The organism is Streptomyces sp. NPDC028907 (genome assembly GCF_055564995.1).
Map to the genome: position 1 here is coordinate 1 of NZ_JBVHVE010000024.1, position 55,001 is coordinate 55,001.

The following is a 55,001-nucleotide window of genomic DNA, read 5'->3' on the forward strand; positions in this document are numbered from 1 at the left end:
TCCGCCTCCTGCAAGAAGCCCGCCCGACCAACGACAAAGCCCTGCGCGAGGCCCTCGACCAGGCCGCGCAGAACCCCGAACTCGCCCCCCTGGTCAGGACGGTGGAGACGCTCCGTGTGCCCGTCTGAGGCCGGCCGAGTGGAGAAACGCGCAGGTCAAGAGGGTCAGGGCGGCATTGACAGGGGTGAGGCGGGGTCGTAGAACTGGGCCCTATGATCGCGTCGCAGCTTCCCCTGTCCGGCATCACGGTGGTCAGCCTCGAACAGGCCGTGGCCGCCCCGTACGCCACCCGGCAACTCGCCGACCTGGGCGCACGTGTGATCAAGATCGAGCGGCCCGGGGACGGCGACTTCGCCCGCCGCTACGACACGGCGGTGCACGGCCACTCCAGCTATTTCGTATGGATAAACCGCTCCAAGGAATCCCTCACGCTGGACCTCAAGGACCCCCGGGGCCGCGAGATCCTGCACCGGCTCCTCGACGACGCCGACGTCTTCGTGCAGAACCTGGCGCCGGGCGCGGCCGACCGGCTCGGCCTGGGGGTCGAGGCGCTCGGTGAGCGGTGGCCGCGGCTGATCCCGTGCACGATCTCCGGGTACGGCACCTCGGGGCCGTGGGCCGACCGCAAGTCCTACGACCTGCTGGTGCAGTGCCAGACCGGCCTGGTGTCGCTGACCGGAACCCCGGAGAGGACCGCCCGGGTCGGTATCTCCGTCGCCGACATCGCCGCGGGGATGTACGCGTACAGCGGCATCCTCACCGCGCTGTTCACGCGCGCCACCCGGGGTACGGTCCACCCGGTGGAGGTGTCCCTGTTCGAGGCGCTGGCCGAGTGGATGGGCCAGCCCGCCAACTACACCCGCTACGGCGGCACCCAGCCCCCACGGCTGGGCACCCAGCACCCCACGCTCGCCCCGTACGGCGCCTTCACCGCCGCCGACGGCAAGGAGGTGCTGTTCTCCATCCAGAACGAGCGCGAGTGGGCCGTCCTGTGCACGGAGTTCCTGGACCTGCCCGAGCTGATCGACGACCCACGGTTCGCCACGAGTTCCGCCCGCGTGGCCCACCGCGACGAACTCAACGCCCACGTCGCCGAGCGCTGCGCCCGCTCCGACGCCGAGGAGATCCTCAAGGACCTGGAGTCCATCGCCATCGCCTGCGCCGGGGTCAACGACGTCGCGGCGTTCCTGGACCATCCGGTCCTCGCCGCCCGCGACCGCTGGCACGACGTGGCGGTGCCCGGCGGCGCGACGGTGCGGGCCCTGCTTCCGCCGGCCGACCTCGCCGGGCTGCCCGCGCGCATGGACCCCGTACCAGCCGTGGGCGAGCACACGGAGGCGATCCTCACCGAACTCGGCCGTACCGGCGAGGAGATCGAGGCCCTGCGCGGCGCCGGCGTCATCTGACCGGCCTCCCACTGATCCTCCACTGCCCCGCACAGATCGACCGAACGCCACGCACCCTTCGTCCGTCCCAGTGCCGCGGCGGCCCGGCCCGGCACCGGCCCGACCGCGGCACGGACTCAGTCACCCCCTCCGTACTGCTCCTGAAGGACCTTCACATCCCACGGGCCGAGCGGTACTTCCGTGGCGTGCACGGTGCCGGTGAGTACGTCTCGTACGGCCGCCGGGACGGCGACGGTCACCGGATCCCACGACCAGTTGTGCAGGAAGCGGATCCGGCGGCCGTCACGGGACCTGGCCGAGGTCGACGTGACGCTCGGGTGCGTCGGGTGCCAGGTGCCGGCGGACGGAGTCGCCCACTGGAGGAGGGCCTTGGCGAAGGACGGGTCCGGGACGGTGCCGACGTAGCTGATGCGGCCGGCGCCGTGGGGGTGGGTGGTGGCGGCGGGCCAGCGGCCGAAGTGCGGGTGCTCGTAGGCCGCCAGCTCCTCGGCGCCCCGCGGTTGCAGGCCGTCGGCCCAGTGCAGGGCGCGGGCCTCGGGCAGGGTGAGGGCGCCCGTGCCGGTCACGGGGAGCGGAGCGTTCAGGTTGCTGAACTCGTCGTACGTCACGCCGGCCGCCTCGGCGAGGCGCGCGGGCTGGACGTCGGTGCGGGCGCGCGCCTCGTGGTCGCCGTAGCCGGTGCGGGGGCCGAGGACCAGGTGGCCGCCCTGCTCGGCGTAGGCCTTCAGCCGGTCCAGGACGGCGTCGTCGGCGGCGTAGTAGGCCGGGACGACGAGGATCGGCGGCAGTTCGGTGTCGGGGAGTTGGCCTGGGTGGAGGATGCGGGACTGAAGGCCGGCGTCGAAGGCACCCCGGTAGAAGGCGTCGAAGACGGTCTCGTAGGACCGGTCGTCGGGGCCGCCGTCGGGCTTGGCCAGCGGGGGCTGTGCCTGGAGTGCCCATTTGCTGGGGCCGTCGTAGAGGAACGCGACGTCGGCGTCCGGGGTGAGCGACGCCACCAGGTCGCCGGCCGTCTCCAACTCCGCGCCCAGCGCGGCGAGTTCGCGGTAGACGCGGCCGGGGCGGCCGTTGTGCGGGAGGATGCCGCCCCAGTAGGTCTCGGCGCCGAAGTGCAGGGTGTGCCAGTGCCAGTACTCGATCATCGAGGCGCCGCGCGAGATCAGGGCCCAGGCGGCCTGGCGGTACTGGCCGTCGTAGGCGGGCCGGTTGTTCCACGGCCAGCTGATGGCCTGCGCGTTGGTCTCCGTGACGAGGAACGGCTCCTGCCGGGAGGAGTACATGCGGTCGGCGCTGCGGTAGAGCGCCCAGGTGCCGTTGGTCGTCCAGTCCTGGCCGGAGCGGCCCCGGTCGGGCAGGGCGAGGGCGTCCTGCATCGTGTAGTACGGGTTGCCCGCGGTGATGTCGAGAGACTCGGTCAGCTTGTCGTCCTCGACGCCTTGGCGGTCGTAGGAGATGCAGGTGGTGACGAACTGGCCGGGGCGGGCGTACCCGCGGACGATCTCGGCCTGCCAGGCGATGAACTCGGTGGTGAGGCGGGCCTGGAAGCGCCGCCAGGCCAGGTCGTACTGCGGCTGGACGTTGCCGTCGGGGGTCCACAGGTCGGCCCAGGTGGACAGGCGGTGCGACCAGTAGACCAGGCCCCATTCGCGGTTCAGGGTCTCGACGTCGCCGTAGCGTTCGCGCAGGTCGTCGGTGAAGCGCTGGAAGACGCCGTGGTTGTGGAAGAGGTGCAGGCCCGGTTCGTTGTCGACCTGGAAGCCGATGACGGCCGGGTGGTCGGCGTAGCGGGCGACGATCCTGCGGATGATCCGTTCGGCGTGGAAGCGGAACGCCGGGTGGGTGAAGTCGACCTCCTGGCGGGCGCCCCAGCCGTGCCGCATGCCGGTGCGGTACTCCCCCGCGATCTCCGGGTACTGCCGGGCCAGCCACGGCGGCACCGCGTACGTCGGGGTGCCGAGGACGACCGAGATGCCCCGCTCGTGGGCGCCGTCCAGGACCGGCTGCAGCCAGTCGAGTTCGAAGCGGCCGTTCTCCGGCTCCCAGGTCGACCACACCGACTCGCCGACGCGGATCACCGTGAAGCGGGCCTCGGCCATCAGGTCCAGGTCGTCCTTGAGTCGCTCGTGGGGCTGGTACTCGTGGTAGTAGGCGGCACCGAACAGGACGCGGGGCGGAAGCGCGAACATCCTTCTCCCATATGGTGGTTGAGGTGAATCCGGGGGGCGTCAGCCCTTGACGGCTCCCGTGGACAGCCCTTCGAGGAGCTGTTTGCGCAGCACGACGAAGAGGGCGACTGCGGGCACGACGGCGAGGACCGCGCCGGCGAGGACGAGGTCGTACTGCCGTTGCTCCGACACGAACAGGGTCTGCAGACCGAGCGGCAGGGTGTACTGGGAGCTGTCGGAGACCAGCACCAGCGGCCACAGGAAACTGTTGTAGCTCTGGAGGAACTGCCACACGGCGAGCGCGCCGAGCGCGGGACGCAGCAGGGGCAGCACGATGGTCCGGAAGATCCCGAACTCGCTCGCCCCGTCGATGCGGGCGGCCTCCAGCACGGAGTCCGGGATGGACTGCACGATGTACTGCTGCATCATGAAGATCCCGAACGCGGGTGCCACCCAGGGCACGATCAGTGCGAACCACGGGCTGCCGAGACCGGTCTTGACGAGGACCACGAACAACGGCACGAGGATCACCGCGAACGGGATGGACAGCGAGCTGAACATCACGCCGAACAGCAGCCGTCGGCCGGCGAAACGGAACTTCGCGAAGCCGTAGCCGGCCAGGGCGCAGACGAAGACGGACACGACGGTGGCGGTGAGCGCGACGACCGTGCTCATCAGGAACCAGCGCCAGAACGGCTGTCCGGAGAAGAGCCGCTGGTAGTTGTCGAGGGTGAACGGGTCGGGGAGCAGCCGGGGCGGGTAGGCGAAGATGTCGCCGCGCGGCTTGAAGGAGCCGCTCAGGGCCCATAGCAGCGGGGCGAGGAAGGCCACCGCCAGTAGGACGAGTGCGCCGTACAGCGGCACGCGGGTGCGCGTCATGAGGCCCTCCCGATGCCGAGGAGACGGTTGACGAGTTGACTCAGCCCGAAGACGAGGACGAAGAGCACGACGGCCGCCGCGGCGGCGTAGCCGAACTGCTGGCGCTGGAAGGCGGCCCGGTAGATGAACATCGTGACCGAGAGGGTGGATTCGGCCGGTCCGCCGCCGGTGAGCAGGTACGGCTCCTCGAAGATCTGGGCCGCGCCGATGAACGACGTCACGACGACGAAGGCGGTCACCGGTTTCAGGGCGGGCAGGGTGACGGTGGTGAAGGTGCGCAGGCGTCCGGCGCCGTCCAGGGCCGCGGACTCGTACAGCTCCCGCGGCACGTTCTGGAGTCCGGCGAGGAAGAAGACCGTGAGGTAGCCGGTCCAGCGCCACAGCATCACCAGCGCGATGCTCACCTTGGCCAGGCTCGGATCGCCCAGCCAGTCGACGCCGCCGGTGCCGAACAGGGCGCGCAGCACCGAGTTCGCGAGCCCGAACTGCCGGTCGAAGATCAGGCCGAAGATGAGCGCGACGAGGATCGGGGAGACGACGACGGGCACGAAGTACGCGGTGCGCCACAGGTCGCGGACGCGCAGGCCGCGGGTGTTGAGGGCCTGGGCGATCAGCAGGGCGAGAGGGACGACCACGCAGACGGCGACGAGGACGAAGACGGCCGTGTTGCCGAGGGCGCGGTGGAAGCTGATGTCGGTGGCGAGCAGCCGGTAGTTGCGCAGGCCCACCCAGTGCGGGGTGCCGAGTCCGACCCATTCGGTGAGGCTCAGCCAGAGCGACACGGCGACGGGGACCAGCATGAACAGGACGTAGAGGAGATAGAAGGGCGAGATGAACAGGTACGGCGCCCAGGACTGCTTGCGGCGGCGGGCGGAGCCCGTCGCGGCCGCGCGGTCGCTGTCCGGGGCGGCACGGTTCGGGCCGGCCAGGGCGGTGCTCATGGCGGGGTCCTCCTAACGGCCGGCTTGGTCGCGGAAGTCGGCGGCTGTCTGTTTCAGGGCCTGACGTGGGCTCAGGTCGCCGTGGTAGGCGCGCAGGAGGTTGCCGGCGAGGACGTCGTAGAGGATCGACTGGTCGGGGCTCTGATGGAACGGGGGTACCTGGGACAGCAGGTCGCGGTAGAGGGGGAAGAGGCGCTGTCCGCCGCAGAAGTCGTCCCGGGCGGCGCCCAGTCGGGGGTCGTCGTAGACGGATCGGCGGGTCGGCAGATAGCCGGTCTCGGTGAAGCGGCGGACCTGGCCTTCGTGGGTGAGCCAGGTGTCGAACAGGAAGTCCCTGGTCGCGCGCGTGTTGGCCTTGCCCTTGACGACGCCGAAGCCGGTGCCGCCCGCGGCGGCCGTGACCGCGCCGCCGCCTTCGAAGCGGGGCAGGTCCTTGACCCGCCATCTCCCCTTCTGTTCGGGCACGTTGGGTACGAGGCCGTAGTTCTTGTACCAGATGGCCATGGGCAGTCCGATGACCTTGCCCTGCTTCAGTGCCGTCTGCATCGCGGCGCCGTAGTAGTCGGAGACGTCGATGACGAAGCCGGTGCGCAGCCCGTCGCACAGGAAGCGCAGGACCTCCTCGGCCTCCGGTGAGTCGAGGACGAGGTTCTGCTCGGCGTCGAAGAAGGCGCCGCCGCGCTGGTAGAGCAGCATCTGGAAGGACTGCACGACCTGGCCGGCGTCGCTGCCGACGGTGGAGACGACGCACATCGACGCGCCGTGGTCGCGGTGGACGCGGGCGCCGAGTTCGGCGAACTCCTCCCAGGTGGCGGTGTCCTTCGGCAGGCCGTACCGGTCGAAGAGGTCGTCGCGGTAGAAGTAGACGACCATCGGGGTGTCGGAGTCGAGGGCGCAGACCCGGCCTTCCTTGCTGAAGGGAGCGGTGCGGGCGGGCAGCAGGTCGTCCTTGAGGCCGGGCACGGCGGCTATGTCGTCGGTGAGGTCGTACAGGAGCCGTTCGGCTATGTCGCCGCGCAGCATGCGCGGGAAGCTGCCGATCTCGAAGCCCACCAGGTCGGGGGTGCCGCGTCCGGCGACGGCCTGGGCGAGGAGTTTGGTGACCACGTCGGGGGCTCCGGCGCGGGTGACCTTCAGGTGGTAGCGGAAGTCGCTGAGCCGGTCGGCCTGCGGGATGCCCTTCTCGAAGAAGGCCTCGTACCCGGGGTCGTGGGTCCACAGGGCGAGGGTGACATTCCCTGAGGTGAGGGCGGTGGTGCTGTCGGCTCCGCAGGCGGAGAGTGCGGCGGCGGCGCCGGTGCCGAGGGCGGCGCGCAGCAGGGCGCGGCGGTTCGGGCGTGCTGGGGTGTACACACGTGACTCCTCACGTGGTGCGGATGGGTCCGGTGGAGGCCCGTACGGTCAACTCGACGGCCGGTGCGGTGGGTTCGGCCGGTGCGGGACGGCCCTCGATCAGGGCGATCAGATGGTCGACGGCGCGGTCGGCGACGGCGGTGAAGTTCTGGCGGACGGTGGTCAGGGGCGGGAAGAGGTGGGCCGCGGCGGGGATGTCGTCGTAGCCGATGACGCTGATGTCGTCGGGGACCCGGCGGCCCGCCTCGGTGAAGGCGTGCAGGGCGCCGATCGCCATGTCGTCGTTGGCGACGAACACGGCGGTGACGTCGGCCAGTCGGGCCAGCTGCCGGCCGGCCGCGTATCCGGCCGCCGGGCTCCAGTCGCCCTCCGTGGCGAGGGGCGGTTCGGGGGCTCCGGCGGCGGCCAGTGCCTCGCGCCAGCCGCGCAGCCGGTCGCGGGCGGCCCACCAGTTCTGCGGGCCGGGGATGTGCCAGACGGTGCGGTGGCCGAGGGCGATCAGATGCTCGGTGGCCAGGCGGGCGGCCGCGACCCCGTCGGCGCCGACGACCGCGCCCACGCCCGCGTTGAGGTCGACGCCCTCACCGAGGCTGACCACGGGTACGTCCGCGCTGAGCCTGAGCGGTGTGCCGTCGTCGATGGGCTCGGACAGCACGATCCCGTCGACGCCCTGCTCCAGCAGCGCCTCGACGGCGACGGACACCGGCTGCCCCTCCAGGGTGCTCGCCAGGGCGAACGAGTAGCCCGCCCGCTGCATGGCCCGCTCCAGGGAGATGAGCAGCGTCGACGGTCCGTACAGGGCGGTGCCCAGGGAGACGACGCCGATCCGCCGGTAGCGGCCGAGGAGCAGGGCGCGCGCCGCGTTGTTCGGGCGGTAGTCCAGTTCCCTGATGGCCCGTAGCACGCGGTCGCGGACCTCCGGGCTGACATGCGGCTCGCCGTTGACGACCCGCGACACCGTCTTCTGGGAGACACCGGCGGCACGGGCGACCTCGGTCATCGTCGTCGCCATGGGAGCTCCCGGGGGTAGCGGGTCGATCGACTGTTGACTACGTAGTCAGGCGCAGTGGCAGCTCTGCTACCGGTGGTGTGACTACGTAGTCACACCAGTGTCGGGAGCGTTCGGCGCACAGTCAATGGTTCGTGCGTGGGCAATCGTTCGCGCGTCAACCGGTGCGCAGAGTCGTCCTGGCCGCCGTGAGGGCCTGTTCCGCGTAGCCGCGGCCGAAGAGGACGGCGTGCACCAGGAGCGGGAAGAGCTGGTGCAGGGGGACGCGGTCGGCCCAGCCGTCGGCCAGCGGGGCGGTCCGCCGGTAGCCGTCCAGGATCCGGTCCAGGTGGGGGCAGCCGAAGAGGTGGAGCATCGCCAGGTCGGTCTCGCGGTGGCCGCCGTGCGCGGCCGGGTCGATCAGCCAGGTGTGCCCGTCGGCGCCCCACAGCACGTTGCCGTTCCACAGGTCGCCGTGCAGTCGGGCCGGTGGCTCGGCGGGGCCCGCGAGTTCGGGGAGCCGTTCGCAGACCTTCTCGAAGACCGGTGCCTCCGCGCCGCCGATCGTGCCCGCGTCGACCGCGAGACGCAGATACGGCAGCACCCGGTGCTCGGCGTACCAGCGGGGCCACTCGGGGCCGGTGACGTTGCGCATCGGGGCGAGCCCGATGTACGCGTCCTGCGGGCCGTCGGGCGGTGGGGCGCCGAACGCGGATGCGCCGGCGGCGTGCAGTGCGGCCAGATCGCGACCGAACCGCTCCGCCGCGTCGGCGCGGGGGCGCCCGGTCGCCACCCGGTCGGTGACCAGCCACCGCTCGTCGTGGCCGTGCACGACGGGGATCCGGACGGTGCCGGTCTCGGCCAGCCAGCGCAGCCCGGCCGCCTCGGCCCGCGCGGCCCGGTCGCCGTCGCCGCGCTTGACGATCACCTCCTGCCCGCCGTCGAGGGTGACTTCGGCGAGCGTTCCGCAGAGCCGGCGTTCACCGGTGGCCGGAAGCCCGGTGAAGCGCGTCGCCGCGGCGCCAGGGCCGTCCGAGGAGTTGGGCACGGCTCTCAGCGTACGGCGGTCGTGGGCCGTGCTGAAGGCGGTCGGTCAGCCGCCGGCGGCCGCCTTCTCGATCGCCTCGCGGATCCGGGAGTAGGTGCCGCAGCGGCAGACGTTCTCGATCCGGTCGATGTCGGCGTCCGTCGGCCGGGGCGTCTTCTTCAGCAGGGCGGCCGTGGCCATGATCTGGCCCGGCTGGCAGAAGCCGCACTGGGCCACGTCGCAGTCGAGCCAGGCCTGCTGCACCGGGTGGAGCCGGTCGCCGTCGGCCAGGCCCTCGATGGTGGTCACCTCGCGGCCCGCGCAGTCGGCGACCGGGACGACGCAGGGCTGGATCTCCTCGCCGTCGAGATGGCTGGTGCAGGCGCGGCAGGCGCCCACGCCGCAGCCGTACTTGGGGCCGGTGACGTTCAGCAGGTCGCGCAGCACCCACAGCAGGGGCATGTCGGCGGGCGCTTCCACGGTGACCCGCTTCCCGTTGAGGGTGAAGGAGTGGGAGGGCATCGAATACCTTCTCTTCGGGTGGCTCAGAAGTTCAGCGGGAAGCGGCGCGGCTTGGTGCCGGTGGCGCGGGCGTAGGCGTTGGCGACGGCGCCGGCCGCGGCCGGGACGCCGAGTTCTCCGGCGCCGCCGGGATCGCGGTCGGAGGGCAGGATGTGCGCCTCGAAGTGCTGCGGGGCGTGCCGCTGGCGGGCGTAGTGGAAGTCGGCGAAGCTGCTCTCGCGGACGGCGCCCCGGTCGATGTGCAGTCCGGCGCGCAGGATCGTGGAGATCCCGTCGACGGCGGTGCCCATGAGCTGGGCCTCCAGCCCGCGCGGGTTGACGGCCGTTCCGACGTCGGCCGCCATCACCACCTTGGTCACCCGCGGGTTCTTCGGATCGACGGCTTCGATCTCGACGAGACACGCCACGCTGGAGTCGTACTCCTCGTGGACGGCGACGCCCTGGGCGTGGCCCGTCGGCATGGTCCGGCCCCATTTCCCGGCGCTCGCGACCTTGTCCAGTACGGCCTTGACGCTCTTGCCGCGCAGGGTCGTACGGCGGAAGGCGACCGGGTCCTGGCCGAGGCTGCGGGCGATCTCGTCGACGACGATCTCCTCGGCGGTGCGCACGGTGCCGGAGTCGACCGAACGCCAGGCGCCGAGCGGGATCGCCAGGTCGACCGAGCCCGAGTCGCCGGAGAGACGCCCGAAGTTGTAGAGGCCGCTGTCGCTGGGGAGCGGGGCCGCCGCGGGGGCGCGTCCGGCGGAGCGCACACCGCCCTGGGCGGACAGGCCCCGCTTCTCGAAGGATTCGCTGACCGAGGCCGTCGCATGGGCGAAGGCGACCACCCGGCCCCGTTCATGGCTGGCCCGGATCCGGTGCTGGGACGCCGGGCGCATCCTGCCGTGCCGGATGTCGTCGGACCGGCTCCACATCAGCTTCACCGGCCGGCGCGCCTTCTTGGAGATCAGGGCCGCCTCGATCGCGGCGTCGTAGTTCAGACGCCGCCCGAACGAGCCGCCGCCGCGCACCACATGGACCCGCACCTTCGACACCGGCAGACCGATCGCCGAGGCGATGTCCTCGCGTGCGGACATCGGCGTCTGGGAGGAGAACCAGATCTCGGCCCGCTGTGCGCGTACGTCGGCGACGGCGGTGAGCACCTCCATGGGCGCGTGGCTGACGAAGGCGAACTCGAACTGGGCCTCGGTCTGCGCCGAACCGCTCGGCGGGGGCGCCAGCTTGGGGACCGCGGCGCGCAGCCGGGAGCGGATCGCCGCGTCGGAGAGGTCCGCCAAGGGGCCCGGCGCCCACTTGATGCGGAGCGCGTCCCGGGCCTGGAAGGCGTGGTGGAAGGTGTCCGCGACCACGGCGACACCTCCGTCGATCCGCACGACCGCGTGCACACCGGGCAGGGCGCGGGCTGCCCTGGCGTCGAGCGAGACGACCTTCCCGCCGAGCGTCGGCGGCCGGGCCACGACGGTCGGCTTGGCTCCGGCCACGGTGAGGTCGCCGGTGTACTTGGCCTTGCCGGTGATGATGTCGCGGGCGTCGATCCTGGTCGTCGGCCGTCCGATCACCCGGTGCTCGGACGCCGGTTTGGGCTTGGCCGGCACCGTCGGACGGGTGACCCGGGCGGCGCTCCTGGTCAGCGATCCGAAGGTGGCCGTGCGTCCGTCCGGTGCGAAGACCCGCGTGTCCCGGGTGCGCAGGGTCCGCGCGGGGACGTGCCAGCGGCGGGCGGCGGCGGTCAGCAGTTTGGCGCGGGCGGTGGCGGCCAGCCGGCGGGCCGGGCCGTACAGCGAACTGACCGAGCTTGAGCCGCCGGTGAACTGGTTGCCCTCACTGCGGGCGTCGGCGAGCGGGATGTCGACATCGGCGAGCCGGGCGTCCAGCTCCTCGGCGATCATCATGGCGACGGCCGTCGTGACGCCCTGGCCCACCTCGACGCGCGGCAGCCGGACGACGACCTTGTTGGCCGGGGTGACCTCCAGGACCAGCATCTCCTCGTCGGTGCCGGTGACCAGGACGTCGGACGCCCGACGGCCGCCGTCCGCGGCTTCCTCGGCGCCCTCGGCGCCCTCGGCGGTCGAGCCGTCGCAGCCGAGCGGCGCCGCGACGGTCAGGGTGGTCGCCGCGACCGAGTAGACCACGAACTGTCGACGGGACAACTGACGGGCCAACAGGCGCTCCTCTCCGCGAACCCGGGGTCGGGGCTCCGGGTCGGTACGCCCTGTATGAGGGGCGGACGCGCGCCAAGGTTGCGCCAGTTGGCGGCTGCATGGACTTACGGCACCGCCACGCACGGTGCGCGAGCCGCCTACTGGCCGGACTGCCAGAGGTCGGTGTCCCACTCCAGCTGTCGTATCAGGTCGTCGTCGCCCGGCCGGTCCGCGCTCGCGCCTCGGGTGCCGGGGCCGCCGGGGCCGGGGCCAGAGGGGGTGTGGGTGCCTCGGGAGATGTTGCCGCTGACGGTGATGTTGTGTTCCACGCGAGGGCGGCGGAGCCTCTCGTACCGGGCGAGCGCGGACTCGGTGTCCGGGGCGTCCCGCAGGGACTTGGCGAGGACGACGGCGTCCTCCAGGGCCATCGAGGCGCCCTGCCCGGTCGCCGGGGACGCCGCGTGGGCCGCGTCGCCGATGACCAGGACCCGGCCGGAGCGCCAGGGTGTCCCGGTGGGCAGTTCGGTGGCGTTGGTGACCATGAGCTGGTCGGGCGTGGCCGCGACGAGGTCGGCGGCGGGGGTGGCGTCCTTGCGGAGCGGCGGCAGCAGGCGGTCGCGCCAGCGGGCCGGGGTGGCTTCGGCGAGGGCATCGGTGGCCAAGGGGGCGTCAAAGACGCGCGCGAACCAGTACGTCTCCCCCTCGGGCGACACCGTGTACCCGAACGCGACGGAGCTGCCGCGCACCATGGTGATGGTCTCGGGCCGGTCGGCTTCGGGGGCTTCGCCGGTGTAGCCGTAGAAGACCTGCTGTCCGGCGTAAGTCGGGCGCGCGTCCGGGGAGATGAGGTGGCGGACGGTGGAGTTCAGACCGTCGGCGCCGATGAGCAGATGGCCGGTCGCGGTGCTGCCGTCGGCGAAGTGGGCGGTGACGGTGTCCGGGCCGTCGTCGACCGACACGAGGCGCTTGCCGTGCCGGATGTCGATGCCCCGGCGGACGACCTCGGCCTGGAGGGCGGCGTTGAGATCGCCGCGCCGCAGGCATCGGTACCGCAGGTGCGGGGTACCCGCCTCGCCGAGTGGCACCTGGGCGAGTTCGGCCCCGGTGTCGTCCAGGACCCGCATGGAGGTCAGTGGGAAGCCGATGGCAGTGACCGCGTCGGAGGCGTCCATCTGTGCCAGGGCGCGCATGCCGTTGCTCGCGAGGGTGAGGAACGCGCCGATGTCCTCGGCGGAGTCGGGATGCGCCTCGTACACGGTGACGTCGAAACCGGCCTTGTGCAGCGCGAGAGCCGCTCCGGAGCCGGCGATCCCGCCGCCCACGACGATCATCCGCGTCACATCGCCCCCCGATATGTGTGCGGCCCCCGTGAGCGGCGGCCGTCCTTCGGGGAACGTCCCGGATTCCGTGCGGGTTCCCGACCGGGCCGCCGATCGTTGTACTCCCCGGACCGAGGAACTCCGGAACGGTGCAACCATTCCGCCGACCCGAATGTCTTGCCTAATATCAGACACACACCCTTCTAGGGGATGAAATGGGACGAAATACAACCGCATGGGCGACGACAGCCGCGCTCATGGCCGCCACGTTGGGTGTGGCGGCGGTCCCGGCCGAGGCCACCGCTACCACCACGACCACCACTACCCGGGCGACGGCCTGCCCCACCGGCTGGGGCAGCACGGCCAAGACCCGCTCCGCCGCCACGACAGAGTCGGTGACCGACATCAGGACCGGCCGGCACGCCTGCTTCGACCGCATGGTCGTCGACGTCCCCGGCGCGGGCACCAGCGGCCTGGGCTATTCCGTCAGGTACGTCAGCCGTCTCTACCAGGACGGTTCGGGCAACCGCATCACGGTCGGCGGCGGCGCCGTCCTCGAGGTACGGGTGGCGGCCCCCGCCTACGACGTCGACACCGGCAAACCCACGTATCCCGTGCGGGCAGGTCAGCGGCTGAAGGGCGTGGACCTCACCGGGTACCGCACCTTCCGGGACGCGCGGTTCGTCGGCAGCTTCGAAGGGGACACGCAGATCGGGCTCGGCGTCCGGGCACGGCTGCCGTTCCGGGTGTGGGTGGCGGCCGACCGGGTCGTGGTCGACGTGGCGCACAACTGGACCGGGGCACGATGAGGCCCGGGCCGGCAGGAGACCGAGGCGATCAGATTTTCGAGGCGATCAGAGCTTCGGGTGATTCAGGGCTTCGGGTGATCAAGGCTTCGGGTGATCAGGGCTTCGGCGTGATCAGCGCGTCCCGCCCCTGATACTCCCGCAGCTTCCGGTACAGGGTCGCCCGTGCGATCCCCAACGCCGCCGCGGCGCGCGCCTTGTTGCCGCCGTGGCGGCGCAGCGCCTCCAGGATGGCGGCCCGCTCGGCGAGCTCCATCGGGCTGAGATTGCGTCCCGCGGGCCCTTCCCGGACGGGATCCGGCAGTTCGCCGCGCCGCACCGGCCCGCGGAGCCGGCGTCGGCTCGCCAACGCCCGTACGAGGTGGGCGAGTTCGGTCACGTTTCCGGGCCAGGGATGCCGCTCAAGTGCGCGCAGGGCGTCCAGCGTCCAGGTCAGCGGCGGGCTGCCGGGGGCCGGATCGGGCGCCAGGGCGGGCAGCAACTCCCTGATGTCCTCGGGGCGTTCCCGTAGCGCGGGCAGGGTCACCGAACGGGCGCCGAGGGTGTCGAGGAGGCGCTGGAGGCAGGGGCCCGGGGAGGTGCCGGGTGTGTAGGTGGCGATCAGGTGGGCGCCTGGGCGCTCGTCCAGGAGGGAGTTGAGGGCGGCGACGTCCGGCTGGGCCAGCCGTTCGGCGTGGCGCAGCAGCAGGGGGCGGTCGCCTGCCCTGCCCCAGCCGTCCAGGCATGGCGCGGCGTCTTCCCCCGTCCCGGGGAGTCCGGGTGATTCGGCGGCGTCCACCACCAACGGGGTCGTGCCGTCGAGCAGTTCGAGAGCGAGCGTGGTCTTGCCCGTGCCCCGCTCGCCCACGAGGAGCAGGGGTCCCGAAGTCCGGGCCAGTGCCGTCGCCTGTGCCACCGCGTGCCGCCACGGCACCGAGGCCCCCACGAGCGAGCTCACCGGACGCGGCATCGCCGGCACCGGCTCCACGGGACGTGGTTCGAGCACGGCGACCAGACCCACGGCGCGCCCCTCATGCCGTACCGGACTGATCTCGACGGTGCATCCGGCGTCCTCGGGAAGCGGGATGTCGTACGACTCACCGCTCCCGTCTCCGGTGCCGCTGCCTCTCCCCCGGGCCCTCGCACTCCGCTCCAGCGCCTCCAGGACCTGCGGGGAGGCGAGGCCGGTCGCGGCCTCGCTGATCAGGCGATTACGGCCGTCCAGCGCGACGACGGCTCGGTCGCGGCCCCGCGCGGCCCGTTCGTAGGCGTCGTGCAGGGCTCGTTCCGCGGTACGCGCGCGTGCCCGCAGTTCGGCCTCGACGGCCGTGGCGGCGGCTTCGGCGAGGGCGGCGCCTGGGTGCGGACGGCAGCCGGGGCACAGACCGGAGGCGATCGTGACCGTGCCGAGCGCCTGGCCCGTCTCCGGGGAGAGCAGGGGCACGCTGACCGCGGAGACGTCCTGCCACACGTCGAGGAAGTGCTCGGGGCCGTGCACCTCGGCCCGGCGCCGGGTGCGCAGGGCGAGCGCGGCGCTGTTGTGGCCGACTTCACGCTCGGACAGGTCGCGGCAGGCGTCGGCGCCGGGCGCGCTGCCGGCCGACCACAGCACCCTCAGCCGTTCGTCGGTGAGCACGAGGGCCGACCGTCCGGCGTCGAGGGCCGAGACGATCCGCGTGAGTACGGGACGGGCCGCCTCCAGCAGGGGCGAGTCGACCGGGTGCGCCGACTCCCGTACGCAGCCGTCGAGATCGGGACGTACGCCGAAGAACCGGGCGCGCCGCCAGGCGGCGACGACGTCGTCCGGCACGCCGGCCGGGAGCGGGCGGCCCGTCAGAAACCGCTCGCGGGCATGGCGGAGCGGGGCGAGGGCGGGAGGATGTTCGGCGGTGCTCATGGCGCTCCTCACCGTATCGGGGACGTCGCGCGCGGGGCGTGGGCGGGCTGTCTCGTATTGAGACACCCATGACCGACCGCACCGCTCCATGATCTTGAAAGGCCGGGTGCTGCAAGCGTCCCCCCGCCTCGTCTCGTGTCTCATCTCCTGGAGCGTTCTGTCGTGCACACCGTTGTCGAGACCGACGTCCTGATCGTGGGCAGCGGCCCGGCGGGGGCGTCGGCCGCGCTCGCCCTGAGCACCTACGGCGTGCGCAACATGGTCGTCACCCGGTACGCGAGCCTGGCCGACACGCCCCGCGCGCACATCACCAACCAGCGGACCATGGAGGTGCTGCGCGATCTCGGCGTCGAGGACGAGGTCACCGCCAAGGCGACGCCCCAGCATCTGATGGGCGACACGACCTTCTGCACCAGCCTGGCCGGCGAAGAGCTCGGCCGGGTGCGGTCCTGGGGCAACGACCCGCTGGTCCAGGCCGCGCACGAACTGGCCAGCCCGACCCGCATGTGCGACATGCCGCAGCACCTGATGGAGCCGGTACTGGTGAACGCGGCCATCGCCCGCGGCACCGACTTCCGGTTCAGCACGGTCTACAAGTCCTTCGTGCAGGACGACGCGGGTGTCACCGTCACCGTCGAGGACCGGCTGCGCGGCGACGAGTACACCGTCCGCGCCCGGTACCTGATCGGCGCGGACGGCGGCCGGTCCCGGGTCGCCGCGGACGCGGGGCTGCCGATGGGCGGGCAGATGGGCGTCGCGGGCAGCATCAACATCGTCTTCGACGCCGACCTGAGCAAGTACACCGCGCACCGGCCCTCCACCCTCTACTGGGTCCTCGCGCCCGGCGCCACGGTCGGCGGCATCGGCGCGGGCCTGGTGCGCTGTGTGCGGCCCTGGAACGAGTGGCTGATCGTGTGGGGATACGACGTCGGCTCGGGCGCCCCCGACCTCACCGAGGAGTACGCGCTGTCCGTCGTACGGCAGTTGGTCGGCGACGACGAGATACCGGTGACGATCAGGTCGTCGTCGGCGTGGACGGTCAACGAGATGTACGCGCAGACGTACGCGAACGGCCGTGTCTTCTGCGCCGGCGACGCCGTGCACCGCCATCCGCCGTCCAACGGGCTCGGCTCCAACACCTCCGTCCAGGACTCCTACAACCTGGCCTGGAAGCTGAAGCTGGTCCTGGAGGGCGTCGCCTCGCCGTCGCTCCTCGACACGTACACCGTGGAGCGCGCGCCAATCGGCCGGCAGGTCGTGACGCGGGCCAACCAGTCCATCGCCGAGACCGCCCCGATCTTCGAGGCGCTCGACGGGCTCTCGCCGCAGACGCCCGAGCAGTTGTGGGCCAACATCGCCGCCCGCAAGGACGCCACCGAGGCCGCAGCCGAGCAGCGGGCCGCATTGCGCGATGCCATCGCCTTCAAGGTGTACGAGTTCAACGCGCACGGCGTCGACCTCAACCAGCGCTACACCTCCGCCGCCGTCGTCCCCGACGGCACGCCCGACCCCGGTTTCGCCCGCGACCCCGAGCTGCACCACCAGCCCACGTCCCGCCCCGGCGCCAAGCTCCCGCACGCCTGGATCACCTCCGGGACCCGGACCCTGTCCACCCTCGACACCGTCGGCAAGGGTCGTTTCACGCTGCTCACCGGCATCGGCGGCGCGGCGTGGGTGCGGGCCGCCGAGTCCCAGCCCCTCGACATCGCCACGGTCGTCGTCGGGCCCGGCCAGGCCTACGAGGACCCGTACGGCGACTGGGCGCGGCTCAGCGAGATCTCCGACGCCGGCGCCCTCCTCGTACGCCCGGACGGGTATGTGGCGTTCCGGCACGCCGGCGCGGCGCAGGACGCCGAACGGTTGCTCACGGACGCGCTGCGGCGGATTCTCGGGCACGGTTGAGATGGGCGCCCAGGACCATCAGCCGGGGAAGGAGCCGACATGACCGGCGACACGCCAGACACGGTCACCGACGAGGTCGTCGCCAGTCTGCGGGACACCGCGGATCCGCGGCTGCGGGAGCTGCTGACCGGGCTCGTCCGGCATCTGCACGCCTTCGCGCGGGAGTCGCGGCTGACGCAGGAGGAGTGGGAGCGGGCGATCGGGTTCCTGACGGCGACCGGGCAGATGTGCACGGACACCCGGCAGGAGTTCATCCTGCTGTCGGACGTGCTCGGTCTGTCGATGCTCGTCGAGACGATCAACGACCGGCACGGCCCCGGCACCACCGAGTCCACGGTCCTGGGCCCCTTCCACATGACCGAGTCGCCGGTGCGCGAGCTCGGCGCGGACATCGACCTGGTGGGCGGCGGCGAGCCGTGCGTGGTGAGCGGGCGCGTGCTGTCCCGGGACGGCACGCCGGTGCCGGGCGCGGTCGTGGACGTGTGGCAGGCCGACGGCAACGGCTTCTACGACGTGCAACGGCCGGACGTGCAGCCCGCGGGCAATGGGCGCGGCCTGTTCACCACGGACGGGGAGGGGCGGTTCTGGTTCCGTACCTGTGTGCCGAGCCCGTATCCGATCCCGACGGACGGGCCGGTCGGCGGGCTGCTGGCGGCCACCGGACGGCACCCCTACCGGCCCGCGCACATCCACTTCATCGCCTCGGCCGCACAGCACACCCCGGTGACCACGCACATCTTCGTCGCGGGCAGTGACTACCTGGACTCGGACGCGGTGTTCGCGGTGAAGCCGGGCCTCGTCACCGACTTCGCCCCGGTCGACGACCCGTCGGCGGCAGGGGAGTTCGGCGTGGCGAACCCGTTCCGGCACGCCCGCTTCGACCTCGTGCTGGAGCCGTCATGACGGACGCCCTCGACTTCTCCTACGAGACCCGGCCCGTGCGGGTGGTCTTCCGGGCCGGCGCCGCGGTGTCGGCGACGCCGGGCGAGGTGGAGCGGCTGGGGCTGCGGCGGGTGCTGGTGGTGTGCGGGGAGCGGGGCGCGGACACCGCCCGGACGGTCGCGGACGCGCTCGGCCCGGCCTGCGTCGGCGTGCACGACCGGGCTCGGATGCACGTGCCCGTCGAGGTCGCCGACGTGGCCGTGCAGGCGGCACGCGCGGCGGGCGCCGACGGCTGCGTTGCGGTGGGCGGCGGCTCGTCGATCGGGCTGGGCAAGGCCGTCGCCCTGCGCACCGGACTGCCGCTGGTCGCGGTGCCCTCCACCTACTCCGGTTCGGAGATGACGCCCGTCTGGGGTCTGACCGAGCACGGCGCCAAGCGCACCGGACGCGCCCCCAAGGTGCTCCCCCGCAGCGTCGTCTACGACCCCGAGCTCACCCTCTCCCTGCCCGTGCCGCTCTCCGTGACCAGTGGCGTCAACGCGCTCGCGCACGCCGTGGAGGCCCTGTACGCCCCGGACACCTCGCCTCTGGTGGCGCTGATGGCCGAGGAGGGCGTACGGGCGATGGGGCGGGCGCTCCCGGCGGTGGCCGAGGAGCCGGCGTCGCTCGACGCCCGCGGACGCGCGCTGTACGGGGCCTGGCTGTGCGGGTCCTGTCTGGGCGCCACCACGATGGGCCTGCACCACAAGCTGTGCCACGTCCTGGGCGGCACCTTCGGGCTGCCGCACGCCGAGACGCACACGGTGGTGCTGCCCTACGCCCTGGCCCACAACGCGCCCGCCGTCCCCGACGCGGTCGCCGCAGTGGCCCGTGCCCTGGACACCGACGACGCTCCGACGGCCCTGTGGGACCTGTCCGGGCGCCTGGGCGCGCCCCGCTCCCTCGCTGAACTGGGCCTGGTGGAGGCCGACTTGGCGGAGGCGGCCGCGCAGACCGCGGGCCAGGCGTACGCCAACCCCCGCCCGGTCACGGCCGACGGGGTGCTCGCCCTGCTGCGGGCGGCGTACGAGGGCGTACCGCCGACGTCGACCGAGCGCTGACGTCCCGCCCCGTCCCCCCTCCCCTTCGAAGCCCCCCACGCTCCGACATCCCCCACGTCCCAAAGAAAGGTGATCAGCATGCCCCTCGGTCTGCTCAGGAGGCGTCGCTCCCGAGGAGCGCCGGGTGTCCCGTTGCCCGTACCGGCCGGTGCCGGGGTGGTGGGCCGCGAGGTCGTGGATCCGGTGGGGCTGCCGATGCGCGGCGCCGACGTGACGGTGACGGCGCTGGACTCGCACGAGGTCGTGGCGTCCGGTACGACGGACCCGTACGGCCTGTTCTTCGCGGCGCTGCCCCCGGGTCGCTACAGCCTCATGATCACGGCCGACGGCCTGACCCCGCACCGCGAGCCCCTGGACGTCGTCGCCGGTCCCCCGCAGCCCGCCGCGCGGGTCCAGCTGACGTCGGCCCGGCAGCTGGAACTGCCGTCGCCCGGCACCTGGTTGTTCGACCCGCCGCACACGGCGATCCGGTTCATCGCCAAGCACGTCGGCATGGCCCATGTGCACGGCCGCTTCGAGCGGTTCACGGGCGGCATCCGGGTGGCGCCGGACATGTCCACGTCCCAGGTGTCGGTGCGCATCGAGGCTGCCAGCATCACCACGGGCAACAACACCCGGGACAGCCATCTGCGTTCGGCCGACTTCCTGGACGTCGAGCGATACCCGTACATCGACTTCGCCAGCACGCGGTTCGCCTACCGGGGCGGCGCCAAGTGGACGCTGCACGGCTCGCTCACCATGCACGGCGTCAGCCGCTCGGTGGAGCTGGACACCACTTACCTGGGTTCGGTCAACGGCGGCTACGGCGAGGAGCTGCGGTGCGCGGCGCTGGCCAAGGCGGAGCTGCACCGGGAGGACTTCACCCTGAACTGGCGCAGCATGCTCGCGCGCGGGATCGCGGTGGTCGGGCCGACGGTACAGCTGGAGCTGGACGTGCAGGCGATGTACCGCACGCACGACACGCCGACGCCGCCGGACTAGGCCCAGGGGCAGGTGGTGGCCGAGAGGTACCTCACACCCCGGTTACGAATCGCTCAACCTCTGGTTGCGAGGCGATGATCGGGTGACCATGGGGACATGACACTGGCCCAGCGCGCCATGGAACAACTGGAAGTCTGGCCCGACCTCAGTTCGGGCTCGGCCAGTTGCGGCGCAGGGCGGGCACTGCGCTCCGTCCACAGCGAGATCGTGCACTTCCACTCGGACCGTGACGTGGACCTGCATCTGACGGCGGGAGCCATACGGCGGTTCCACGACGATCTTCAGGGGTCGACGGCGATCCGGCTGGTCCCCGGCTCGGACTGGGTGACCGTGCACCTCGACTGCGACACGGACGTCGATCTGCTGATGAGCCTGGTCAGCGCCGCCCTCAAGGCCCATCAGAACCGCCCCGCCCCTGCCGGGCGCACGGCAGGGGACGAGTGCAACTTCCGTCGCGTCACGGTGCTGCCGCGCGGTTAGCCTCCGAGTTCGGCGTCGTCCTCCCCCGCCTCCAGCAGGCCCGCGGCCGCGCCGACGACGCAGGGGTCGGGGACGCCGACGACCTCCTCGTCCTTGTCGGAGTAGTCGAAGCGGGCCAGCACGCTGCGCATGGCCTCGACGCGGGCCCGCTTCTTGTCGTTGCTCTTCACCACCGTCCAGGGCGCGTGCTCGGTGTCCGTCTCGCGGAACATGGCGACCTTGGCTGCGGTGTAGTCCTCCCAGCGGTCCAGGGAGGCCAGGTCCATGGGGCTGAGCTTCCACTGCCGTACGGGGTCGACCTGACGGATGGTGAAGCGGGTGCGCTGCTCTCCCTGGGACACCGAGAACCAGAACTTGACCAGGTCGACTCCGTCGTCCACCAGCATCCGTTCGAAGGCCGGAGCCTGCCGCATGAAGCGCCGGTACTCGTCGTCGGTGCAGAAGCCCATCACGCGCTCCACGCCGGCCCGGTTGTACCAGGACCGGTCGAACAGCACGATCTCGCCTGCGGTCGGCAGATGCTCGACGTACCGCTGGAAGTACCACTGCCCGCGTTCACGCTCGGTGGGCTTCTCCAGTGCCACGACGCGGGCGCCGCGCGGGTTGAGATGCTCGGTGAAGCGTTTGATCGTGCCGCCCTTGCCCGCCGCGTCCCGCCCCTCGAAGACGACGACGAGACGACGGCCGGTCTCCTTGATCCAGCTCTGCAGCTTCAGCAGTTCGATCTGCTGGAGCCGCTTGTGCCACTCGTACTCCGGGCGCTCCATGCGCTGCTCGTAGGGGTAGTTCTCCCGCCAGGTGTCCACCGGGCTGCCGTCCGGCCGGATCAGGACGGGGTCGTCCTGGTCGGTGTAGTCGACGCGCAGCCCTGACAGCAGTTCGGTGTCCATACATCCGCATGGAAGCGAGCGCTTTCGTACGCCCGGCGAACCCCAGGCGAAGATCATGTGATGCACGGTGTCAGCGGCTGCCGGTCGATCCTTCCGAGGTCACCGTGGCGCGGCCTCGACCAACCGGGCGAGGTTGGCGAGCGCCATCCGGGTGCCCGTCTCGTTGTCCGCGGCGGGCACGACGTCGGGGATCCCCTCGTGCACGACCAGCACGTCCGTGCCGCCGTCGGCCTCGGTGAGGGTGGTGGTCATCGTCATCGTGCCCCGCAGGGCGGGGTCGTCGGTCTCGAACTCGACCTCCTCGACGACCAGTTCGTCGGGGACGAGCCTCACGAAGCGACCGTGGTAGGTGTCGGTGTGCGCGGCCGACTTCCCGGTGCCGGTCGGCTCGTCATAGGTGAGCGAGACCCGGAAGGCCCCGCCCTCCCGGCTCTCGAACACATGCACCTGCCCGGTCATGCCGTCCGGCACCCGCCACTTCTCCACGGCGTCCGCGTCCAGCAGCGCCCGGTAGACGGCCGCGCGCGAGGCGTTCACATGGCGGGAGACCCGTGTGGCGTACATGGCCTCACGATAGAGGCGGGCGCGGGGAACGGCAGCCCCGCCGCGGCGGCCGGCTCAGCGCACGAGGCAGGGCCGCTTCGCGTCGAAGGTCCAGCCGTCGACCAGATACCGCATGCCGACGGCGTCGTCGCGGCCCGAGAGCGCCTTCTCCCGGTAGAGCTCGTGCGCGGCGAGCAGCCGGTCGCGGTTCAGGCGCACCCCCAGTCCGGGCGTGTCCGGTACGGCGACCTCGCCGCCGCTGATCCTCGGGGGTTCGACGGTGAGCCGTTCGCGGCCCTCCTGCCATATCCAGTGCGTGTCCAGGGCGTTGTACTCGCCGGGCGCGGCCGCGCCGCAGTGCGCCATCATCGCCAGGGAGATGTCGAAGTGGTTGTTGGAGTGGCAGCCCCAGGTCAGCCCCATGGCGTGGCACAGCTGGGCGACGCGTACCGAGCCCCGCATGGTCCAGAAGTGCGGGTCGGCCAGCGGGATCGACACGGACTGCAGGGCCAGGGCGTGGGTCAGCTGGCGCCAGTCGGTGGCGATCATGTTCGTGGCCGTGGGCAGTCCGGTGGCCCGGCGGAACTCCGCGAGGATCTCCCGGCCCGAGTAGCCGTCCTCCGCCCCGCAGGGGTCCTCGGCGTAGGCGAGGGTGCCGACCAGGGGGCGGCACAGTTCGACGGCCTCGCGCAGGGACCAGGCGCCGTTGGGGTCGAGGGTGATCCGTGCCTCGGGGAAGCGGTCCTTGAGCGCCCGCACGGCCTCGACCTCCTCCGTACCCGGCAGGACCCCGCCCTTGAGCTTGAAGTCGCGGAAGCCGTAGTGGTCGTAGGTGGCCTCGGCCTGCCGGACGATCGCCTCGGGAGTGAGGGCCTCCTCGTGCCGGACGCGGTACCAGTCGACCGCGGCGTCGGGGTCGCGGACGTAGTCCAGGTCGGTGCGGTCCGGGTCGCCGACGTAGAAGAGGTAGCCGAGGACCCGGACGGCATCGCGTTGCTTGCCGTCGCCGAGGAGGGCGGCGACCGGGACTTCGAGGTGCTGGCCGAGCAGGTCGAGGAGCGCCGACTCGACGGCGGTGACGGCGTGCACGGTGGTCCGCAGGTCGAAGGTCTGGGCGCCGCGGCCGCCGGAGTCCCGGTCGGCGAAGCTCGCCTCGATCGCACGCAGGACGCGCTTGTAGTCGCCCACCGGCGCGCCGACGACCAGTGCCCCGGCCTCGCGCAGGGTCTGCGTGATCCTCTCCCCGCCGGGGACCTCGCCGAGGCCCGTACGGCCCTCGGAGTCCTCCAGGACGACGACGTTGCGGGTGAAGCAGGGGGCGTGGGCCCCGGAGAGGTTGAGGAGCATCGAGTCGCGGCCGGCGACCGGGTACACGGAGAAGCGGGTGACGACGGGTTGGCTCATGGCAGGCGGGGGCCCATCTCGTGAGGGGGGTCAGATGCTGAGGGCGTCGAGGACCTGTTCCAGGACCAGTACGCCACCGAGGCCGAGGATCGCGAGCACCGTCGTGTACGTGGTGCGTGCCTTGATGGCGTCGAGGACGGACAGGTTGAAGTACTCCTTGAACATCCAGAAGCCCGGGTCGTTGACGTGGGAGAAGGCGATCGAGCCGCAGGAGACGGCGAGCACCATCACCTCGGGGTGCACGCCGCTGCCCGCGAGCAGGGGCAGTGCGACGCCGGAGGCGGTGACGACCGCGACGGTCGCCGAGCCGAGGGCGACGCGGAGGATGACCGCGATCAGCCAGGCCAGGACGATCGGGGAGATCGACCAGCCGTCGGTGACGTCCTTGATGTAGTCGGATATGCCGCCCTCGACGAGGACGTTCTTGAAGGCACCGCCCGCGCCGATGACGAGCAGGATCATCGCCATCGCCTGAGCGGCTTCCTTGCAGGAGACGCTGACCTCGGCGAGGCTGCGGCCGATGCGCGGGCCGAACGCCCAGATCGCCACGATCAGGGTGAGCAGCAGGGCGACCGGTGCGGAGCCGATGAAGGCGATGAAGTGCATGAGCCCGCCGTCGCCGGAGCCGGCGAGGTCGGTCACCGCGGCGCCGGCGATCAGGGCGACGGGCAGCAGCGCGACGGACAGCGACCAGCCCAGGCCGGGCATCTCGTCGTCCTCGAAGACCCGCTCGCTCACCAGGCCCTTGGGGATGGAGGGGTTCATCGCCCGGACGAAGGGCAGGCGCGGCCACAGCAGGGCGATGAACGCGCCGACCGGCACGGCGATGAACAGGCCGTAGAACAGGGTGAGTCCGACGGAGGCGTGGAAGGTGGCGGCCACCGCGGTGGGGCCGGGGTGCGGCGGCAGGAAGCTGTGCATCGTGGACAGGGCGATCGACATCGGCAGCCCCACCCACAGCAGGTTCGCCCGGGTGACCCGGACGAGGGTGAAGGCGATCGGCACGATGATGACGAAGGCCACCTCGTAGAACATCGTCACGCCGATGAGCATGGCCGTCAGCACCATCGCGACCTGGACCCAGCGAGGGCCGCACACCTCCAGCAGTTTCCCTGCTATCCGCTGGGCGGCGCCGGAGTCCCCCATCACCCGGCCGACCATGGCACCGAGCCCGATGGTGAGCATGGTGTCGCCGATCTGGTCGCCGATGCCCTCGGCGAGTACGTCCGGGATCTTCTCCAGCCCGATCCCCTGCACCAGGCCGACGCCCACCGCCACCAGGAGCAGGGCGGCGAAGCCGTTCAGTTTGAGCCTGGTCATCAGGACGAGCAGGACCAGAACACTGATCCCGACCACCACGAGCGGCATATGTCGGTTCTCCTTTGAACGGCGGCCGCCTGCGTTCACCCCGCTGAACGGGGTCCCCACATGAAGACAACGTCTACATATGAGGACGGAGATTATGTTCATGGATGGCCAAGGTCAATGGGTCCGCGTCGTCGGATCCAGTCGCCGCGGTCAGCGCCGCACCCTTCGGCCCCGGCGGTACGCGATGCCCGCTCGCGGGTACACGTAGGCGTGTAGCACCCTCCTGGGAGATGACTCGGATGCTGTTCCTCGGACTGCTCCTCCTCGCGGCCAGCGGCGTCTTCACCGGTCTGGTCATCGCAGACAACCTCTCCGGCGGCCCCGAGTACTCCGTCTCGGTGCTCGGCCAGGACCTCGCGACCATGAACACGCTGGCCGTCTTCTGCTCGGGCCTCGCCCTGGCGCTCGTCTTCTGCCTGGGGCTGGTCCTGGCGAGGAACGGCGCGACCCACCACCGCCACGGCAGGCGGCGGCACGGGCCCCGGCGCGTGTCCCGGTTCCGCGGGACGGCGGACCCGGACGCGCGGGCCTGAACCGGACCAACAGCCCGTACGGTACGAGCGGATCAGGTGATGCCGATGGTCGGCGACCCGGACGACGACATCCAGACCCGGCGAAGCGGCGGCAGCGGCCACCGGGCGGTGCCGCACACGGCCGACGTGCGGATCGAGGCGTGGGGCGCGAGCCGCGAGCGCTGCCTGGTGGAGGCCGCGCTCGGCATGGTGGAGTGCTTCGCCGACGTCACGGCGGTCCGGCCCACCTCGATGGAGCGGGTACGGCTCGCCGAGAACAGCGACGAGGAACTACTGACCGCCCTCCTCGACGAGGTCGTCTTCCGTCTCGACGTGGACGGCCGCGTGCCCGTCGACCTGGAGGCCGACACCACCGACGGCGACCTCGACGTTCGGCTCGCGCTCGCGGAGCTGGGGGAGGTGGAGGTCACCGGTGCCACGCCGAAGGGCGTCTCGTGGCACGGGCTGCACATCGGGCCGGACTCGTACGGGTGGTCGTGTGCGGTGACCGTGGACGTGTGAGGGGACCGAAGGCGGGTGAAGTACGGCGTCCGGCCGCCGCCACCCCGGTTCCCCCCTGTCCGCCCGGCCGCTCAGCCCTTCACCACCCCCAACGGCACCAGCCGGGCCACCGTCCGGCACAGTCCCGCGCCCTCGCTCGCGGCCACGACCTCGCCCACGTCCTTGTACGCCTCGGGCGTCTCCTCCGACAGGCCGCGCAGGGAACGCGGGCGGACCGCGATGCCCGCGGACTCCAGCCGGGCCCGCACTTCCCGGCCGCCCACCGCACGGGCGGCGCGATGACGGCTGAGGACGCGGCCCGCGCCGTGACAGGTGGAGAAGAAGGCGTCCCCGCCCGCCACGCCGACCAGGACGTACGAGGCGGTGCCCATCGTGCCCGGGATCAGCACCGGCTGGCCGACGTCGCGCAGATCGTCGGGCAGGTCCGGATGGCCGGGCGGGAAGGCGCGGGTCGCGCCCTTGCGGTGGACGCAGAGCGTGCGGCGCGCTCCGGCGACCGGGTGGGGCTCGATCTTGGCAAGGTTGTGGGAGACGTCGTACACCAGGGACAGCCGGGCTCCCGCGGCGCGCCGGAAGACGACACGGGCCGCGTCGGACAGCAACTGGCGGTTGGCTCGGCCGTAGTTGGCGGCGGCCGCCATCGCGCCGAGGTACCGCTGCCCCTCGGGTGAGTCGACCGGGGTGCAGGCCAGTTGGCGGTCGGGGACCTTGATGCCGTAGCGGGCCATCGCGCGGTCCATGAGCCGGACGTGGTCGGTGCAGATCTGGTGGCCGAGGCCGCGGGAGCCGCAGTGGATCATCACGCACACCTGGCCGACGGCGATGCCGAAGGCCTCGGCGGCCGGCTCGTCGTACACCTCGTCGACGCGCTGCACCTCCAGGAAGTGGTTGGCCGAGCCGAGGCTCCCGACCTGGCCGAGCCCGCGCTCCCGCGCCCGCGCGCTCACCTGGTCCACGTCGGCGTCGGCCACCGCCCCGCCGTCCTCGCAGCGCGTCAGGTCGCGCTCCTCGCCGTGCCCCTCCCCCACCGCGTACCGGGAGCCGCCCAGCAGGATCCGCTCCAGCTGCCCGGGGCCGGTCAGGTGCCACACCCCTCCGGGGCCGGCGCCGCGCGGGATCGCCCGGTCCAGGCCGTCCATCACGGCGGGCAGCACCGACGCCAGTCCGTCGGGGTCGACGTCGGCGGTGAGCAGGCGCACTCCGCAGGAGATGTCGAAGCCGACGCCGCCGGGCGAGACGACCCCGCCGTCGGCCACGTCGGTCGCGGCGACGCCGCCGATGGGGAAGCCGTAGCCCCAGTGGATGTCGGGCATGGCGTACGAGGCACCGACGATGCCCGGCAGCGTGGCCACGTTGGCCACCTGCTCCAACGACTTCTCGGCGTCCCTCAACAGCTTGCGTGACGCGAACACCACGCCCGGCACCCGCATCGGACCGTGCGGGTCGATACGGAAGCGGTGGGAAGCTTCCTGGACCAGTTCCATGACGTCCTCCCGCACCCAGGCCTCGGACATCCGGCGTCGCAGGTGCGGGGTACCCGCACGGGCCGCGCCGTACCGTGCCGGGCGACGCGGAGGACGCGGCGACGGGCACGGACGTCTCGACGCCCCGGGCGTACGCCCTCGCCCGGCCCAGCCCGTACGGTGGAGACATGAACGGCGGCACGGTCACGCTGTTCGTCTGCGGTGACGTGATGCTGGGACGCGGCGTCGACCAGATCCTGGCCCGGCCCGGGAAGCCGGAGCTGCGGGAGGGGTACGTCACGGACGCCCGGTCCTACGTGAGCATGGCGGAGGCGGTCAGCGGATCGATCCCGGCGCCCGTCGACCCGTCCTGGCCGTGGGGCGAGGCGCTGCCGTTGCTGGAGTCGGTCGGCCCGGACGTGCGGATCGTCAATCTGGAGACGTCCATCACGCGCAGCGACGCCTTCGAGCCCGGCAAGGCGGTCCACTACCGCATGCATCCGGCCAATCTGCCCGCCCTCGGGGTGGCCCGCCCGGATGTCTGCGTGCTGGCCAACAACCATGTGCGGGACTTCGGCGTCGCGGGCCTGGAGGAGACCCTCGACGTGCTGCACGGAGCGGGCATGCGGACGGCGGGCGCGGGGCGCGACGCCGAGGAGGCGTACGCCCCCGTGGCACTCCCGCTCCGGCACGGCGGCCGCGTGCTCGTGTTCGCCCTCGGCGCCGGCACCAGCGGCGTCCCCGCGAGCTGGGCGGCGACGGCGGATCTGCCCGGTGTCGCCTACCTGCCCGAGCCGACGCCCGCCACGGCCGCCGCCGTGGTCCGGCACATCCGGCAGGCGAAGCGGTCCGGCGACCTCGTGGTCGTGTCCGTGCACTGGGGTTCCAACTGGGGCTACCTCGTCCCCCGTGACCAGCGCCGCTTCGCGCACGCCCTGGTGGACGGCGGCGCCGACGTCGTCCACGGCCATTCCTCGCACCACCCCCGCCCCGTCGAGGTCCACCGGGACCGGCTGATCCTGCACGGCTGCGGCGACTTCATCGACGACTACGAGGGCATCCCCGGCTACGAGCAGTACCGCGACGACCTCCGCGTCGCCTACTTCGTGACGCTGGCGGCGGACACGGGCGAACTCGCCGACCTGCGCATGGTCCCCCTGCTCGCCCGCCGTATGCGCCTGGAGCCCGCCCCGCCCGAGGACCGCGCCTGGCTGCGCACGACCCTCGACCGCGTCAGCCACGGCGCCCACGTCCGCCTGGACCCGGACGGCACACTCGCCCTGCGGAAAACCGCCGCCCACGCCGCCCCCTGAACCAGACCTCAGCGCGCCCCTTCCCCACCCCGCAAGGCCTCCAGCACATCGGCATCCGTCAGCTGGCCGAAGTCCTCGTACCACTCCCCCACCGCGCTGAACAGCCTCGGCTGGTGCAGGCAGACGAACTCGTCGACGATCAGCCGCAGTTCCGCGGCCGCCTCCGGTGCGCACACCGGTACGGCCAGGACCAGACGCCCGGGTCCCTGGTTGCGTACGGCGCGCAGGGCGACGCGTGCTGTCGAGCCGGTGGCGACGCCGTCGTCGACGACGACGGCCGTACGGTCGCGCAGGCGCGGCGCGGGCCGGCCCTGCCGATAGCGTTCCTCGCGCCGCCGCAGCTCCCTGCGTTCCCGCTCCACCACCGGCGCCAGGTCGGCCTCGCTGAGCCCCAGCCGGTACAGCGTCTGCTCGTCGAACAGCGGAGGGTCGTCGCCCGCGAGCGCCCCCACCCCGAACTCCTCGTGGAACGGCGCCCCGATCTTGCGTACGACGAGCACGTCCAGCGGGGCCTCCAACTCCCGCGCGATCTCCCGGGCCACCGCGACACCGCCCCGGGGCAGCGCGAGGACCACGGGATGCGGAAGGACGCCCTTCTCCTGCCGGACGCGCAACTGCTCCGCCAGCTCCCGTCCGGCCTCCTTGCGGTCACGGAACTGCATGGGTCTCCCCTTCCGTCCGTCGCCGCGTACCCCACCCACCGGTACCGGACACACCACGGGGCTCGTGCGGCGGCCGACGCCACAGGGGTCTGGACCGCTCGGACGGGACTGGCTTAGGGTTCCGGATGGCAAGCGCTTTCTAGCCTGCCCATGCCAAGCACGTTTCACGTCGTTCCCTCGCACCACGCCCCTCAGCCATGCGCGGAAAGGAAGCGTCACGTGCCGCACCACGAGACCCCCCACCCCCACCCTCTCCCGTCCCGGCCCTGGTCCCGCAAGTCCTTCCTGCGCGGGATGGCCGCCGTCGGAGCCGCCCCGCTGCTTCCCGGCGTCCTCCCCACGGCCGCCCGGGCCGCGGCGGACCGGCCCGACTTCCCGCTGGTCCGGGGCGGCACCGCCGTGGAACTGTACGTCGACGCGGCGGACGACCCCGCCGTGATCCGCGCGGCCGGCGACCTCCAGGCGGACGTCGAGCGGGTCAGCGGGCTCCGGCCGGTGCTGCGGCACACGCTGCCGGAGACGGCGGCGACGCTCGTGCTCGTGGGCACGCTGGGCGCCAGTCCGGTCGTCGACCGGCTCGTCACCCAGGGGCGGCTGGACGTCTCCCGGGTGAAGGGACGCTGGGAGGCGTCCGTGACACAGGTCGTCGAGCGTCCGCTGCCCGGGGTCGAGCGGGCCCTGGTGATCGCGGGCAGCGACCGGCGCGGCACGGTCTACGGCGTCTACGACACCTCGGAGCGCATCGGGGTCTCCCCCTGGTACTGGTGGGCCGACGTCCCCGTGCCCCGGCGGGAGACCGTGACGGTCCCCGCGGGCCCGCTCAAGCGGTACGAGCCGTCGGTGCGCTACCGGGGCGTCTTCATCAACGACGAGCAGAACCTGACCACCTGGTCGCACCGCACCCAGGAGCCGGACAAGAACATCGGCCCCGAGACCTACCAGCGCGTCTTCGAGCTGCTGCTCCGTCTCAAGGCCAACTACCTGTGGCCGGCGATGCATCCGTACTCCGACTTCTTCAACAAGCATCGCGAGAACCCCGAACTCGCCGACCGCTACGGCATCGTCGTCGGCTCCAGCCACCCCGAGGCCCTGCTGCGCAACGGCGTCCACGAGTGGGAGCCGTGGGCCAAGGACCATCCCGGCGCGGACGGCACCCCGCCGGTGTACGACTACACGGTGAACCCGGCTGTCATCTCCGACTACTGGAGAGCCCGGGCCAGACAGAACGCGTCGTACGAGAGCAGCTGGACGATCGGGATGCGCGGGCTGCACGACAGCGCGCTGGAGACGAAGTACGCCACGACGATCCCGGAGAAGGTGGCGGTGATGAACGACATCATCGCCGACCAGCGCCGCATCCTCGCCGAGGAGGTGGGCGCGGCGGCCGAGCCGCAGATCTTCATCCCGTACAAGGAGGTCCTGGAGCTGTACAACGCCGGTGTCCAGGTCCCGGACGACATCACGCTGATCTGGCCGGACGACAACCACGGCAACATGCGCCAGCTGCCGAACGACGCCGAGCGGGCCCGGGCCGGCGGCAACGGCATCTACTACCACCTGTCCTACTGGGGCCGCCCGAAGAGCTATCTGTGGCTGGACACCACCCAACTCGCCAAGGTCTGGCAGGAGTTGCGGCGGGTGTACGAGCACGGCGTCGACCGGATGTGGATCTTCAACGTCGGTGACGTCAAGTCGATCGAGACCGGTCTGTCGTTCAGCATGGACATGGCCTGGGACGTGGACCGGTGGGGCGCCGAGGACGTGGGCGACTTCCTGGCCGAGTGGTCGGGGCGGCAGTTCGGCCGGCGGTACGGCCGGGAGATCGCCGCGATCCGTACCGAGTACTACCGGCTCGCGGCCGAGCGGCGCCCGGAGTTCATCGACCCCGGGGTGTTCTCCGTGATCCACCACGGGGACGAGGCGGGCCGCCGCATGGCCGCGTACGAGCATCTGCTCGCACGCGTGCGGGCGGTGGGGGCCAAGGTGCCCGAACAGTACCGGGACGCCTTCTTCGAGCTGGTCGAGTACCCGGTGCGCGGGGCGTACTTGATGAACCTGAAGTACTACTGGGCGGACCGCAACGCGCTCGCGGTGCGGCAGGGACGCGGGGCCGGGACGAATCGCTTCGCCGACCTGGCCGAGGCGGTCCACGCCGAGGAGGCGGCGCTCACCAAGCGGTACAACACCGAGGTGGCGGGCGGGAAGTGGGACGGGATCGTCAATCCCTACCCCTCCCAGATCCCGAAGGCGCCGGGCCGCCCGGCCGTCACACGGATCGCCCGGCAGGAGACCTCGGGGCTGGGCGTGGCGGCCGAGGGCAACGAGACCGGGGCGGGCCGCCCGCTGTCCTTCTCCTCCTACACCCGCGACCGACGCTTCGTCGATGTCTTCAACACCGGCTTCCTGCCCCTCGACTGGTCGGCCGAGGCGAGCCACCCGTGGGTGCTGCTGAGCTCGGCGGGAGGCTCTCTCACCGAGCAGACGAGGGTGTGGGTGGAGATCGACTGGGCGCGGATGCCCGAGGGGACGTACGACGACGCCACGGTCGCCGTGAGTGGGGCCGGGCAGCGGATCGAGGTGCCGTTGCGGGTGGTCAACGACGGTGAGCGGGCGCGTCGGCGGGCGCGCGGGTTCGTGGCGGCCCACGGGTACGTCTCCATCGACGCGGTGCACACCGAGCGCCGGGTGGCGCGGGGCGGGGCCGGCTGGCGTGAGGTGCGCGGACTGGGCCGCCGTACCGGCGCTCTGGAGGCGGTGCCGACGACGGCGGCTGCGGTGACCGCCGACTTCGCCACCAGGGCGCCGGAGTTGCGGTACCGGGTGCGCTTCGACCGCGCCGGCACCTTCCCGGTCACCGTTTTCCGGCTGCCGTCCCTCGACGAGCGCGGCCACCGCCGACTCGCCGTCGCGCTCGACGAACAGCCCGCCACCGTCCTCGCGGGCCAGTCCGTGGCCACCGGCAACCGGGGCGACGCCTGGGCCCGCAACGTGGAGGACGGCGTCGAGAAGCTGACCGCCAGGATGACGGTGGACGAGCCCGGCGAGCATGTCCTGCGGATCTTCATGGTCGATCCGGGCATCGCCGTGGACCAGATCGTCATCGACACCGGCGGGTTGCCGGTCAGCTATCTGGCGCCGCCGGAGAGCTACCACGCGGAGTTCAACCCCACCCCGGACCGGGCGGCGGGCCTACGGCCCCACTGAGACGGCCCTGCCGGTGTGTCCTCCGTGAGGTGGAGGTCCCGTTCGGGTGGCGCCGCGCGCGTTCACCCGTTCGGCGTATCGGGCGGTTCCGGGGCGTTCCAGTCGTAGGGGCCGCCGCCGCGCCACTCGATCAGTTCGGGGTCGTCGACGGCCTGGTCCTTGCCGGGCAGGCCCGCGCGGTGCACCAGGTCCATCACGTCGAACAGGTTGTATGCGGTGCCCGTCGGCTCGCCGCGGATCGTCACCTGACGCCCGCCGTCCGACGCCGGCGGCAGCACCACCACGGGGGGACGCGTGCTCATGACACCACCATGCGCTCTGCGCGGCCGGAACGCAGCCCGGCGCACCGGGCGAACGGGCCCGGATCGACGCTCAGCGCTGGTAGAGGCCGACGAGGGTTCCGCTGGCCAGCTGCTGCTTGTCGAGCACCCTGTGGGCCTCGACGGCCGTGGGCGCCTCCGGGATGGAGACGGGACCGGGGAGGGCGTACAGGCGGAAGAAGTACCGGTGCGCGTCGTCGCCCACCGGTGGCAGCGGGCCGCCCCACCCGGATTCCCCGAAGCCGTTGGTGTGCGGGTGACTGCCCGGGGTGGTCCGGCCGGCGGGCAGCCCCTGCGCGTGCGGGTCGATGCCCGTGACCAGCCAGTGGACGAACGTCCCCGACGGCGCGTCCGGGTCCTCGCACAGCAGGGCCAGCTCCGCCGCCTCCTCGGGCACTCCGGACCAGGCCAGAGGCGGGGAGAGGTTCTCGCCCTCCCAGGCGTGCCGGCGCGGGATCATCTCGTGGTCGTGGAACGCGGAGCTCTTGAGTTCGATGTCGGTCATGCGCGCCGCAGTACCCACCCGGACGCGGGCCACACGCGACGCCGGACCGGCCTGCGCGAACCCCTTCGCGGCAGGTGCCCCGCCCCGTTTCGCCGTCCGCCCGCCGGGAACTCGGCGCCTGCGCCGATCTTCGAGCAAGGAGCGCGCTGTGGCATTCCGCGACCGTACTCACGCCGGGCAGGAGCTCGCCCTGCGACTGGTCGAGTGGGCCGGCTCCGGTGACCTGGTCAATCTGCTCGTGCTGGCCCTGCCGCCCGGTGGGGTGCCCGTCGCCGCCGAGGTGGCGCGCGCGCTGCGCGCCCCGCTGGACGTGCTGGTCGCGAGCGAGATCTCCACACCGATCCGGCCGGAGACGACGATCGGGGCGATCGTCGCGGACGATCCGCCGCTGTACGACCGGCAGAGCCTGGCCATGATGCATCTGTCCGAGGACCGGCTCGGCGACGTCGTCGCACGCGAGCGGGGGGAGCTGCACCGCCGTGAGCGCGTCTACCGCGGCCACCGCCCGCTCCCGTCCATCAACGCCCGCACGGTCGTCCTGGTCGACGACGGGCTGACCACCGGCCTCACCGCCACGGCGGCAATCCGTTTCCTGCGCCGCCACGGCCCGGCCCGCCTGATCCTCGCCGTCCCCGTCGGCAGCCCCCGGACTACGACGGCGCTCCGCCCCGAGTGCGACGACCTGGTCTGCCTCGAACAGCCGCAGTCCCTCCACACGGTCGGCGAGTGGTACGAGGACTTCGGCCGGATTCCCGAGGCCCGGGCCGCCGAGACGCTCCAGGCGTTCCACGCCACGGCCTGATCCTCGGATCCCTGTGCCAGGGTGGTGCCATGGTCATAGAAGTTCGCCCTGCCTCGGTCTTCGAGGACGTCCGTGCCGTGGTCGGCCCGAAGTCGCCCACGGCCAGCGTGTGTTGGTGTCTGAGCTATCGGATCCCGTCGAAGGTGAACAGGGAGCTGCTGGGGCCGGCCCGCGGTGAGTACGTGGCCGAGCTCTGCCGTGCCGATCCTCCTCCCGGAGTGATCGCCTACGACGGTGACGAACCGGTCGGCTGGGCCGCCGTTGCGCCGCGTTCGGCGACGTCCTTCGCACGCAACCGCAAGATCCCGCACGTCGACGACCTGCCGGTGTGGTCGCTGTGGTGCATCCGCGTCCGCCCGGGCCACCGCAAGCAGGGCATCACACACGCCCTCATCGCCGGCGCGGTCGACTTCGCCCGGGACCGGGGCGCCCCGGTGATCGAGGCGTACCCCCTGGACAACGGTGACGCCAGGGTCGACCTGACGATGGCGTACGCCGGGATCCGCAAGAACTTCGAACGGGCCGGCTTCGTCCACGCCGCCGACACGACCTCCGTGCTGGCCGGTCATCCCCGGATCCTGATGCGGCTCGATCTGCGCTGACGGTCGGGCACAGGGGCCGTCTGCCGGGCTCAGTGCACCGAGAAGCCGCCGTCCACGAAGATCGACTGCCCGGTGACGTAGGCGGAGGCCCGGCTCGCGAGGAACACCGCCGCGCCGGCGAAGTCCTCGGCCAGGCCGTTGCGACCGATCATCGTGCGGGCGGCGAGCGCCGCGACCTTCTCGGGGTCGGACGACAGACGGGTGTTGAGGGGCGTCATGACGAAGCCCGGCACGAGCGTGTTGCAGGTGACGCCGTACGGCGACCAGGCCTCGGCCTGGGAGCGGGCCAGCGACTCCAGCGCCCCCTTGGAGACGCCGTAGGCGCCGCTCTGGACGAACGCCCGGTGCGCCTGCTGGGAGGTGATGTGGATGATCCGCCCGAAGCCCCGCTCGGCCATGCCGGGCCCGAACCGCTGCCCCAGCAGATGGGGTGCCTCCAGGTTCACGGCCATCGTGGTGTCCCAGACGTCCTCGCCCAGCTCGCCGATCGGCGGCCGCAGGTTGATCCCGGCGCAGTTGACGAGGATGTCGGGCTCACCGAACGCCTTGACGGCCCCCTCGGCCGCCGACCGCACCCCCTCACGCGTGCCGAGGTCGGCGCTCACCCAGGCCGCCCGGCCGCCCTGGTCCTCCAACTCCCCCACCGTCGCGGCCAGTTCCGCCTCCCTGCGGGCCACGACGACGACCCTCGCACCCGCGCGGGCGAGGGCCTCGCTGATGGCCCGGCCGATGCCGGAGCTGCCACCGGTCACCACGGCGACCCGGCCTTCCAGCGAGAACAGTTCGGAGAGATATGCCTGCGACGTCATGTACGCACCCTAGGGGGTGTTTCGAAAGTCCTGTGCGGTGCCCGCGGTGTCCGGTGCGTGCTCTCGGCGTGCCGGACGAAAGCCCTCGTACTGGACGTACTTGGGGTTTCGGCCGGTGCGGCGAGTGGGGGTGCCCCCTCTGGGGGAGCGTGCCGGGCGCCGCGGGTGCTGTGCGGGACTTTCGAAGCACCCCCTAGGCGGCCCGCCCCCGGCGCCGGCGCTCAGGGCGTCGTCGTCAGGGCCGCTGCGGCACGGGGTCCCGGGGCTCCAGGCGCAGATGGGCGCCCTGTCGGACCAGCGCGCGCTGGACCAGGTGATGGGGAACCTCGCGGGGGCTGCGGCCGAGCCGGACGGACAGCGCGGCGCAGACGCCGGCCGCCTGGCCGGTGGCCATCGCGATGGGCATGACGCGGTAGGAGGAGTGCGCGACGTGCGAGCCGGAGATACAGCGTCCGGCGACGAGCAGCCGGTCGGTGTCCGTGGGCAGCAGACAGCGCAGGGGGATGTCGTAGAAGTGCCCGCGCGGGACCCGTTTGAGGACGGTGCCGCTGCCCCGGGGGTTGTGGATGTCGACCGGGTAGGCGCCGTGCGCGACGGCGTCGGGGAAGGAGCGCGCGGCGAGGATGTCATGGCCGGTGAGGTGGTAGTCGCCGAGGATGCGACGGGTCTCCCGGACGCCGATCTGGACACCGCTCTGCGCCACGTAGGACGTCCTGAACCCCGGGACACGGCGGCGCAGGAAGCGGTCGATCTGGTCCATCTGGCGGCGCGCGACGTACTCGGCCCGGCTGAGGTCCCACACGTCGGTGCCGAGCGCGCGGGTGACCCGGGTGCTGTTGACGCTGACCTCGTGCGGGTGCGGGGTGCCGAAGAGCAGGATGTCCTCGCGCGGCAGTCGCAGTTCGCCCGCCTCGGTGGCCTCCCGGACGAGGTCCCACAGTCCGTGGACGCCCCGCCACTGGTCGGGGTGCTCGCTGACGTACTCGGTGAACCGCGGCTGGAGGAAGTCCACTACGCGGAACATCAGCGTCATCGGCTGCACCAGCCCGTCCTCCGGCCGTCCGATCTCGTACGGGGCCCCCGCGGCGGCGGCGATGTCGCCGTCCCCGGTGCCGTCGACGACGACTGCGGCGTCGATCACGACCGGCCCCGACTTGGTCTCGAAGACCACCCGCCAGCCGTCGTCGAGCGGCAGCGCGGCCGAGGCGAAGGAGTGGAACAGCATGCGCACGCCCGACTCGTCGAGCAGGTCGAGGAGGACGAGCTTGTAGAGCTCGGGGTCGAACGGGACCGTGTAGCCGGTGTGGGGGGACGGCGGGACGCAGCCGCCGCGTGCGGTGAGCCGGTCCAGCAGGAGCCACAGGAAGCCGGCCACCACCGGTTCGCCCTCGCCGTGGTCGGTGGGCAGCAGCCGGCCGGCTGTTCCGCTCGCGTCGAACACGGCCTGTTTCTGCTCGTTGTGGAACGACATCAGCGGCATCACCAGCGCCACGGTGGCGTTGCCGCCGAGGAAGCCGTACCGCTCCACCAGCACCACGTCGGCGCCGGCGTCGGCCGCCGCGTAGGCCGCCGCGGTGCCGGCCGGGCCGCCGCCGACTACCAGGACGTCGGTGCGGCCGCCGTGACGGGCGGCGCGCGGGGGCAGGGTGACGGTCGTGGCGGGGCGAGGTGGTTCCAGGATCGGCATCGCTTCTCCCGTCGACGGGGTTCGGTTGCTCAGGTCGGCCGTCCGGGAGCCCGGGTGAGGATCAGGTTCGGGTCCGCGCGCGGTGCGTCGTGCCGCACGCCGCCGTCGACCGTGTCGAGGAGGGCTCCGCAGCGGGCGCAGGTCTCTCGGGCCAGCGTCCGCAGTTCCTGGACCCGGGTGTTCAGGTCTTCCTGCCGCCGGGGGAACTCGTCCCAGAGCCGGTCCACCTCCGCGAGCAGGAGTCCGGCCTGCTCCCGGTCCACACCGACCAGCTCGGGCGCTCCCGTGCGGCGGGCGAAGTCGAAGACCTTGCCGGAGTACGGCAGCGGCAGCACCGGCAGGCCGGCCAGCGCGGCGAAGATCACGACGTGCAGGCGCATGCCGACGACCATGTCCAGGTGGCTCATGAAGCCGAGGATCTCGCCGGGGCTGTAGGAGTTGTGCAGGATGCGGCCCAGGTCCGGGGCGCTCATCCGGGACAGCACACCGTGCGCGTGCCGGACGTCCTGGCGTTCCATCGGAACGAAGACCACGTGTGCGTCCAGGCGCCGGGCGAGGAAGTCGGCGACCTCGGCGAGCAGGGCGTGGTAGCCGTCCTCGTCGAGTTTCTCCGCCGCCCGGCCGGGCTCGCGTACGGACATCCCGATGAGCCGGGCGTCGAGCGGGAGGCCTTCGTGGCGCATCATCTGCTCGGTGAAGGGTTCCGGGGTGAGCAGGAGCGCCGGGTCGGCGGTGACGGTCAGCTCGCCCTCGACTCCGACCTCCTCCAGGACGAGCCGGGACTCCTCGTCGCGTACGACGACCTCGGTCATCTCCGGCAGCACGGTGCGGACCGCCTCGCGGTCGTCCGGATCGCTCAGCGGCCCCGCGCCGACCGCGTAGGCGAAGGTGGGCACGCCGCGCTCGTGGGCGGCCTTCACCAGCCGTAGATAGCGGCGCGCCTCACCGTCGTAGAGAATCCCGCCGCCGCCCAGCACCAGCAGGTCCAGTCCGGCGAGGGCGTCGAGGAGTGGTCTTTGCGGGACGCCCTCCCAGTCGACGGCCTCGTCGGCCTCCGGCCGATGGGCGCGGGTGTGGCCGGCGTTGCGGCCGAAGACGACGAGCCGGGCGTGCGGGCGGTGGGCGCGCAGACAGCTCAGGACACACATCAGAATCGCTTCGTCGCCGATGTTGCAGCCGCCGTAGGAGCCGAGCAGGCCGATCCGCGGCTCCGCCGGGACGGGCGACGGGGGCGGGTTGATCGTCATCCGGAACTCCCGTTCGCAGGAGACGGGCGGGCCCGCAGGGGGTCTGTTGGGGGGGACGGCAACGCGTCGTGTGGGCGTCGGGGACGGCACGCCCCGGGTTGCCCGGGCCTTTCGGCGGAAACCTCACCTCGGACCAGTATGGGCGCTCCCGCACCGCCCGTCGTTTCCGCCGCCCCTCGTGTGAGCCCCTCGCGCGCGGGCACTCGGGGGCCGCGGCGGGTCCGTCCGGGCCGCCGCCCCGTTCTGGAGGTGGAGACCATGGGTCATGGTGGAAACGTCATCGACGAGCTGGTGACCGATCACCGCGAGGTGGAGGAGATGTTCGGCCGGATCGAGGCGCTTCCGTACGGCGACAAGGACCGCAAGCTGGTCGCCGACCAGGTCACGATGGAGCTGGTGCGGCACTCGGTGGCCGAGGAGATGTACCTGTACCCGGCCGTGCGGGAGCACCTGGCGGGCGGGGACGCCATCGCCGACCGGGAGATCGAGGATCACTCCAAGGCCGAGCAGATCATGAAGGACCTGGAGGGCTGCGACGCCGGCGATGCGGAGTTCGACCGGCTGATCGGGATGCTGATGACGGAGGTCCGCTCGCACATCGCCGACGAGGAGCAGAACCTCTTCCCCGATCTGCGCGCGGCCTGTCCCCCGGAGGCGCTCGACGACCTGGGTGACAAGGTGCGTCACGCGAAGAAGCTGGCGCCGACCCGCCCGCACCCGTCGGCCCCGGACAAGCCGCCGGCCAACAAGCTGCTGGCGCCGGGCGCCGGCCTGGTCGACCGTCTGCGGGACGCGCTGACGGGACGCGGCAAGGACTGACCCTCGGCGTACGTCCCCGGGAACCCGGAGCCGGGCAGGCCTCAGGCGATGAGCGCCCGGCCCGGGTCGAGGCGTTCGTGGAGTGCGGGGCGGTGCAGGCCGGCCACGGGGGCGAGGAGGTCCGGGTGGCGCAGGAGGGCGGCCGCCTCGCGGTCCCGGGCGTCGGGCGACACCAGGCGGCGGAACTCGACCGGCACATCGGTCGTACGGCCGCCGTCGGCGATCGCGGCGACCGCCAGCCGGGCCAGCTCGTCGTCGGTGAGCAGACAGGCCGCCCAGCTGGCCACGACCTCGTCCACCCAGGTGCGCCAGGCGAAGTCGTCCCTCTCGTCGTGCGCGGTCGCGTCCGCGCCGGTGATCCAGTCCAGCGCGGCCGAGCCGCCGGGCCCGGCCATCTGGACCAGTGCGGCGTCCGTCGGCGTCGGGTAGCGCAGCCAGGCCGCGACCGTGACGGCCTGCCGGGCCTGTACCTCGCCCAGCGCGGCGGCGAGCGCGCCGCCGCACGCAGGGTAGGAACGCGTCAGCCATTGGGTGGTGGCCGCGATGAGCGGGGAGAGATCTGCGAGCACTGCGGGGCCGTCCGAGGTACTGGCGGGCACGGAATCCCCCAAACGGTAGCCCGGCACCCCGTCCCGCCGACATGCCTTTGGCGTCGCGAACGGCGTGGCTTGGCCCACACCTCCCCAACGCCCGGCGGCGCGGGTTCAGCGCGCCAGGTGGTAGACGTGGAACGCCCGGCCGATCACCGGTTGGGCGACGTTGCGGACCTTCACTCCGCCGCTGGTCATGCCGTGCTCCGTGCCGAGGTGGGCGTGGCCGTGGACGGCGAGGTCGGCGCCCGCCGTGTCGATGGCCTCGGCCAGCAGGTAGCTGCCGAGGAACGGGTAGATCTCCAGAGGCTCGCCGGACAGGGTGTCCGGCACCGGTGAGAAGTGGGTGAGGGCGACGCGTACGTCGCAGTCCTGGTCCCGGAGTTCCTCCAGGGAGGCCCGCAGGGTGTCGGCACGGTGACGTGAGTAGCGGACGAACTCCCGCATGATCGGCTCGCCGAACTCGCCTGCGCACCGGCCCACGAATCCGCCGCCGAAGCCCTTGGTGCCGGCCACGCCGATGCGCGCGCCGTCGTTGTCCACGACGGTGGCCTGTCCTTCGAGGACCCGCGCGCCCGCGTCCTGGAGGATGGCGGTGACCTCCTCGGCGCGGTCGGCGTGGTGGTCGTGGTTGCCGAGGACCGCGACCACGGGGACCGCGAGGTCCTTGATCTCCCGTGCGACGACCTGGGCCTCCTCGGGGGTGCCGTGCCGGGTGAGGTCCCCGGCGAGCAGCAGGACGTCGGCGCTCTCGTGCAGGGTCTCGAAGGAGGGGCGGAGCACGCCCTGGCTCTCGGGGCCCATGTGGATGTCCCCGACGGCCGCGATCCGGATCATTCGACCTCCTCCGCATGGTCGGGCGCGGCGTTGTCCGCGACCACGATGTCGCAGTGGACGGGGTGGCCCAGCAGTTCCGCGCGGGCGCTGCGCAGGACGTCGTCGCGGCACTGTGCGGAGGGCACGGTGCCGGTCAGCAGGATCGCCTCGCCGCGGATCTCGATGCGCACGCCCAGCTCCCCGAGGGGCCCGGCGGCCAGGTGGTCGGTGAGGTGGGCCACGAGATAGTCCAGGTTCCGCGCGCCGCCCGTGCCCTGGGCGGGCCGGGTGCCGGGTCCGCTCATCGGTGCTCCTCCCCTGCGGAGATCACGTTCAGCCGCTCCAGGAGGAAGAAGAACGCGGCGGGCATCGGCTCGTCCCCGCAGGAGCGTCGTACGTCCTCCCAGTCGACCTTCTCGCGCAGGGCCCGGGCCGCGGCGAGCACCGGCCCGAAGTCGCAGTAGTGCTCGGAGAACGCCTGGATCAGCCCGCGCATGAGATCGGTGGGCGCCAGTACGGGCATCAGCACCGAGTCGACCGGGATCTCCTGCGCCCGGGCCAGGACGTCCGTGGTGACGGGGCGGTGGGCCATCTCGAAGAGGAGGTCGACCTCCTGGCCGAAGCAGGTCGTCTTGATCAGCCAGTCCTCCGGCGGCGTGCGGACCGTGAGGCCGGCTTCGGTCAGTGTGCCGGCCACCGCTTCGGCGTCGGAGCGGCGCACGCAGAAGTCGGCGTCGTGCTGGAGGTGACCGCTCCCGCCGTGGGCGTACACGGCCACGCTGCCGGCCAGCGCGAAGGTGTGCCCCTTGCGTTTCAGCAGCGCGCCGACCTGTTTGGCCGCCTCGAGGATCGCCTGACTGCGGTCCTGGGGCAGCTCCTGGCTGTTCAGCGGGCGCGCATCCCGCGAGGTCGGCTCGACCGGGCTGTCCCCGACCGGGCGCAGCTCGGGAAATCCGGGCTGCCGAGCGGGCGCCGTGTTCTCCCGGTTCCTCGTCATCACGCCTCCGTTCCCCACCCGGTCCGGCCGGGGCTCGGTGAAGGCTCCGAGTACCCGGCTTGCCCGGTTTCGACCGCGCGCCCTGAAGGGGCGCGGGGAACCGCGCGACCAGCCACGACGGCGCCGCGGTCGAACGACGCCGCACGGCGGCCCGCCCAGTGGGGCGCCTACGCCGCCGTGTAGCCGAGCTGGCGCCTCATGTAGGGCGTCATCAGGTTCTTCGCCTTGGCGAGCGTGGTGGTACGGCCGCCGAGGACCGCGGTCTCGCCGCCAGGCACCGGCAGCATCGTCACCCCGTCGGCGGGGCCGAACGGGACGATGAGCGGGGTGCGGTGGATCGGCCGGTAGAAGCGGGGCTCCTTGCGGTGCTTCCCGGCGCTGTTCAGGTAGGCACGGATGTTGTGGGCGGCCAGGTCGGCCTGGGCGAGCGCGGCAGGGGTGATCTTGACCTCGGTGGCGTCGTTGACGTCGCCGACCGCGAACACGTCCAGCCATCCCTGGACCCGCAGGGCCTGGTCGACCCTCACATGGCCGGATGGGTTCAGCCAGTCGCCGTGCCCGGCCAGCCGCAGCCAGAGCGTGTTGGGCGTGGTGCCGGTCGCCCAGAAGGAGCGGTCGGCCTCGATGATGTTGCCGCGGGTGTCGCGGTAGGTGCCGAAGTCGTTGCCGGGGGACATGAAGGCGTCCAGCCACACGTCGATGCCGTGGGCCTCCAGCCAGCCGCGCGCCTTGCGGCCGGCCCGCACGCTGCCCGTGGCGTGCAGCAGTTCGGGCCCGGAGTGGGCGAGTGTGACCCGGGCGTCCGGCCGGGCGAGGCGGATCTCGGCGCTGAGCTCGACCCCGGAGGGGCCGCCGCCGACGATCAGGACGTGTTCGGCGGCGGCGATGTGCTGCTGGTGCGTGGCGAAGGCCTTCGCGGCTTCCTCGGCGGTGGTGCCGGCGAAGCGGGCCGGTTCGGGGTAGTCGGCTCCGGTGGCGATCACCAGGACGTCGTACGGGAGCCGCTCCCCCGTCGCGAGGACGACCTGGCGCTCGGTGGTGTCGACGCGGACGGCCTTGCCGACGGCCACGCGGCCGTTGCGCAGCAGGCGGTCGTACGGGATGAACGGGCTGTGCGACCACTCCCGGCGCACTCCGGCGCGCAGGGAGGCGATGCGGTGGAAGAAGACCTCTTTGCGGTCCACCAGCGTGACCCGTGCCGTGGTGTCCAGTCGCTTGGCGAGACGGACGCCGGCGTAGCCGCCGCCGATCACCACTACGTCGCCGTCGAGCACGCCGAGTCTCCTGTGCTGGTGGGGGAAGGAGGGGCGAGTGGCGCGGCGGGCGGGCCGCTTTCGGCCACTCGGCCACCTCTGGCCACTCCCCTTTCGACGAGCGTAGCGCTTGAAACATAAAGAATTGATGGGGCCCGGTGTGCGTTCTGTGAAGGGTGCGCGCCGTGAGGAGCCGAGGCGGGGCGAAAAGCGTCCGGGCCGACCCGTGGGGGCCGGCCCGGACGTTCGGTGCGGGGTGGATCAGACGCGGATCAGACGAGGTCGAACCGGTCCAGGTCCATGACCTTGGCCCACGCCGCGACGAAGTCGTTCACGAACTTCGCCTTCGCGTCGTCGCTCGCGTAGACCTCGGCGAGGGCGCGCAGCTCGGAGTTGGAGCCGAAGACCAGGTCGGCACGGGTGCCGGTCCACTTGACCTCGCCGGAGGCGTCACGGCCCTCGAACGTGGTCTGGTCGGCGGACGTGGACTTCCAGGTCGTGCCCAGGTCGAGCAGGTTGACGAAGAAGTCGTTGGTCAGCTTGCCCGGGGTCTCGGTGAAGACGCCGTGCTGCGAGCCGCCCTGGTTGGCGCCGAGGACGCGCAGGCCGCCGACGAGGACGGTCAGCTCGGGGGCGCTCAGGGTGAGCAGGTTGGCCCGGTCGAGCAGCAGGTACTCGGCCGGCAGGCGGTTGCCCTTGCCGAGGTAGTTGCGGAAGCCGTCCGCGGTCGGCTCCAGCGCGGCGAAGGACTCCGGGTCGGTGTGCTCCTCGGTGGCGTCCACACGGCCCGTCGTGACGGGGACCGTCACGTCGAACCCGGCGTCCTTCGCGGCCTTCTCGACCGCGGCGGCACCGCCGAGGACGATCAGGTCGGCCAGGGAGACCTTCTTGGCGCCGGAGTTGAACTCGGCCTGGACGCCCTCGAGGACGCGCAGGACCTGGGCGAGCTCGTCCGGGTCGTTGACCTCCCAGCCGCGCTGCGGCTCCAGGCGGATACGGGCGCCGTTGGCACCGCCGCGCTTGTCGCTGCCGCGGAACGTCGAGGCCGACGCCCACGCGGTGGACACGAGCTGCGAGACCGTGAGGCCCGAGGCGAGCAGCTTGGCCTTGAGCGCCGTCACGTCGGCGGCGTCGATGGCCTCGCCCTCGGCCTGCGGCAGCGGGTCCTGCCACAGCAGCGTCTGAGCCGGGACCTCCGGGCCGAGGTACAGGGACTTCGGGCCCAGGTCACGGTGGGTCAGCTTGTACCAGGCGCGGGCGAAGGCGTCCGCGAACTCGGCCGGGTTCTCGTGGAAGCGCTTGGAGATCGGCCCGTAGATCGGGTCGAAGCGCAGCGAGAGGTCGGTGGTGAGCATCGTCGGCAGCTTCTTGGAGTCGCTGTGGGCGTCGGGGATGATCGCCTCGGCGTCCTTGGCCACCCACTGGTTGGCGCCGGCGGGGCTCTGCGTCAGCTCCCACTCGTAGCCGAAGAGGATGTCGAAGAAGTCGTTGCTCCACTGGGTGGGCTTGGTGGTCCAGGTGACCTCCAGACCACTGGTGATCGCGTCGCCGGCCTTGCCGGAGCCGTAGGTGGACTTCCAGCCCAGGCCCTGCTCCTCCATGGAGGCGGCCTCGGGGTCGTTGCCCACGTGGTCGGCGGGGCCGGCGCCGTGGGTCTTGCCGAAGGTGTGGCCACCGGCGATGAGGGCGACGGTCTCCTCGTCGTTCATCGCCATCCGGCGGAACGTCTCGCGGATGTCGCGGGCCGCGGCGATCGGGTCCGGGTTGCCGTTGGGACCCTCCGGGTTGACGTAGATGAGGCCCATCTGGACGGCGCCGAGCGGGTTCTCCAGCTCGCGGTCGCCGGTGTAGCGCTGGTCGTCGAGCCAGGTGGTCTCGGGACCCCAGTAGACGTCCTCGTCGGCCTCCCAGACGTCGGCGCGGCCGCCGCCGAAGCCGAAGGTCTCGAAGCCCATCGTCTCCAGGGCTACGTTACCGGTGAGGATCATGAGGTCGGCCCAGGAGATGGACTGGCCGTACTTCTTCTTCACCGGCCACAGCAGACGGCGGGCCTTGTCGAGGTTGCCGTTGTCCGGCCAGCTGTTCAGCGGCGCGAAGCGCTGCTGACCGCGGCCGCCACCGCCGCGACCGTCGCTGATGCGGTAGGTGCCGGCGCTGTGCCAGGCCATCCGGACCATCAGCGGGCCGTAGTTGCCGAAGTCGGCGGGCCACCAGTCCTGCGAGGTGGTCAGCACCTCGGCGATGTCCTGTTTCACGGCCGCCAGGTCAAGGGCCTGGAACGCCTCGGCGTAGTCGAACTCCTCGCCGAGCGGGTTCGCGACAACCGGGTCCTTGGCGAGGATCTTCAGGTTGAGCCGCTCCGGCCACCACTGACGGTTGCCGCCGCCCTGCGTCGGGTGGGGGGCGCGATCGTGCGCGACGGGGCAGCCGCCGGTGCCCTCCGTCTTCGCGTCGGTGACGATCGCATCGGGGTTCTCAGCCATGGGAAACCTTCCGAACTAGGTGGATCACAGTGCTCGGGGTGCACTGTTGGCGGTGGAACAGTCGGGGCACAGGCCCCAGTAGATGACCTCGGCCTCGTCGATGGTGAAGCCGTGGTCGTCGGACGCGGTCAGACAGGGTGCCTCGCCGACCTCGCAGTCGACGTCGGCGACGACACCGCACGACCGGCACACGATGTGGTGGTGGTTGTCGCCGATGCGCCCCTCGAACCGGGCCGGGCTCCCGGCCGGTTCGATACGGCGGACGAGTCCCGCCGCGGTGAGTGCGTGGAGGCCCTCGTACACCGCTTGCAGGGAGACATGACCCACGCGATCACGCACCCCGGAGGCGATGGCCTCGACACCGAGGTGGTCACCGGCCCGGACGGCTTCCAGCAGCGCGACTCGCGCAGCCGTCACCCGCAGGCCGGCACCGCGGAGCTCCTCGGCGGGGGTCGGAGTCTGGGATGCGGTCATGGCAGACAACCTACCTTGCTAAACACGAATGATTCAAGAAAACGAACGATGAAGCTTTGGCGGCCGTACTTGCCTCTGCCCACACCCCCCAAAGCGCGAAAAATCATCTTTTCCGACATCGAGTCATGCCTTTCTGTCAAGGCCTGGATTGGTCGCAATCCCCTGTACTCGATGGAGGTACATCGCATGCTCGGCAGACATACCGCGGCTGGCCGCCGCACCGCCCTGACCGTTTTCGGCGCCCTGGTCCTCAGCGGCGTCACCTCGGCCGCGGCGGCCGGGCCGCCCCCCGCGCCGGTGCCCGCGTCCACCGCCGCGCAGACCCTCGGTGCCGACCGGCCGTCCAAGGCGGTGCTGCGGGCACTGGAGCGAGACCTCAAGCTGAAGCCGGGGCAGGCGGCCGACCGGCTGGTCAACGAGGCGGAGGCGGGCGTCCGTGCCGGTCGGCTCCGCAACTCACTGGGCGAGCGCTTCGCGGGGGCCTGGCTGCGGGGGACGACCGCGGCCGAACTCACCGTCGCGACCACGCGCGCCTCCGACGTGTCCGCCATCCGGGCCCAGGGCGCCAAGGCCGTGGTCGTCAAGCGGACGCTGGGCGAGCTGCGGGCCGTCAAGGAGAAGCTGGACAAGGCCGCCGACCGGGTCAAGACGCGTGAGACACCGGTCTGGTACGTCGACGTACCGACGAACCGGGTCGTCGTCCAGGCGACCAAGCGGGCGGCGGCCACCGCCTTCATCAAGTCCGCCGGCGTCCAGGACGAGGGCGTCGGGATCCGGGTGTCGGCGCAACGGCCCCGGCTGCTGGCCGACCTCGTCGGCGGCCAGGCCTACTACATCGAGGGCACCGCCCGCTGCTCCATCGGGTTCTCCGTCACCAAGGGCGACCAGCAGGGCTTCGCCTCGGCGGGTCACTGCGGCGACCAGGGCGACTCGACCACCGGATCCAACATGGCCGCACAGGGCACGTTCCAGTCGTCCACGTTCCCCGGCAAGGACATGTCCTGGGTCGGCGTCAACAGCGACTGGACCGCCACGGCCGACGTGGAGGGCGAGGACGGCGAGCGCACGCAGGTCACCGGATCGGTCCAGGCGCTCGTCGGGGCGTCGATCTGCCGCTCCGGCTCCACCACCGGATGGCACTGCGGCACCATCGAGCAGCACGACACGAGTGTCAGCTACTCCCAGGGCACCGTGGACGGCGTCACCGAGACCACGGTGTGCGCCGAGCCGGGTGACTCCGGCGGCCCGTACCTCTCGGGGTCCCAGGCCCAGGGTGTGACCTCGGGCGGCTCGGGTGACTGCACGGACGGCGGTACCACCTTCTACCAGCCGATCAACCCGATCCTCAGCGACTTCGGCCTGGTCCTGAAGACCGCGGCGGCCCAGAAGGGCGCTTCCGCTCCGCAGGACAACGGGGCCGCCGCCACCTGGGCCGCGGGCCGGGTCTACGAGGCCGGCGCCACGGTGACCCACGCGGGCGTGCGCTACCAGTGCCTCCAGACGCACCAGGCGCAGGGCAGGTGGTCGCCGGTCGCCACTCCGGCCCTGTGGCAGAAGATGTAGGCGGGTCGCAGGAGTCGTACTACGTGCGGTGCGGAGACTCAGCCCCCGCACCGCACGCCTCACTCGGCCCGCCCTCCGCCCTCCCTCCGCGCTACTCCTCCGCCAGGAACGCGTACGCGGTGGCGACGAACGGGTCGTGCGCGCGGAAGCGGCGTGTGCACAGCGCGACCAGGGCCGTGCCCGTGTCGGGCCGGAAGCCCAGGAAGGCCTGCTGACCGAGGGTGGCACCACTGTGGAAATACATCGGGCCGCCGTCCGTGGGATGTCGGAACCACGCCATGGTGTGCACGTGCCGGTGCCCGAGGCCGCGCCGCAGGACCGGTGTGCGCACCGCGCGCAGTGCGTCGGCGCACGGGGTGCCGGCCGGGTCGAGGTGGGCTTCGAGGAACGTGAGCAGGTCGTGCGGGGTGGCGCGGACGGCACCGGCCGCCTCGAAGCCGCCCGCGTCGAAGGCGAGGGTGGGAGTCTGCCCGTCCTTGCCGTGCCCGACGGCGTCGGTCTTCGGGTCCTCGGCGCGCAGGGCCGTACCGCTGAGGCCGAGCGGGCGCAGCAGCTGTGCGGCGAGGAGTTCCTCCCAGGCCGTGCCGGTTGCCGCCGCGAGCGCGTGGCCGAGTATGGCGACACCGAAGTTGGAGTAGTGCCACCGGGTTCCGGGCCGGTGCCGCGGGCGGTGCCGCAGGAAGGCCTCCCTCACCCGCTCGGCCGGATAGCGGCCGTACGGGTTGGTGCCCCAGGCGGGGAGCGCCCGTACGTAGAAGTCGGCCGGCAGGCCGGGCAGTCCGGCCGTGTGGGTGATGAGGTGGGCCAGCGTCACGGGGGCGGGGTCGGTGCGCCGGCCCGGTGCCAGGCAGGCGGCCGCCGACTCGCCGCCGGTCAGCAGGCCGCGCTGGACGAGCCGGGCCAGCAGCAGGCCGGTGAACGTCTTCGTGGCCGAACCGATCTCGTAGCGCAGGTCCTGCCGCGCGACGGGAGGAGGCGCGGCGGTGCCGCCGCAGTGCAGGGTGCGACGGCCGTGCCGGGAGACCGCGAAGACGGCGTCGGGTGCGTCGACGGCGTCGACGGCACGCTCCAGACGCTCCCTCAGCGTGTCGTCACCGGGCGGGCCCTCCGGCCGGGCCTGCTCGGGGTCGTCGGCCATGCCCGGCCAGGGCAGGGAAGGGCCGCTCATGAGGCGACGTGGGTCAGCTCGGTCAGGGCGCGGGAGGTCGCCAGCACGGAGGCGAAGGCGGCCACCAGCGTGGGGTGGTAGATCATGTCGAACAGCTCGTCCGGTTCGCCCTGCGGCATCTCGCGTACGGCGGGCATGGCGCCGTCGGCCTGCTGTGCGGCGGCGAAGCCCTCCCAGGCCCGTTCGTCGAGGGTGGGGCGGGGCAGACAGGCGTCGACCACGAGGAGTTCGCCGAGCAGGTCCCAGCGTTTCAGGTCCAGCCAGTCGTCGATCCAGACCGGCAGCCACATGGCGAGGTAGTCGGCGATGTCCGGCGGCAGGCCGCCCTGGTGCTCGCCCCAGTCGGTGAGGTGGAACACCGTGTGGGTGACGTCGTAGGCGATGTGCCCGCCGACCGTCCAGGGCTCGGGCGTGCGGCCCAGCCAGGTGGAGCCGACGATGTCCGCCTCGGGCATGGAGGGCGTGAGGCCGAACCGGCGCTGGAACGCGGAGAGTCCGAGGCGCCGGGTCGGGTCCAGTTCGAGGGCGGCCCAGCTGTTGGTCCGGTGGTAGAGGACGGTGGCGCGCTCCACCTCGGGCTCGCTGTACCCCAGTTCCTTGTACGGCAGGTACACCTCGAAGGGGATCGGGGAGAGCGGTTCGATGCGCTGGCCGCGTACCAGCATGCGGCCGCCGTCCAGGGTGTGCCGCCAGGTGTGGTCGAGGAGCTTGCGCGCCAGCTCGGCCTGCCGTGACCCGGCCACGCCCTCACGGAACAGCACCCGGCAGATCAGGGCTAGTTCGCCGACCGGTTTGAAGCGCTCCAGGAAGCCCACTTCCGGGTCGACGTCGGGTTCCAGACGGAATCCGTCCCGATGGGCCCACAGCCATTCCAGGGCTCGCACGCCGACGGTGTGTATCAGACGGGTGTCGGTCATCCGGGCACTCCTTCGGCCTCGCGGCTCAGGCAGGTGACGGTCTGGGCCGCGGCGAAGGCGGCCATGAGCGTGGAGTGGTAGCAGTGCAGGAAGCCCGGCTCCGGGTCCGCTCCGGCCTCCCCCTGGAAGGCCGCCTGCTGCGGGAGCGCGCCGGAGTCCAGCTGCGCCCGCGCGATCCGGGTCCAGGAGTCCTGGAGGGTCGCGGGGTCGGGCGGGGCCGGCAGGCTCGCGGCCACGACCAGCAGTTCGCAGCCGAGGTCCCACATCCCGGCGTCCAGGCAGGTGTCGAGCCAGGGCGGCAGCCAGTGCGCCAGATAGGCGGCCAGGTCGGCGGGGACGCCCTCGGGGGTGCGGCCCCAGTCGGTGAGGTGGAAGACGACGTGGGTGAGCGCGTACCCGGAGGAGCGCTCGAACGTCCAGGGTTCCGGCAGGCCGCCCAGCCAGGTGCGCCGCAGCGTCGGTTCGTCCGGTTCCGGCCGGTGGATGCCGCTGCGCCGCTCGGCCTTCAGCACGCCGAGCCGGCGGGTCGGGTCCTGCTCGGTGAGCCGCCAGCCCCGGGTGCGGGCCGTCGTCGCGGCGGCGGCCTCGTATCCGGGGTGGCGCAGTCCGGCCGACGCGAAGACGGAGTAGACCTCCAGCGGGTACGTCGCGAACGGCTCCAACCGCTGGAGTCTGCGGAACAGTTCTCCCCGGCCCGTCTGCTGCCAGGCGAACCGCAGCAGGTCCGCGGCGCACGCGTGCAGCGGGTCCCAGGGCGGGCTGTGCGCGCGGACGCTCGCACAGGTCTGGGCGAGTTCTCCGAGGGGTTTCCAGGTGGCGTCCACCTGTCCGTCCGCGGTGAGCGCGTCCTCGCCGAGCGCGAAGTCCTCGCGGTGTGCGGACAGCCAGGCGAAGGCGGCGGTTCCGACGTCCCGGATCCCGCCGACATCCAGGGCCGTCATACGAGGGCTCCGGCCGCCCGCATGACCCGCGCCGCCTGTACCTGGAGGGCGACCCGTGGGTCGTTGCCGCCCATCAGTTCCACGAAGTCAAGGCCCGCTTCGAGGCCGAGGGTGTCCGGGACACCTTCCATCAGGGTCAGCCAGCGTCCCGCGCCGGCCGCCTGCTGCCAGTCCCTGCGGCGCACCGCCCGTACGAAGCCGCGGGCCACGTCGACCGGCCGACGCCGGGCGGCGCGGGCGACCGCGCAGTCGTCGCCGGGCACCGCGAGGGGGGCCAGGACCGCGAGTTGGTGGGTCCGAACCTGCCATGCCGCCTCGTCCAGCCAGGCGGCGTCGGGTTCCGTGAGTTCGTCCGCGCCGGGCGGGGCCGTGTCGAACCGTACGAGGGTGCGCCTCATGGCCCAGTGGCTCCATCTGACGGTGGGTGCCGCGTCGGCGCGCGGTGGAAAGGCCTCCACCGTGTTCCGGAAAGCGGTAAGTGCTCCTGGGGCGGGCGGAGTCGGGAAGAGCACGTGCGGCAGCAGAAGGTCTGCTCCCAACACGCGTACCGCCGCGAGGGCGAAGCTGCCCTCCGGGTCGTCCGCCGCGGCTGTGTCGGACATGCGCACGTGGTCTCCGCCCCGGAGGGCGGAGACCACGTCGGTCGCAAGGTCCTGCACAGCGCCCTGCAAGAGGGCCGAAGTGCCTGACTGCTCCATTCACTGCTCCCGTTCGGGGGTCCGCTCAGCCCTTCTTGGGGCGAGGGGTCGGCGGGGACAGCAGCAGCTTGGTGTCCGCGGAGAGCAGCGCCAGGGCGGCGCACTCCCGGCTGTCGCGGTAGACACCGTCGGGCTCGGCGGGGTCGAGTGCCGCTTCTAGGTCGGTCCGGACGTGGGTGATCTCTTCGATCGCCTTGTCAACGGAAGGCATATCACCATCTCCTCTGGGGTCAGCCATAGCCTCCACAACCCAGATCACCATATCGCCACAAAAGCCGCATCTTTTCCCAGAAGGCCACATACGTCCCTTCTTCAACATTCCCGGTCCCCCTGGCCGTCGTGCGGACGGCGCCGGGATCAACTGATCTGTTCTGTCGGCCAGTTGGACCATGCTCGGCGTCGCGGTGCGTGCGCACCCATCCTGAGACCCACGTCACACACGACCTGCTGTCACAGATCGCGGATTCGCCCGGTCAGTTGGGTGTATCCCGCCCACCGACAAGGAGATCACCGTGGAACCGCGTCTCGACTACTTCGGCCACCCCCTCGCGGGCAAGGTGCTCCGGCACATCAACACCGCCAGCAAGCTGCTCTCGGACTCGACGCTGCCGGAAACGGTCCAGGAACTGGTGAAGATCCGCGCCAGCCAGATCAACGGCTGCGGCTTCTGCACCGACATGCACACCAAGGACGCGGCCCAGGCCGGGGAGACCGCACAGCGCCTGCACCTCGTCGCGGCCTGGCGGGAGGCCACGGTCTTCACGGAGGCCGAGCGCGCCGCGCTGGAGGTGGCCGAGCAGGGCACCCGTATCGCCGACGCCGCGGGCGGTGTCACCGACGAGGCCTGGCGCGACGCCGCCAAGCACTTCGACGAGGACCAGCTCGTGGCGCTGATCTCCCTGCTCGCCGTCATCAACGCCTACAACCGCATCAACGTCATCAACCAGCAGCCCGCCGGGGACTACCAGCCCGGTCAGTTCGGCTGACCCGGCAGGTGGGACATGGCGACAGGGTTGCACGCCCTCCCCCGTCCCGTCGCCGTCGTGGTGGGCGCCGGTGGGGTGGTCGGAGCGGCGCACGTGGGCGTCGGATACGCGCTGGAAGAGCGCGGATTCAGACCGGACTTGATCATCGGAACCTCGGTGGGTGCCCTCAACGGCGCCATCGCGGCCGCCCACCCCGACCGGGCCGCCCCGTGGCTGGACCATGTGTGGACCCAGCTGCGCCGTCGCGAGGTGTACCCGCTCGGCCACCTGACCGCACGGGCCAGCGTCTTCACCGACCGCGGACTGCGCCGACTGATCGCCCGGGCCGAACTGCCTTCGCGGATCGAGGAGTTGGCGGTGCCGTTCACCGCGGTGGCCATGGACCTGGACACCGGCGCCGCGGCCCACCTCGACCACGGCGACCTGGAGTCGGCGCTGCTGGCCAGCGCGGCCATCCCCGGGATGCTGCCCCCGGTGGACCGTGCGGGACGCACCCTCGTCGACGGCGGAGTGATCGCGTACGTACCGGTGCTGGCCGCCCTGGGGGCCGGTGCGGCGAGCGTGGTGGTGGTGTCGAGCGGGCCGGAGAACTCGCCGCCCCGGCCCCGCGGTCCGCGCCGCAGTGCCGGCGCGATCGCCGCCCGGGCCGGAATGCTGTTGCTGCGCCATCAGATCGAGCGGGACCTGCACGAGGTGGCCCGGCACATCCCGACGGTGGTGCTCCCCACCGGCATCGACGCCTGGCCCGCGCCGTGGGACTTCGGCCATTCCCAGCGGCTGATCAGCACCGCCTCCCGGACGGCCGGGCGCTTCCTGGACGGGCTGCGCGTCGGCGGGCCGGGCCTGTACCGGGTCGACGGCCCTTCGGCGACGCCCCCGGGGCCGGGCGGGACGTCGACTTCTTCTTCCGTACTGGAGGCGGGCCTGTGAGTACCATCGCGTTCCTCAACATCGGCATGCACGGGCACGTCAACCCGACGCTGCCGGTGGTGGCCGAGCTCGTCCGGCGCGGCCACAGGGTCACGTACCACACCTCGCCCGCGTTCCGGGCGGAGATCGCCGCCACCGGCGCGACCGTACGGCTCTACCCCGGGGGCGAGCAGCCGCTCCCCGATCCGCCGACTCCGCTCACGCTGCTGGAGTCGCTCGCGACGACCACCGTCCGGCTGTTGCCGACCGTGCTCGACGATCTGCGCCGGGACCGGCCCGACCTGATCATCCACGACAGTTCCTGTCCGTGGGGCGCGGTGGCCGCCCGTGAACTCGGTGTGCCGGCGGCCTCGTCGTTCACCACGTTCGCCTTCGGCCGGCACGTCCCCAGCCCCACCGGCGCCTCGTGGGACCTGCTGGCCGGGGCGTGGGCCCAGCCGCGCAGCGTACGGGGATACGTCCGCTCCCGCCGGGAGCTGCACCGGCGCTTCGACGCGCGGGGCCTGCCCCTGGTCGACCTGCTGAACATCCGCCAGCCCCTCAATCTGGTCTACACCTCACGGGCGTTCCAGCCGGCCGTCGAGGACTTCGACGCGTCCTACCGTTTCGTCGGCCCGAGCATCGGCTCCCGTCCGGCCGACCCGTCGTTCGAGGCGGACCGGCTCCACGACCCGGTGCTGTACGCCTCGTTGGGCACGGTGTTCGGCGCCGGCCCGAAGCTGCTGCGGACGTTCGCGAGCGCGCTCGCCCCGCTGGGCGGCACCGTGATCGTCTCGACCGGGCAGACCGACCCGGACGCGCTGGGGCCGTTGCCTGCGAACGTGCTGCCCCTGCGGTTCGTGCCGCAGCTCGAAGTGCTGCCCCGCGCCGCGCTGTTCGTCACCCACGGCGGGATGAACAGCGTGAACGAGGCGATGTACGCGGGCGTCCCGATGCTGGTGGTCCCGCAGGGCGCCGACCAGCCGATGACCGCCGCCCGCGTCGTCGAGCTCGGCGCCGGCCTGTCCCTCGGCACCGGGGACGTCGCGAAAGGCTCCGTACGTGCCCTCGCCCGGCGTCTGCTGCACGAGCCCGGGTTCCGGACGGCCGCCGCCGCCCTGCGGGCCGCCCAGCACGAGGCGGGCGGGTACCGGCGGGCCGCCGACGAGCTCGAACAGTACGTGCGGGCCGCCCACCAGGCCGGTCCGGCGGTGGCCGCCGTCGATCCGTCGCAGCGGGGCTGAGCCATGTCACTCGTCGTGGTCCTGCTGCTGTTCGCCGGGCTGTCGGAGGCCGCCGGGCGCATCCTGCCGCTGCTGGCGCGCCGCCCCGGCATGTCACGGCGGCTCGTGCCCGGACTGCTGCTGGCCGCAGGCCTCGTCGAGGCCGCCGTACTGGCCCTGTGGCCGCTGACCGCGTGGACCCTGGCCGAGCTCCTGGTGGCCTCGGCACCGCCGGGCGACGGGCTGGAGTGGACGCCGGGTCTGGTCGCACCGCTGATGCTCGCCGCCGTCCTCGCGTTCCCGCTGCTCGGGCCGCTGCTGCATCTGCTGCTCTTCGTCGGGGTCGGGGCGGGTCTGGCCGGGCCGCTGGCGGACGCGACCGAACTCGGCTGGTGGGGCGCCGCCTGCTGCGTGGCCGTGGCCGGGGTCGGGCTCGGGGTCACCGTAGGAGCCGTTCGGCGTCTGGTCGTCAGGATCAGCGCGCCCCGAAGGCCGGAGCCGATCGCATGAACGACTTCCTGTTCTGGGCCTGTGTGCTCGGGC

The 55,001-nt window shown here is 72.1% G+C and carries 53 protein-coding genes and 1 pseudogene (1 of these 54 running past the window's edge); 21 read left to right on the top strand and 33 right to left on the bottom strand.

Going from position 1 to position 55,001, the window contains the following annotated elements; genetic code table 11:
• Nucleotides 1–128, top strand: a pseudogene (locus ACZ4UU_RS42295) (MarR family transcriptional regulator); the annotation flags it as partial.
• A gap of 84 nt (nt 129–212) precedes the next feature.
• The gene (locus ACZ4UU_RS42300) at nt 213–1,406 is read left to right on the top strand and encodes a CaiB/BaiF CoA transferase family protein (protein ID WP_471908757.1); all 1,194 of its coding nucleotides are present in this window, start codon (nt 213–215) and stop codon (nt 1,404–1,406) included.
• A gap of 116 nt (nt 1,407–1,522) precedes the next feature.
• On the opposite strand, the gene ACZ4UU_RS42305 is transcribed toward ACZ4UU_RS42300, so the two are convergent.
• From ACZ4UU_RS42305 to ACZ4UU_RS42345, 9 genes are all read right to left on the bottom strand, one after another.
• Nucleotides 1,523–3,592 (bottom strand): beta-galactosidase, encoded by a 2,070-nt coding sequence (locus tag ACZ4UU_RS42305; protein ID WP_471908758.1) that lies wholly within the window; start codon nt 3,590–3,592, stop codon nt 1,523–1,525.
• 39 nt (nt 3,593–3,631) lie between these two features.
• A complete protein-coding gene (locus ACZ4UU_RS42310) occupies nt 3,632–4,450 on the bottom strand; it encodes a carbohydrate ABC transporter permease (protein ID WP_471908759.1) in 819 nt (272 codons plus the stop codon).
• Nucleotides 4,447–5,391 carry a carbohydrate ABC transporter permease gene (locus tag ACZ4UU_RS42315; protein WP_471908760.1) on the bottom strand — a complete coding sequence of 315 codons (945 nt, stop codon included), beginning with the start codon at nt 5,389–5,391 and terminating at the stop codon, nt 4,447–4,449. The genes ACZ4UU_RS42310 and ACZ4UU_RS42315 overlap by 4 nt, the downstream gene beginning before the upstream one ends.
• 12 nt (nt 5,392–5,403) lie before the next feature.
• Entirely contained in the window at nt 5,404–6,744 is a 1,341-nt protein-coding gene (locus tag ACZ4UU_RS42320; RefSeq protein WP_471908761.1) for an ABC transporter substrate-binding protein, read from the bottom strand.
• A gap of 10 nt (nt 6,745–6,754) precedes the next feature.
• Nucleotides 6,755–7,756: a LacI family DNA-binding transcriptional regulator gene (locus ACZ4UU_RS42325; protein ID WP_471908762.1), complete on the bottom strand. Its 1,002-nt coding sequence runs from the start codon at nt 7,754–7,756 to the stop codon at nt 6,755–6,757.
• Between the two features lie 154 nt (nt 7,757–7,910).
• Nucleotides 7,911–8,780 (bottom strand): fructosamine kinase family protein, encoded by an 870-nt coding sequence (locus ACZ4UU_RS42330; RefSeq protein ID WP_471908763.1) that lies wholly within the window; start codon nt 8,778–8,780, stop codon nt 7,911–7,913.
• A 45-nt stretch (nt 8,781–8,825) separates the two neighbouring features.
• Nucleotides 8,826–9,281, bottom strand: coding sequence for a (2Fe-2S)-binding protein (locus ACZ4UU_RS42335; RefSeq protein ID WP_471908764.1), 456 nt, complete (start codon nt 9,279–9,281; stop codon nt 8,826–8,828).
• A 23-nt stretch (nt 9,282–9,304) separates the two neighbouring features.
• Nucleotides 9,305–11,413: a xanthine dehydrogenase family protein molybdopterin-binding subunit gene (locus tag ACZ4UU_RS42340; protein WP_471908858.1), complete on the bottom strand. Its 2,109-nt coding sequence runs from the start codon at nt 11,411–11,413 to the stop codon at nt 9,305–9,307.
• A gap of 167 nt (nt 11,414–11,580) precedes the next feature.
• Nucleotides 11,581–12,762, bottom strand: a complete 1,182-nt coding sequence (locus ACZ4UU_RS42345; RefSeq protein WP_471908765.1) for an FAD-dependent oxidoreductase — start codon at nt 12,760–12,762, stop codon at nt 11,581–11,583.
• 194 nt (nt 12,763–12,956) lie between these two features.
• Between ACZ4UU_RS42345 and ACZ4UU_RS42350 the strand changes: the two genes are divergently transcribed.
• Nucleotides 12,957–13,550 (top strand): AMIN-like domain-containing (lipo)protein, encoded by a 594-nt coding sequence (locus ACZ4UU_RS42350; RefSeq protein WP_471908766.1) that lies wholly within the window; start codon nt 12,957–12,959, stop codon nt 13,548–13,550.
• Nucleotides 13,551–13,644: 94 nt separating this feature from the next.
• On the opposite strand, the gene ACZ4UU_RS42355 is transcribed toward ACZ4UU_RS42350, so the two are convergent.
• Nucleotides 13,645–15,423 carry a helix-turn-helix domain-containing protein gene (locus tag ACZ4UU_RS42355; RefSeq protein ID WP_471908767.1) on the bottom strand — a complete coding sequence of 593 codons (1,779 nt, stop codon included), beginning with the start codon at nt 15,421–15,423 and terminating at the stop codon, nt 13,645–13,647.
• A 162-nt stretch (nt 15,424–15,585) separates the two neighbouring features.
• Between ACZ4UU_RS42355 and ACZ4UU_RS42360 the strand changes: the two genes are divergently transcribed.
• The 5 genes from ACZ4UU_RS42360 (at nt 15,586) to ACZ4UU_RS42380 (ending at nt 20,768) form a co-directional block, all read left to right on the top strand.
• The gene (locus ACZ4UU_RS42360; protein WP_471908768.1) at nt 15,586–17,325 is read left to right on the top strand and encodes an FAD-dependent oxidoreductase; all 1,740 of its coding nucleotides are present in this window, start codon (nt 15,586–15,588) and stop codon (nt 17,323–17,325) included.
• Between the two features lie 39 nt (nt 17,326–17,364).
• A complete protein-coding gene (locus ACZ4UU_RS42365) occupies nt 17,365–18,228 on the top strand; it encodes an intradiol ring-cleavage dioxygenase (RefSeq protein ID WP_471908769.1) in 864 nt (287 codons plus the stop codon).
• Entirely contained in the window at nt 18,225–19,307 is a 1,083-nt protein-coding gene (locus ACZ4UU_RS42370) for a maleylacetate reductase (protein ID WP_471908770.1), read from the top strand. Before ACZ4UU_RS42365 ends, ACZ4UU_RS42370 begins: the two co-directional genes overlap by 4 nt.
• A gap of 78 nt (nt 19,308–19,385) precedes the next feature.
• Nucleotides 19,386–20,288, top strand: coding sequence for a YceI family protein (locus ACZ4UU_RS42375; protein WP_471908771.1), 903 nt, complete (start codon nt 19,386–19,388; stop codon nt 20,286–20,288).
• 96 nt (nt 20,289–20,384) lie between these two features.
• Nucleotides 20,385–20,768: a luciferase domain-containing protein gene (locus tag ACZ4UU_RS42380; RefSeq protein ID WP_471908772.1), complete on the top strand. Its 384-nt coding sequence runs from the start codon at nt 20,385–20,387 to the stop codon at nt 20,766–20,768.
• Here ACZ4UU_RS42380 and ppk2 read toward each other — a convergent pair.
• The 4 genes from ppk2 to ACZ4UU_RS42400 all read right to left on the bottom strand — a co-directional run bounded on the left by ppk2 (nt 20,765) and on the right by ACZ4UU_RS42400 (nt 24,973).
• On the bottom strand, nt 20,765–21,658 hold the full coding sequence (gene ppk2, locus ACZ4UU_RS42385; protein WP_471908773.1) for a polyphosphate kinase 2: 894 nt from the start codon (nt 21,656–21,658) through the stop codon (nt 20,765–20,767). The two genes, ACZ4UU_RS42380 and ppk2, sit on opposite strands and share 4 nt — an antisense overlap.
• 99 nt (nt 21,659–21,757) lie before the next feature.
• Nucleotides 21,758–22,222, bottom strand: coding sequence for an SRPBCC domain-containing protein (locus tag ACZ4UU_RS42390; protein ID WP_471908774.1), 465 nt, complete (start codon nt 22,220–22,222; stop codon nt 21,758–21,760).
• Between the two features lie 54 nt (nt 22,223–22,276).
• Nucleotides 22,277–23,605 (bottom strand): enolase C-terminal domain-like protein, encoded by a 1,329-nt coding sequence (locus ACZ4UU_RS42395; protein WP_471908775.1) that lies wholly within the window; start codon nt 23,603–23,605, stop codon nt 22,277–22,279.
• Between the two features lie 30 nt (nt 23,606–23,635).
• Nucleotides 23,636–24,973 carry a gluconate:H+ symporter gene (locus ACZ4UU_RS42400; protein ID WP_471908776.1) on the bottom strand — a complete coding sequence of 446 codons (1,338 nt, stop codon included), beginning with the start codon at nt 24,971–24,973 and terminating at the stop codon, nt 23,636–23,638.
• A gap of 230 nt (nt 24,974–25,203) precedes the next feature.
• On the opposite strand from ACZ4UU_RS42400, the gene ACZ4UU_RS42405 reads away from it, so the two are divergent.
• Together ACZ4UU_RS42405 and ACZ4UU_RS42410 are read left to right on the top strand one after the other, a co-directional pair.
• Nucleotides 25,204–25,506: a hypothetical protein gene (locus ACZ4UU_RS42405; protein WP_471908777.1), complete on the top strand. Its 303-nt coding sequence runs from the start codon at nt 25,204–25,206 to the stop codon at nt 25,504–25,506.
• Between the two features lie 45 nt (nt 25,507–25,551).
• Nucleotides 25,552–26,007 (top strand): archease, encoded by a 456-nt coding sequence (locus ACZ4UU_RS42410; protein ID WP_471908778.1) that lies wholly within the window; start codon nt 25,552–25,554, stop codon nt 26,005–26,007.
• A gap of 71 nt (nt 26,008–26,078) precedes the next feature.
• Here the strand turns inward: ACZ4UU_RS42410 and ACZ4UU_RS42415 are convergent, their stop codons facing one another.
• Entirely contained in the window at nt 26,079–27,491 is a 1,413-nt protein-coding gene (locus ACZ4UU_RS42415; protein ID WP_471908779.1) for an RtcB family protein, read from the bottom strand.
• Between the two features lie 167 nt (nt 27,492–27,658).
• Here ACZ4UU_RS42415 and ACZ4UU_RS42420 point away from each other — a divergent pair, with 167 nt between their 5' ends.
• Nucleotides 27,659–28,783, top strand: a complete 1,125-nt coding sequence (locus tag ACZ4UU_RS42420) for a CapA family protein (protein WP_471908859.1) — start codon at nt 27,659–27,661, stop codon at nt 28,781–28,783.
• An 8-nt stretch (nt 28,784–28,791) separates the two neighbouring features.
• On the opposite strand, the gene ACZ4UU_RS42425 is transcribed toward ACZ4UU_RS42420, so the two are convergent.
• A complete protein-coding gene (locus ACZ4UU_RS42425) occupies nt 28,792–29,445 on the bottom strand; it encodes a phosphoribosyltransferase (protein ID WP_471908780.1) in 654 nt (217 codons plus the stop codon).
• A gap of 294 nt (nt 29,446–29,739) precedes the next feature.
• Between ACZ4UU_RS42425 and ACZ4UU_RS42430 the strand changes: the two genes are divergently transcribed.
• Nucleotides 29,740–32,649, top strand: coding sequence for a glycosyl hydrolase 115 family protein (locus ACZ4UU_RS42430; protein ID WP_471908860.1), 2,910 nt, complete (start codon nt 29,740–29,742; stop codon nt 32,647–32,649).
• A 62-nt stretch (nt 32,650–32,711) separates the two neighbouring features.
• Here ACZ4UU_RS42430 and ACZ4UU_RS42435 read toward each other — a convergent pair whose 3' ends face one another.
• Both ACZ4UU_RS42435 and ACZ4UU_RS42440 read right to left on the bottom strand, forming a co-directional pair.
• Nucleotides 32,712–32,951 carry a hypothetical protein gene (locus tag ACZ4UU_RS42435; protein WP_471908781.1) on the bottom strand — a complete coding sequence of 80 codons (240 nt, stop codon included), beginning with the start codon at nt 32,949–32,951 and terminating at the stop codon, nt 32,712–32,714.
• Nucleotides 32,952–33,021: 70 nt separating this feature from the next.
• A complete protein-coding gene (locus ACZ4UU_RS42440; RefSeq protein ID WP_471908782.1) occupies nt 33,022–33,474 on the bottom strand; it encodes a YbhB/YbcL family Raf kinase inhibitor-like protein in 453 nt (150 codons plus the stop codon).
• 148 nt (nt 33,475–33,622) lie between these two features.
• On the opposite strand from ACZ4UU_RS42440, the gene ACZ4UU_RS42445 reads away from it, so the two are divergent.
• Both ACZ4UU_RS42445 and ACZ4UU_RS42450 read left to right on the top strand, forming a co-directional pair.
• A complete protein-coding gene (locus ACZ4UU_RS42445) occupies nt 33,623–34,276 on the top strand; it encodes a phosphoribosyltransferase (RefSeq protein ID WP_471908783.1) in 654 nt (217 codons plus the stop codon).
• A 29-nt stretch (nt 34,277–34,305) separates the two neighbouring features.
• A complete protein-coding gene (locus ACZ4UU_RS42450; protein WP_471908784.1) occupies nt 34,306–34,878 on the top strand; it encodes a GNAT family N-acetyltransferase in 573 nt (190 codons plus the stop codon).
• 29 nt (nt 34,879–34,907) lie between these two features.
• On the opposite strand, the gene ACZ4UU_RS42455 is transcribed toward ACZ4UU_RS42450, so the two are convergent.
• From ACZ4UU_RS42455 to ACZ4UU_RS42465, 3 genes are all read right to left on the bottom strand, one after another.
• Nucleotides 34,908–35,687 (bottom strand): SDR family NAD(P)-dependent oxidoreductase, encoded by a 780-nt coding sequence (locus ACZ4UU_RS42455; protein ID WP_471908785.1) that lies wholly within the window; start codon nt 35,685–35,687, stop codon nt 34,908–34,910.
• Between the two features lie 235 nt (nt 35,688–35,922).
• A complete protein-coding gene (locus ACZ4UU_RS42460) occupies nt 35,923–37,374 on the bottom strand; it encodes an FAD-dependent oxidoreductase (RefSeq protein WP_471908786.1) in 1,452 nt (483 codons plus the stop codon).
• A gap of 29 nt (nt 37,375–37,403) precedes the next feature.
• Nucleotides 37,404–38,621, bottom strand: coding sequence for a polysaccharide pyruvyl transferase family protein (locus ACZ4UU_RS42465; protein ID WP_471908787.1), 1,218 nt, complete (start codon nt 38,619–38,621; stop codon nt 37,404–37,406).
• 258 nt (nt 38,622–38,879) lie between these two features.
• Between ACZ4UU_RS42465 and ACZ4UU_RS42470 the strand changes: the two genes are divergently transcribed.
• The gene (locus tag ACZ4UU_RS42470; RefSeq protein WP_471908788.1) at nt 38,880–39,440 is read left to right on the top strand and encodes a hemerythrin domain-containing protein; all 561 of its coding nucleotides are present in this window, start codon (nt 38,880–38,882) and stop codon (nt 39,438–39,440) included.
• Nucleotides 39,441–39,481: 41 nt separating this feature from the next.
• Here ACZ4UU_RS42470 and ACZ4UU_RS42475 read toward each other — a convergent pair whose 3' ends face one another.
• The 7 genes from ACZ4UU_RS42475 to ACZ4UU_RS42505 form a co-directional block, all read right to left on the bottom strand.
• A complete protein-coding gene (locus ACZ4UU_RS42475; protein ID WP_471908861.1) occupies nt 39,482–40,009 on the bottom strand; it encodes a hypothetical protein in 528 nt (175 codons plus the stop codon).
• Between the two features lie 135 nt (nt 40,010–40,144).
• Nucleotides 40,145–40,867: a metallophosphoesterase family protein gene (locus ACZ4UU_RS42480; RefSeq protein WP_471908789.1), complete on the bottom strand. Its 723-nt coding sequence runs from the start codon at nt 40,865–40,867 to the stop codon at nt 40,145–40,147.
• Entirely contained in the window at nt 40,864–41,151 is a 288-nt protein-coding gene (locus ACZ4UU_RS42485; RefSeq protein ID WP_471908790.1) for a hypothetical protein, read from the bottom strand. Before ACZ4UU_RS42485 ends, ACZ4UU_RS42480 begins: the two co-directional genes overlap by 4 nt.
• Entirely contained in the window at nt 41,148–41,843 is a 696-nt protein-coding gene (locus tag ACZ4UU_RS42490; protein ID WP_471908791.1) for a hypothetical protein, read from the bottom strand. Before ACZ4UU_RS42490 ends, ACZ4UU_RS42485 begins: the two co-directional genes overlap by 4 nt.
• Before the next feature lie 167 nt (nt 41,844–42,010).
• A complete protein-coding gene (locus tag ACZ4UU_RS42495) occupies nt 42,011–43,117 on the bottom strand; it encodes an NAD(P)/FAD-dependent oxidoreductase (RefSeq protein WP_471908792.1) in 1,107 nt (368 codons plus the stop codon).
• Between the two features lie 251 nt (nt 43,118–43,368).
• Nucleotides 43,369–45,579, bottom strand: coding sequence for a catalase/peroxidase HPI (gene katG, locus ACZ4UU_RS42500; RefSeq protein WP_471908793.1), 2,211 nt, complete (start codon nt 45,577–45,579; stop codon nt 43,369–43,371).
• 24 nt (nt 45,580–45,603) lie between these two features.
• On the bottom strand, nt 45,604–46,053 hold the full coding sequence (locus ACZ4UU_RS42505) for a Fur family transcriptional regulator (protein WP_471908794.1): 450 nt from the start codon (nt 46,051–46,053) through the stop codon (nt 45,604–45,606).
• A 186-nt stretch (nt 46,054–46,239) separates the two neighbouring features.
• Here ACZ4UU_RS42505 and ACZ4UU_RS42510 point away from each other — a divergent pair, with 186 nt between their 5' ends.
• The gene (locus tag ACZ4UU_RS42510) at nt 46,240–47,616 is read left to right on the top strand and encodes an alpha-lytic protease prodomain-containing protein (protein WP_471908795.1); all 1,377 of its coding nucleotides are present in this window, start codon (nt 46,240–46,242) and stop codon (nt 47,614–47,616) included.
• 91 nt (nt 47,617–47,707) lie between these two features.
• On the opposite strand, the gene ACZ4UU_RS42515 is transcribed toward ACZ4UU_RS42510, so the two are convergent.
• The 5 genes from ACZ4UU_RS42515 to ACZ4UU_RS42535 are packed head-to-tail and all read right to left on the bottom strand — an operon-like array spanning nt 47,708 to nt 51,551.
• Nucleotides 47,708–48,784, bottom strand: a complete 1,077-nt coding sequence (locus ACZ4UU_RS42515) for a serine hydrolase domain-containing protein (protein WP_471908796.1) — start codon at nt 48,782–48,784, stop codon at nt 47,708–47,710.
• The gene (locus ACZ4UU_RS42520) at nt 48,781–49,701 is read right to left on the bottom strand and encodes a DUF6895 family protein (protein WP_471908797.1); all 921 of its coding nucleotides are present in this window, start codon (nt 49,699–49,701) and stop codon (nt 48,781–48,783) included. The genes ACZ4UU_RS42515 and ACZ4UU_RS42520 overlap by 4 nt, the downstream gene beginning before the upstream one ends.
• Nucleotides 49,698–50,642: a DUF6895 family protein gene (locus ACZ4UU_RS42525; RefSeq protein WP_471908798.1), complete on the bottom strand. Its 945-nt coding sequence runs from the start codon at nt 50,640–50,642 to the stop codon at nt 49,698–49,700. The genes ACZ4UU_RS42520 and ACZ4UU_RS42525 overlap by 4 nt, the downstream gene beginning before the upstream one ends.
• Nucleotides 50,639–51,340 (bottom strand): hypothetical protein, encoded by a 702-nt coding sequence (locus tag ACZ4UU_RS42530; RefSeq protein WP_471908799.1) that lies wholly within the window; start codon nt 51,338–51,340, stop codon nt 50,639–50,641. Before ACZ4UU_RS42530 ends, ACZ4UU_RS42525 begins: the two co-directional genes overlap by 4 nt.
• A 25-nt stretch (nt 51,341–51,365) precedes the next feature.
• Complete coding sequence (locus ACZ4UU_RS42535) at nt 51,366–51,551, bottom strand: hypothetical protein (RefSeq protein ID WP_062715965.1); 186 nt, start codon at nt 51,549–51,551, stop codon at nt 51,366–51,368.
• Between the two features lie 301 nt (nt 51,552–51,852).
• Between ACZ4UU_RS42535 and ACZ4UU_RS42540 the strand changes: the two genes are divergently transcribed.
• The 5 genes in view from ACZ4UU_RS42540 to ACZ4UU_RS42560 are tightly spaced (at most 15 nt apart) and all read left to right on the top strand, a layout consistent with a single transcriptional unit that may run on beyond the window.
• Nucleotides 51,853–52,326: a carboxymuconolactone decarboxylase family protein gene (locus ACZ4UU_RS42540; RefSeq protein ID WP_471908800.1), complete on the top strand. Its 474-nt coding sequence runs from the start codon at nt 51,853–51,855 to the stop codon at nt 52,324–52,326.
• 15 nt (nt 52,327–52,341) lie between these two features.
• Nucleotides 52,342–53,256 (top strand): patatin-like phospholipase family protein, encoded by a 915-nt coding sequence (locus ACZ4UU_RS42545; RefSeq protein WP_471908801.1) that lies wholly within the window; start codon nt 52,342–52,344, stop codon nt 53,254–53,256.
• Complete coding sequence (locus ACZ4UU_RS42550; RefSeq protein ID WP_471908802.1) at nt 53,253–54,479, top strand: macrolide family glycosyltransferase; 1,227 nt, start codon at nt 53,253–53,255, stop codon at nt 54,477–54,479. Before ACZ4UU_RS42545 ends, ACZ4UU_RS42550 begins: the two co-directional genes overlap by 4 nt.
• 3 nt (nt 54,480–54,482) lie before the next feature.
• Entirely contained in the window at nt 54,483–54,968 is a 486-nt protein-coding gene (locus ACZ4UU_RS42555) for a hypothetical protein (RefSeq protein WP_471908803.1), read from the top strand.
• Nucleotides 54,965–55,001, top strand: the beginning of a protein-coding gene (locus ACZ4UU_RS42560; protein ID WP_471908804.1) for a hypothetical protein. 914 nt of this gene lie beyond the right edge of the window; only the first 37 of its 951 coding nucleotides appear in the window; the start codon lies at nt 54,965–54,967; its stop codon lies beyond the right edge, outside the window. The genes ACZ4UU_RS42555 and ACZ4UU_RS42560 overlap by 4 nt, the downstream gene beginning before the upstream one ends.

Bases quoted from the DNA above. Each gene is read 5' to 3' on its own strand.
- ACZ4UU_RS42300 (WP_471908757.1), top strand. From the start codon at position 213: ATGATCGCGTCGCAGCTTCCCCTGTCCGGCATCACGGTGGTCAGCCTC.
- ACZ4UU_RS42305 (WP_471908758.1), bottom strand. From the start codon at position 3,592: ATGTTCGCGCTTCCGCCCCGCGTCCTGTTCGGTGCCGCCTACTACCAC.
- ACZ4UU_RS42310 (WP_471908759.1), bottom strand. From the start codon at position 4,450: ATGACGCGCACCCGCGTGCCGCTGTACGGCGCACTCGTCCTACTGGCG.
- ACZ4UU_RS42315 (WP_471908760.1), bottom strand. From the start codon at position 5,391: ATGAGCACCGCCCTGGCCGGCCCGAACCGTGCCGCCCCGGACAGCGAC.
- ACZ4UU_RS42325 (WP_471908762.1), bottom strand. From the start codon at position 7,756: ATGGCGACGACGATGACCGAGGTCGCCCGTGCCGCCGGTGTCTCCCAG.
- ACZ4UU_RS42335 (WP_471908764.1), bottom strand. From the start codon at position 9,281: ATGCCCTCCCACTCCTTCACCCTCAACGGGAAGCGGGTCACCGTGGAA.
- ACZ4UU_RS42350 (WP_471908766.1), top strand. From the start codon at position 12,957: ATGGGACGAAATACAACCGCATGGGCGACGACAGCCGCGCTCATGGCC.
- ACZ4UU_RS42355 (WP_471908767.1), bottom strand. From the start codon at position 15,423: ATGAGCACCGCCGAACATCCTCCCGCCCTCGCCCCGCTCCGCCATGCC.
- ACZ4UU_RS42365 (WP_471908769.1), top strand. From the start codon at position 17,365: ATGACCGGCGACACGCCAGACACGGTCACCGACGAGGTCGTCGCCAGT.
- ACZ4UU_RS42370 (WP_471908770.1), top strand. From the start codon at position 18,225: ATGACGGACGCCCTCGACTTCTCCTACGAGACCCGGCCCGTGCGGGTG.
- ACZ4UU_RS42375 (WP_471908771.1), top strand. From the start codon at position 19,386: ATGCCCCTCGGTCTGCTCAGGAGGCGTCGCTCCCGAGGAGCGCCGGGT.
- ACZ4UU_RS42380 (WP_471908772.1), top strand. From the start codon at position 20,385: ATGACACTGGCCCAGCGCGCCATGGAACAACTGGAAGTCTGGCCCGAC.
- ppk2 (WP_471908773.1), bottom strand. From the start codon at position 21,658: ATGGACACCGAACTGCTGTCAGGGCTGCGCGTCGACTACACCGACCAG.
- ACZ4UU_RS42390 (WP_471908774.1), bottom strand. From the start codon at position 22,222: ATGTACGCCACACGGGTCTCCCGCCATGTGAACGCCTCGCGCGCGGCC.
- ACZ4UU_RS42395 (WP_471908775.1), bottom strand. From the start codon at position 23,605: ATGAGCCAACCCGTCGTCACCCGCTTCTCCGTGTACCCGGTCGCCGGC.
- ACZ4UU_RS42400 (WP_471908776.1), bottom strand. From the start codon at position 24,973: ATGCCGCTCGTGGTGGTCGGGATCAGTGTTCTGGTCCTGCTCGTCCTG.
- ACZ4UU_RS42405 (WP_471908777.1), top strand. From the start codon at position 25,204: ATGACTCGGATGCTGTTCCTCGGACTGCTCCTCCTCGCGGCCAGCGGC.
- ACZ4UU_RS42410 (WP_471908778.1), top strand. From the start codon at position 25,552: ATGGTCGGCGACCCGGACGACGACATCCAGACCCGGCGAAGCGGCGGC.
- ACZ4UU_RS42415 (WP_471908779.1), bottom strand. From the start codon at position 27,491: ATGGAACTGGTCCAGGAAGCTTCCCACCGCTTCCGTATCGACCCGCAC.
- ACZ4UU_RS42420 (WP_471908859.1), top strand. From the start codon at position 27,659: ATGAACGGCGGCACGGTCACGCTGTTCGTCTGCGGTGACGTGATGCTG.
- ACZ4UU_RS42425 (WP_471908780.1), bottom strand. From the start codon at position 29,445: ATGCAGTTCCGTGACCGCAAGGAGGCCGGACGGGAGCTGGCGGAGCAG.
- ACZ4UU_RS42430 (WP_471908860.1), top strand. From the start codon at position 29,740: ATGGCCGCCGTCGGAGCCGCCCCGCTGCTTCCCGGCGTCCTCCCCACG.
- ACZ4UU_RS42435 (WP_471908781.1), bottom strand. From the start codon at position 32,951: ATGAGCACGCGTCCCCCCGTGGTGGTGCTGCCGCCGGCGTCGGACGGC.
- ACZ4UU_RS42440 (WP_471908782.1), bottom strand. From the start codon at position 33,474: ATGACCGACATCGAACTCAAGAGCTCCGCGTTCCACGACCACGAGATG.
- ACZ4UU_RS42450 (WP_471908784.1), top strand. From the start codon at position 34,306: ATGGTCATAGAAGTTCGCCCTGCCTCGGTCTTCGAGGACGTCCGTGCC.
- ACZ4UU_RS42455 (WP_471908785.1), bottom strand. From the start codon at position 35,687: ATGACGTCGCAGGCATATCTCTCCGAACTGTTCTCGCTGGAAGGCCGG.
- ACZ4UU_RS42460 (WP_471908786.1), bottom strand. From the start codon at position 37,374: ATGCCGATCCTGGAACCACCTCGCCCCGCCACGACCGTCACCCTGCCC.
- ACZ4UU_RS42465 (WP_471908787.1), bottom strand. From the start codon at position 38,621: ATGACGATCAACCCGCCCCCGTCGCCCGTCCCGGCGGAGCCGCGGATC.
- ACZ4UU_RS42470 (WP_471908788.1), top strand. From the start codon at position 38,880: ATGGGTCATGGTGGAAACGTCATCGACGAGCTGGTGACCGATCACCGC.
- ACZ4UU_RS42480 (WP_471908789.1), bottom strand. From the start codon at position 40,867: ATGATCCGGATCGCGGCCGTCGGGGACATCCACATGGGCCCCGAGAGC.
- ACZ4UU_RS42485 (WP_471908790.1), bottom strand. From the start codon at position 41,151: ATGAGCGGACCCGGCACCCGGCCCGCCCAGGGCACGGGCGGCGCGCGG.
- ACZ4UU_RS42490 (WP_471908791.1), bottom strand. From the start codon at position 41,843: ATGACGAGGAACCGGGAGAACACGGCGCCCGCTCGGCAGCCCGGATTT.
- katG (WP_471908793.1), bottom strand. From the start codon at position 45,579: ATGGCTGAGAACCCCGATGCGATCGTCACCGACGCGAAGACGGAGGGC.
- ACZ4UU_RS42505 (WP_471908794.1), bottom strand. From the start codon at position 46,053: ATGACCGCATCCCAGACTCCGACCCCCGCCGAGGAGCTCCGCGGTGCC.
- ACZ4UU_RS42510 (WP_471908795.1), top strand. From the start codon at position 46,240: ATGCTCGGCAGACATACCGCGGCTGGCCGCCGCACCGCCCTGACCGTT.
- ACZ4UU_RS42515 (WP_471908796.1), bottom strand. From the start codon at position 48,784: ATGAGCGGCCCTTCCCTGCCCTGGCCGGGCATGGCCGACGACCCCGAG.
- ACZ4UU_RS42520 (WP_471908797.1), bottom strand. From the start codon at position 49,701: ATGACCGACACCCGTCTGATACACACCGTCGGCGTGCGAGCCCTGGAA.
- ACZ4UU_RS42525 (WP_471908798.1), bottom strand. From the start codon at position 50,642: ATGACGGCCCTGGATGTCGGCGGGATCCGGGACGTCGGAACCGCCGCC.
- ACZ4UU_RS42530 (WP_471908799.1), bottom strand. From the start codon at position 51,340: ATGGAGCAGTCAGGCACTTCGGCCCTCTTGCAGGGCGCTGTGCAGGAC.
- ACZ4UU_RS42535 (WP_062715965.1), bottom strand. From the start codon at position 51,551: ATGCCTTCCGTTGACAAGGCGATCGAAGAGATCACCCACGTCCGGACC.
- ACZ4UU_RS42545 (WP_471908801.1), top strand. From the start codon at position 52,342: ATGGCGACAGGGTTGCACGCCCTCCCCCGTCCCGTCGCCGTCGTGGTG.
- ACZ4UU_RS42555 (WP_471908803.1), top strand. From the start codon at position 54,483: ATGTCACTCGTCGTGGTCCTGCTGCTGTTCGCCGGGCTGTCGGAGGCC.